Annotated in this window: 50 protein-coding genes, 1 tRNA gene and 1 pseudogene (1 of these 52 running past the window's edge); 32 read left to right on the top strand and 20 right to left on the bottom strand. The window is 31.9% G+C overall.

Annotated features, from left to right (window positions below; genetic code table 11):
• Positions 1-281 carry the 5' portion of a cytochrome c biogenesis protein CcdA gene (locus tag K324_RS0104355; RefSeq protein ID WP_026748093.1) on the bottom strand. 358 nt of this gene lie to the left of the window's left edge, so the window shows 281 of its 639 coding nt (coding positions 1-281); the start codon lies at positions 279-281; the stop codon falls past the left edge of the window.
• A gap of 24 nt (positions 282-305) precedes the next feature.
• On the bottom strand, positions 306-1,385 hold the full coding sequence (gene msrB / locus K324_RS0104350) for a peptide-methionine (R)-S-oxide reductase MsrB (RefSeq protein ID WP_026748092.1): 1,080 nt from the start codon (positions 1,383-1,385) through the stop codon (positions 306-308).
• A gap of 403 nt (positions 1,386-1,788) precedes the next feature.
• Here msrB and K324_RS0104345 point away from each other — a divergent pair, with 403 nt between their 5' ends.
• The 23 genes from K324_RS0104345 to K324_RS0104220 all read left to right on the top strand — a co-directional run bounded on the left by K324_RS0104345 (position 1,789) and on the right by K324_RS0104220 (position 25,759).
• Positions 1,789-2,766, top strand: a complete 978-nt coding sequence (locus K324_RS0104345; protein WP_051354387.1) for a cell division protein FtsZ — start codon at positions 1,789-1,791, stop codon at positions 2,764-2,766.
• Positions 2,767-3,239: 473 nt separating this feature from the next.
• Positions 3,240-3,677 (top strand): GNAT family N-acetyltransferase, encoded by a 438-nt coding sequence (locus tag K324_RS0104330; RefSeq protein WP_026748090.1) that lies wholly within the window; start codon positions 3,240-3,242, stop codon positions 3,675-3,677.
• 487 nt (positions 3,678-4,164) lie between these two features.
• Positions 4,165-4,617, top strand: coding sequence for a D-glycero-beta-D-manno-heptose 1-phosphate adenylyltransferase (gene rfaE2 / locus K324_RS0104325; protein ID WP_036095134.1), 453 nt, complete (start codon positions 4,165-4,167; stop codon positions 4,615-4,617).
• Positions 4,618-4,710: 93 nt separating this feature from the next.
• Entirely contained in the window at positions 4,711-5,163 is a 453-nt protein-coding gene (gene tsaE / locus K324_RS0104320) for a tRNA (adenosine(37)-N6)-threonylcarbamoyltransferase complex ATPase subunit type 1 TsaE (RefSeq protein WP_026748088.1), read from the top strand.
• 131 nt (positions 5,164-5,294) lie between these two features.
• A complete protein-coding gene (tsaB, locus tag K324_RS0104315) occupies positions 5,295-6,047 on the top strand; it encodes a tRNA (adenosine(37)-N6)-threonylcarbamoyltransferase complex dimerization subunit type 1 TsaB (protein WP_248615345.1) in 753 nt (250 codons plus the stop codon).
• Entirely contained in the window at positions 6,047-7,240 is a 1,194-nt protein-coding gene (gene ftsY / locus K324_RS0104310) for a signal recognition particle-docking protein FtsY (RefSeq protein WP_026748086.1), read from the top strand. Before tsaB ends, ftsY begins: the two co-directional genes overlap by 1 nt.
• 30 nt (positions 7,241-7,270) lie before the next feature.
• Complete coding sequence (gene pta / locus K324_RS0104305) at positions 7,271-8,275, top strand: phosphate acetyltransferase (protein WP_026748085.1); 1,005 nt, start codon at positions 7,271-7,273, stop codon at positions 8,273-8,275.
• Positions 8,276-8,416: 141 nt separating this feature from the next.
• Complete coding sequence (locus tag K324_RS0104300; RefSeq protein WP_026748084.1) at positions 8,417-9,613, top strand: acetate/propionate family kinase; 1,197 nt, start codon at positions 8,417-8,419, stop codon at positions 9,611-9,613.
• 63 nt (positions 9,614-9,676) lie between these two features.
• Positions 9,677-10,099: a flavodoxin domain-containing protein gene (locus K324_RS0104295; RefSeq protein ID WP_026748083.1), complete on the top strand. Its 423-nt coding sequence runs from the start codon at positions 9,677-9,679 to the stop codon at positions 10,097-10,099.
• 134 nt (positions 10,100-10,233) lie between these two features.
• Complete coding sequence (locus K324_RS0104290; protein WP_026748082.1) at positions 10,234-10,860, top strand: DUF445 domain-containing protein; 627 nt, start codon at positions 10,234-10,236, stop codon at positions 10,858-10,860.
• A gap of 492 nt (positions 10,861-11,352) precedes the next feature.
• Positions 11,353-12,363, top strand: coding sequence for a Holliday junction branch migration DNA helicase RuvB (ruvB, locus tag K324_RS0104285; protein WP_026748081.1), 1,011 nt, complete (start codon positions 11,353-11,355; stop codon positions 12,361-12,363).
• Positions 12,364-12,518: 155 nt separating this feature from the next.
• Positions 12,519-13,232: an RsmE family RNA methyltransferase gene (locus K324_RS0104280; RefSeq protein ID WP_026748080.1), complete on the top strand. Its 714-nt coding sequence runs from the start codon at positions 12,519-12,521 to the stop codon at positions 13,230-13,232.
• A gap of 182 nt (positions 13,233-13,414) precedes the next feature.
• On the top strand, positions 13,415-13,762 hold the full coding sequence (gene rsfS, locus K324_RS0104275; RefSeq protein WP_026748079.1) for a ribosome silencing factor: 348 nt from the start codon (positions 13,415-13,417) through the stop codon (positions 13,760-13,762).
• Between the two features lie 62 nt (positions 13,763-13,824).
• The gene (mrdA, locus tag K324_RS0104270) at positions 13,825-15,795 is read left to right on the top strand and encodes a penicillin-binding protein 2 (protein ID WP_026748078.1); all 1,971 of its coding nucleotides are present in this window, start codon (positions 13,825-13,827) and stop codon (positions 15,793-15,795) included.
• A 58-nt stretch (positions 15,796-15,853) separates the two neighbouring features.
• Positions 15,854-17,731 carry a ribonuclease J gene (locus tag K324_RS0104265; protein WP_026748077.1) on the top strand — a complete coding sequence of 626 codons (1,878 nt, stop codon included), beginning with the start codon at positions 15,854-15,856 and terminating at the stop codon, positions 17,729-17,731.
• A 3-nt stretch (positions 17,732-17,734) separates the two neighbouring features.
• A complete protein-coding gene (yhbY, locus tag K324_RS0104260; RefSeq protein WP_026748076.1) occupies positions 17,735-18,073 on the top strand; it encodes a ribosome assembly RNA-binding protein YhbY in 339 nt (112 codons plus the stop codon).
• A gap of 31 nt (positions 18,074-18,104) precedes the next feature.
• Positions 18,105-18,566: a divergent PAP2 family protein gene (locus K324_RS0104255; protein WP_026748075.1), complete on the top strand. Its 462-nt coding sequence runs from the start codon at positions 18,105-18,107 to the stop codon at positions 18,564-18,566.
• Positions 18,567-18,793: 227 nt separating this feature from the next.
• Positions 18,794-19,531 (top strand): TlyA family RNA methyltransferase, encoded by a 738-nt coding sequence (locus K324_RS0104250; protein ID WP_026748074.1) that lies wholly within the window; start codon positions 18,794-18,796, stop codon positions 19,529-19,531.
• A 92-nt stretch (positions 19,532-19,623) separates the two neighbouring features.
• Positions 19,624-20,940 (top strand): S41 family peptidase, encoded by a 1,317-nt coding sequence (locus K324_RS0104245; RefSeq protein ID WP_026748073.1) that lies wholly within the window; start codon positions 19,624-19,626, stop codon positions 20,938-20,940.
• Positions 20,941-20,991: 51 nt separating this feature from the next.
• The gene (gene rsmI, locus K324_RS14260; protein ID WP_051354386.1) at positions 20,992-21,681 is read left to right on the top strand and encodes a 16S rRNA (cytidine(1402)-2'-O)-methyltransferase; all 690 of its coding nucleotides are present in this window, start codon (positions 20,992-20,994) and stop codon (positions 21,679-21,681) included.
• A gap of 742 nt (positions 21,682-22,423) precedes the next feature.
• Positions 22,424-23,299 carry a ribosome biogenesis GTPase YlqF gene (gene ylqF, locus K324_RS0104235; protein WP_026748072.1) on the top strand — a complete coding sequence of 292 codons (876 nt, stop codon included), beginning with the start codon at positions 22,424-22,426 and terminating at the stop codon, positions 23,297-23,299.
• A gap of 269 nt (positions 23,300-23,568) precedes the next feature.
• A complete protein-coding gene (locus K324_RS0104225) occupies positions 23,569-24,825 on the top strand; it encodes a glycosyltransferase family 4 protein (protein WP_026748071.1) in 1,257 nt (418 codons plus the stop codon).
• Positions 24,719-25,759: a glycosyltransferase family 4 protein gene (locus K324_RS0104220; protein ID WP_232051200.1), complete on the top strand. Its 1,041-nt coding sequence runs from the start codon at positions 24,719-24,721 to the stop codon at positions 25,757-25,759. Before K324_RS0104225 ends, K324_RS0104220 begins: the two co-directional genes overlap by 107 nt.
• Positions 25,760-25,957: 198 nt before the next feature.
• On the opposite strand, the gene K324_RS0104215 is transcribed toward K324_RS0104220, so the two are convergent.
• Positions 25,958-27,325 carry a B12-binding domain-containing radical SAM protein gene (locus K324_RS0104215; RefSeq protein ID WP_026748069.1) on the bottom strand — a complete coding sequence of 456 codons (1,368 nt, stop codon included), beginning with the start codon at positions 27,323-27,325 and terminating at the stop codon, positions 25,958-25,960.
• 372 nt (positions 27,326-27,697) lie between these two features.
• Here K324_RS0104215 and K324_RS0104210 point away from each other — a divergent pair, with 372 nt between their 5' ends.
• The 3 genes from K324_RS0104210 (at position 27,698) to K324_RS0104200 (ending at position 33,311) form a co-directional block, all read left to right on the top strand.
• On the top strand, positions 27,698-29,434 hold the full coding sequence (locus tag K324_RS0104210; protein WP_026748068.1) for a hypothetical protein: 1,737 nt from the start codon (positions 27,698-27,700) through the stop codon (positions 29,432-29,434).
• Between the two features lie 132 nt (positions 29,435-29,566).
• A complete protein-coding gene (locus K324_RS0104205; RefSeq protein WP_232056084.1) occupies positions 29,567-32,713 on the top strand; it encodes a cellulase family glycosylhydrolase in 3,147 nt (1,048 codons plus the stop codon).
• A gap of 520 nt (positions 32,714-33,233) precedes the next feature.
• Positions 33,234-33,311, top strand: a tRNA-Asn gene (locus K324_RS0104200).
• Positions 33,312-33,796: 485 nt separating this feature from the next.
• Here K324_RS0104200 and K324_RS0104195 read toward each other — a convergent pair.
• The 9 genes and pseudogenes from K324_RS0104195 to metF form a co-directional block, all read right to left on the bottom strand.
• Positions 33,797-34,966, bottom strand: a complete 1,170-nt coding sequence (locus K324_RS0104195) for an IS110 family RNA-guided transposase (RefSeq protein WP_026748066.1) — start codon at positions 34,964-34,966, stop codon at positions 33,797-33,799.
• A gap of 414 nt (positions 34,967-35,380) precedes the next feature.
• Positions 35,381-36,092: pseudogene (locus K324_RS15425) on the bottom strand (IS5 family transposase).
• A gap of 189 nt (positions 36,093-36,281) precedes the next feature.
• Positions 36,282-36,722, bottom strand: a complete 441-nt coding sequence (sufU, locus tag K324_RS0104185; protein WP_026748064.1) for a Fe-S cluster assembly sulfur transfer protein SufU — start codon at positions 36,720-36,722, stop codon at positions 36,282-36,284.
• Positions 36,723-36,765: 43 nt separating this feature from the next.
• On the bottom strand, positions 36,766-37,971 hold the full coding sequence (locus K324_RS0104180) for a SufS family cysteine desulfurase (protein ID WP_026748063.1): 1,206 nt from the start codon (positions 37,969-37,971) through the stop codon (positions 36,766-36,768).
• Between the two features lie 93 nt (positions 37,972-38,064).
• On the bottom strand, positions 38,065-39,192 hold the full coding sequence (sufD, locus tag K324_RS0104175; RefSeq protein WP_026748062.1) for a Fe-S cluster assembly protein SufD: 1,128 nt from the start codon (positions 39,190-39,192) through the stop codon (positions 38,065-38,067).
• A gap of 36 nt (positions 39,193-39,228) precedes the next feature.
• A complete protein-coding gene (gene sufB / locus K324_RS0104170; RefSeq protein ID WP_026748061.1) occupies positions 39,229-40,641 on the bottom strand; it encodes a Fe-S cluster assembly protein SufB in 1,413 nt (470 codons plus the stop codon).
• A gap of 28 nt (positions 40,642-40,669) precedes the next feature.
• Positions 40,670-41,416: a Fe-S cluster assembly ATPase SufC gene (gene sufC, locus K324_RS0104165; RefSeq protein ID WP_026748060.1), complete on the bottom strand. Its 747-nt coding sequence runs from the start codon at positions 41,414-41,416 to the stop codon at positions 40,670-40,672.
• 314 nt (positions 41,417-41,730) lie between these two features.
• Positions 41,731-42,543 (bottom strand): pyridoxine/pyridoxal/pyridoxamine kinase, encoded by an 813-nt coding sequence (gene pdxK / locus K324_RS0104160; protein WP_026748059.1) that lies wholly within the window; start codon positions 42,541-42,543, stop codon positions 41,731-41,733.
• A gap of 137 nt (positions 42,544-42,680) precedes the next feature.
• Positions 42,681-43,556, bottom strand: a complete 876-nt coding sequence (gene metF, locus K324_RS0104155; RefSeq protein ID WP_026748058.1) for a methylenetetrahydrofolate reductase [NAD(P)H] — start codon at positions 43,554-43,556, stop codon at positions 42,681-42,683.
• Between the two features lie 445 nt (positions 43,557-44,001).
• Here metF and K324_RS15970 point away from each other — a divergent pair, with 445 nt between their 5' ends.
• Complete coding sequence (locus K324_RS15970; protein ID WP_169720563.1) at positions 44,002-44,184, top strand: hypothetical protein; 183 nt, start codon at positions 44,002-44,004, stop codon at positions 44,182-44,184.
• A gap of 132 nt (positions 44,185-44,316) precedes the next feature.
• On the opposite strand, the gene K324_RS0104145 is transcribed toward K324_RS15970, so the two are convergent.
• From K324_RS0104145 to hisS, 8 genes are all read right to left on the bottom strand, one after another.
• Positions 44,317-45,519: an argininosuccinate synthase gene (locus K324_RS0104145; RefSeq protein WP_026748056.1), complete on the bottom strand. Its 1,203-nt coding sequence runs from the start codon at positions 45,517-45,519 to the stop codon at positions 44,317-44,319.
• An 18-nt stretch (positions 45,520-45,537) separates the two neighbouring features.
• Complete coding sequence (locus K324_RS0104140; protein ID WP_269473212.1) at positions 45,538-46,092, bottom strand: peptidylprolyl isomerase; 555 nt, start codon at positions 46,090-46,092, stop codon at positions 45,538-45,540.
• Between the two features lie 287 nt (positions 46,093-46,379).
• Positions 46,380-46,748 (bottom strand): TIGR02328 family protein, encoded by a 369-nt coding sequence (locus K324_RS0104135; protein ID WP_026748054.1) that lies wholly within the window; start codon positions 46,746-46,748, stop codon positions 46,380-46,382.
• Complete coding sequence (locus K324_RS0104130) at positions 46,732-47,127, bottom strand: YbgA family protein (protein ID WP_026748053.1); 396 nt, start codon at positions 47,125-47,127, stop codon at positions 46,732-46,734. The genes K324_RS0104135 and K324_RS0104130 overlap by 17 nt, the downstream gene beginning before the upstream one ends.
• Before the next feature lie 328 nt (positions 47,128-47,455).
• The gene (locus tag K324_RS0104125) at positions 47,456-47,860 is read right to left on the bottom strand and encodes a hypothetical protein (RefSeq protein ID WP_026748052.1); all 405 of its coding nucleotides are present in this window, start codon (positions 47,858-47,860) and stop codon (positions 47,456-47,458) included.
• 360 nt (positions 47,861-48,220) lie between these two features.
• On the bottom strand, positions 48,221-48,433 hold the full coding sequence (locus K324_RS0104120) for a zinc-ribbon domain-containing protein (protein WP_026748051.1): 213 nt from the start codon (positions 48,431-48,433) through the stop codon (positions 48,221-48,223).
• Between the two features lie 25 nt (positions 48,434-48,458).
• A complete protein-coding gene (gene aspS / locus K324_RS0104115) occupies positions 48,459-50,240 on the bottom strand; it encodes an aspartate--tRNA ligase (protein ID WP_026748050.1) in 1,782 nt (593 codons plus the stop codon).
• 46 nt (positions 50,241-50,286) lie between these two features.
• Positions 50,287-51,522: a histidine--tRNA ligase gene (hisS, locus tag K324_RS0104110; protein ID WP_026748049.1), complete on the bottom strand. Its 1,236-nt coding sequence runs from the start codon at positions 51,520-51,522 to the stop codon at positions 50,287-50,289.
• A gap of 252 nt (positions 51,523-51,774) precedes the next feature.
• On the opposite strand from hisS, the gene K324_RS0104105 reads away from it, so the two are divergent.
• The 5 genes from K324_RS0104105 (at position 51,775) to mnmA (ending at position 57,570) form a co-directional block, all read left to right on the top strand.
• Positions 51,775-52,896, top strand: coding sequence for a mannose-1-phosphate guanylyltransferase (locus K324_RS0104105; RefSeq protein ID WP_026748048.1), 1,122 nt, complete (start codon positions 51,775-51,777; stop codon positions 52,894-52,896).
• 136 nt (positions 52,897-53,032) lie between these two features.
• Positions 53,033-54,013: a KpsF/GutQ family sugar-phosphate isomerase gene (locus tag K324_RS0104100; protein WP_026748047.1), complete on the top strand. Its 981-nt coding sequence runs from the start codon at positions 53,033-53,035 to the stop codon at positions 54,011-54,013.
• Positions 54,014-54,028: 15 nt separating this feature from the next.
• A complete protein-coding gene (locus K324_RS0104095) occupies positions 54,029-55,489 on the top strand; it encodes a lipopolysaccharide biosynthesis protein (protein ID WP_026748046.1) in 1,461 nt (486 codons plus the stop codon).
• Between the two features lie 35 nt (positions 55,490-55,524).
• Positions 55,525-56,403 (top strand): glycosyltransferase family 2 protein, encoded by an 879-nt coding sequence (locus K324_RS0104090; RefSeq protein ID WP_026748045.1) that lies wholly within the window; start codon positions 55,525-55,527, stop codon positions 56,401-56,403.
• A 57-nt stretch (positions 56,404-56,460) separates the two neighbouring features.
• Positions 56,461-57,570: a tRNA 2-thiouridine(34) synthase MnmA gene (mnmA, locus tag K324_RS0104085; protein WP_026748044.1), complete on the top strand. Its 1,110-nt coding sequence runs from the start codon at positions 56,461-56,463 to the stop codon at positions 57,568-57,570.
• Positions 57,571-57,671: the final 101 nt, after the last annotated feature.

Here is a 57,671-nt window from a genome sequence, read left to right as displayed (position 1 = left end):
AGTATACCTGTCTGGTGTAGTCCCAGTATTATTACAATTATTCCTGCCATAAGTTTTATAGTGTCATTAAAGAATATTCCTGTAAGAAAGCTAAAGCTAAAACCTATGCTCACGAAAGTAAGCGAAAGGCCTAGAATGAATAAAAATGTATTAAGCACTGTTTTTTTCCCTTTGCTTAGAATGCCTAAATATACAGGAACAATTGGAAGGATGCACGGTGATAGAAAACTTGCTACCCCGCCTAAAAAAACGCTTCCTACTAATAATGGCTGATTAAACATAAATTATCTCCTATCCTGTTCATTTTATTGAACTAATTTTCTTAAATATCCGTAATGTTCTTTTTCCATATCTTTTAAAGGAATAAATTTGATTGAAGCACTGTTTATGCAATATCGAAGTCCACCCTTGTCCTTAGGGCCGTCATCAAAAACATGTCCCAAGTGGGCTTTTCCACTTCGGCTAAGCACTTCTGTCCTTACCATATTAAAACTTGTATCATTTGCATAAGTTACAACATCTTTTGAAATAGGTTTTGTAAAACTTGGCCAGCCGCATCCTGAATCGTATTTATCCTTTGAGGAAAATAATGGTTCCCCTGTTGTTATATCCACATAAATTCCAGCTTCATGATTATCCCAATACTCATTTGAAAAAGAATGTTCGGTATTTTTTTTCTGTGTAACACTGTATTGCAGTGGAGTAAGCCGTTTTTTCAATTCTTCGTCACTTGGTTTTGGATAATCTTTTGGATCAATGATAACTTCATCTGCCTTACTGACATCAATGTGACAATATCCGTTAGGATTTTTTTTCAAATAGTCCTGATGATATTCTTCTGCTAATATGTAATTTTTCAAAGGCAGGACTTCAACTTGAATTTTATCTGTATATTTTTTCTGCTCTTCTTCAATTTCTTGTGAAATAATGTCCTTGTCTTTAGGGTTGGTATAGTAAATTCCTGTTCTGTATTGTCTACCCCTGTCATTTCCCTGCTGATTAATACTGGTAGGATCTACAACTTGAAAATAATATTTAAGCAGCTTGCTCAAAGAAATTTTATTTGCATCATATTTCACGTGAACTGTTTCTGCGTGATCTGTTGCCCCGATGATATTATAGCTGGTTTTTTCAGTTTTACCATTCGCATAACCAACCGTGGCATCCTTTACCCCGTCAATTCTTTCCATATATGCCTCAAGTCCCCAGAAGCAGCCGCCGGCGAGATAAATTTCTCTAATGTCTTCACTTCCTGTCTGAACCATATTTTCGTTTTTCATCTTATTTTCACTTCTGTTTTTCCGATTTTTATTTTTACTTGATAATACTACTGAAAATAAAGCTAAAGATAGTATTAAGAATAATAGTAGACTTCTAGATTTCATAAAACCGCCTCCCAATTTATATTTAAATAATTCTTTGTATCTACAAGAATAGTATAATCCAAAAATTCATAAAAAAAAATGAAATATAGTAATATTTTTCTATAATTTTATAATATATAGTCAATTCATTAAAAAAATTGGAGTAAAATATGTAAAAAACTAACCTTTTATTCCCGTTTTAAACTAGAATTGCCATATATTGAAATTTTTTTAGTAATGGACTGATGAAATTGTTATTATTGTTGTTATAAGACGGTTTTTGCATATTTTTAAAGTAGTTTTAAAACAAAAAATAAAATCAACTTTTTTTGAAATGAAAAACAAAGATTCGTGTGATATACTTCAAAGTTGCGTGTAATAAAAAAAATGATTTTACAGTAAGATTGTTTGGGAGGATAGGACAATGTGGGACATTGCCGAAGATGTTGAAGAAAAAAGGAATATTGGTAAAAAAACATTAAATGGAGTAAAGATAAAAATTATAGGGATAGGGAAAACAGGGAACAATGTAATAAATAAAATGGTGGCAAGACAGGATATAAGAGCTGATTTTATAGCTGTAGATACTGAAAGAAGCAATTTAGACAATTCAAAAGCTGATACAAAAATATTTGTATCTTCAATAATTTCTTATGAAGCCGTAGAAGGGTTAAAGATGCAAGTCAAAAAAGAGCTGGAAAAGGCAGACATGGCATTTATTATGGCTGAAATGGGTGAAAGAACCGGCACATTCGCCTCATCTATTATCGCAGAAATTGCAAAATCAATGGATATATTAACAGTTGCAATTGTATCAAAACCTTTTAAATTTGAAGCCTCCAATAAAATAAGACTTGCTAAAAAAGGAAAGAAAAAATTAAAACATTTCGCCGATACAGTAATAGTCATTCCATATCAAAAATTAAATGATTTATATACAGACATTCCAATAGCAAATATTTATGAAAAAGGGGAAAAATCCTTTGTAACAATTGTAAAAGGGATATTGGATTTAATAAAAAAACAGGGAATTGTAAATTTGGACTTTGCAGATATTAAATCTATATTGCGAAATTCAGGCAAGACAGTGTTAGGATTTGGAAAAGCAGATGGAGAGGACAGAGCAAAAAAGGCAGTAGAACAGGCACTGAATACACCGCTTCTGGAACGCTCAATAAAAGGCGCTGGAAAAATACTAATGAACATAACCTCAGGAAAAGACATACGCCTCGAAGAAATCAGTCAAATCGCCACAGCAGTAGCCAAAAGTTCAGAAAATCCAGACTTATTTCTCGCATGGGGAACAGTCTTTGAAGAATCTAAATTTGAAAATTTTGAAGATTTTGAGCAAAAAGGAAGCTGTGTAAAAGTATATTTGATTGCAACAGATTTTTGTGATTAATAAAAATAATTTAAAAATTTATAAATAAAAAAAGAAAAAAGCATTGACTAATTAACTAAATATGATATAATTATATTGAAAGAAAAAATTTAAAAACAGGTGTTCCACTACCTTAAAATGAAGCAACTTTAAATGCAAAGCTACCAATTATGGTGGCTTTTTTTCGAGGGGGAATTTATGAGGTTATATGAAGTAGATGAAAGCTATATAAATTATTTGAAACTTTTTGAAGGTAGAGTTTTAAATTATTCAGGAGATCAACTATGATATTGAATGAAAAATTTGAAGCAGATCAAACAAATATGTTATGGGGATACATTATGGATGCTGAGCTTGAAGATAAAATTGAAGTGGAAATACTGATAACGGATTTTTCTAAATAAATGTATATGAAATAATACTAAAATTGAAGTATGTAATATGTATTAAGGAAAAAGTGAATATGAAAAATTAGAAGTTATAGAGGTAAAAGTGTGATAAGAGAGATTAATGTACTAGATGCGAAAGATATACAAGAAATTTGTAAAGATGAGTTAGGATATGATGTTGATATTAATACTGTCAAGACGCAAATTGAAAAATTATCTATTGATTATAAACATCATATTATCGCAGTATATGAAGATAAAAAAGCAAGTAAGGTTGTTGGTTTTGTTCATGCAGAGATGTATGAAAGTTTATATAGTGATATTGGATTAAATATACTAGGATTAGCAGTAAATTCCAATTTTCAAGGCAAGGGTATTGGAAAAAAACTGATGGTTTTTGTTGAAGAATATGCTTTAAATAATAATGTTAATTTCATTAGATTAAATTCTGGTTCTCATCGTTTAAAAGCACATAAATTTTATGAGAATATTGGTTATACTTGTAATAAAACTCAAAAACGTTTTATAAAAATATTTCAATAAAGAAGTACTGATAATAAAATTCTAAAATTTCAGAGAAGTAAAAGCAGTAAGCTGATACTTCTTTTTTTTCTTTTTTGATAAAAAATTGTGAGAATATGCTTATACTAAAGTCCATTTAAATAACGAAATTATTACAAACTTTTTTAATAAAGGATATAAACCTTTACTGCAAGATAAGGATTTGCGACAATGAGCAATCCTACAAAAATTAAAAAGAAAAAAATATTTATTAATTAAAATATCCAAAAAATAATAAAATACAATTGTTGAAATTAGAAAAAATAAAAGTTGAAAAAAAATAGAAAAATTTTCTTTTTTTGGAAAAAATGTGGTATAATTTGATGTATGCTCAAACCTTTTTAAAATTAAATAAATTTAGGGATTGAGTATATGAATAAGTACATTATTATTATAAATAAATAGATAAAATATATTGGAGAGAAAATTGGGAAAAAATTTTAAAGATAATTTGCTGACTGCTGATGAAATGAGAAATGAAATAGTGAGATTGCAGAAGGCTGGGAAAAAGGTAGTTTTTACTAACGGAGTTTTTGATATTTTACATGTTGGGCATTTAACTTATCTGGAGGAAGCCAGAAATCTAGGTGATATTTTGGTTGTTGGTGTGAACAGTGATGCTTCGGTTAAAGTGAATAAAGGGGATAAAAGGCCGATAAATAGCGAAACAAGTAGAGCCTATGTCCTTTTGGGTACAAAGTTTGTAGATTATACAGTAATTTTTGATGAAAAAACACCAGAAAAACTGCTGGATATTTTAAAGCCAGGTATTCACGTAAAAGGTGGAGATTATAAAAAAGAAGACTTGCCAGAAACAAAAGTTGTTGAAAAAAATGGTGGAGAAGTAAAGATTTTATCCTTTGTGGATAACATTTCCACAACTGAAATTATTAATAAAATTATTGAAGTGTATAAAAAATAAAAAAACCTAAAAATGATAGAAGAAATATTTGTTAATAAAATATATTTTTATTTAAAAATAGAATTTGATTGATATTTAGAAGTGAGAAAAATTATGAAAAATAAAATATTAACATTTGATAAGATAGATAAATTAGCCAAAAATTTAGCAGAAAAGTTAAAAAACGGAGGTTGCCTAGGGCTTATTGGAGATTTGGGGGCGGGAAAGACTACATTTACTAAGAAGATTTGTGAATATTATAATATTACGGAGAATGTGAAAAGTCCGACGTTTACTTATGTGATTGAATATAATTCTGGGGATGTACCAGTGTATCATTTTGATGTGTATAGGATTAATGATTCTGAGGAAATTTATGAGATTGGGTTTGAGGATTATATTGGGGAAGATGGAAGTGTTGTAATTATTGAGTGGGCGGACAAGATTTTGGATGAAATGCCTGAGGATGCGGTGTTTGTTGAGATAAATCATTATTCGGATGTGGCTCGTGAAGTGTCAGTTTATAATATTGAAAATGGGGAAAAAGTAGATTTTGAAATTGAATAATTTAATTTTTAATGTTTGGGTTTAATATTAAATTGATTACTGGATTAAGCAAAATTAGTTTTTGAGAGGGATATTGATTATCAGATTTGATTTTAAAGAAGTTTTATTGTAAAAGTGAAGAAAAATGAAAAATGGAGAAAAATATGTTGATATTTGCGATAACGACGACGACTAGACTGGCTGGATTGTCGCTTTATGAGAAAGATAAGCTGCTGGGGGAAATTCATGTGGAAATGGCAAAAACACATTCTACTACGATTTTAGAGCAGATTGACAGCCTTTTGAAATGGACTGGGAAAAAGCTCGACGAAATTGAAAATGTGATTGTTTCGATAGGGCCGGGTTCGTTTACGGGTGTTCGGATAGCAATTTCGGTTGTTAAGGGATTGTTTTTTGGACGGAATGTAAATTTTTATGAGGTGAATGAGTTGGATGCACTTGGTTTTCAAGGGTATTATAATTTGAAAACAAGTTTGGGAAATGATGAGGATTTGAAAATATATTCGCTGATTGATTCACGAAAGGAAAAAATTTATTGTGCGGCTTATGAAACTTCGAGCGAAAATAGGCTAAAATTGATAAAAAATTATGAGGTTGCAAAGTTGGATAATGCAATTGAGGAAATAATTGAAAATAAGGAAAATAATAAAAAAGTTTATCTGATTGGAGATGCAGTTTTTAATTATAAGGCTAAAATATTGAATAAATTAGGAAACTGTGTGAAAATATTTGAAGATAAGAATTTGACAATTAATACAATGACTTTTGTACAGATGTTTTTGGATAAAAATTTGGAAAATGCTGGTGTGGTGAGAAAGACTGATATTTTTAATCTGAAACCGGATTATCTGGAAAAATCACAGGCGGAAAGGGATAAGAAATAATGCTGAAAAATTTTTTTAAATTTGGAAAAAAGAAAAAAGATGAGGAACAGAAAAACACTTTAGAAAATCAGATAGAAAAGGAAATTGAGGACAGTCAAAGTGAAATGGATAAAATTAAAGCTGAAACTGAAAAAGAAATAAAGAAAACAGCTGAAGAAATTTTAGGAAAAAATATTGAAAAATCTGAAAATAATGAAAAAAATTCTGAAAAAGAAAAAATTGAAAATTTAAAAATAGAAGAAACAGAAGAGAAATTAGATGAAAAAACGAAAGGCAAACCTAAATTAAAGCCTTTAAAAGATAGATTGGCAACTCCGAAAAAAGGATTTTTTGGAAAATTAAAGGAAATGCTTTTAGGGAAGGCGATAGACGACGATTTGTACGAAGAACTGGAAGAATTGCTGATTCAGTCAGATATTGGAATGAATATGACAATGCAGCTTGTGGAGGACCTGGAAAAATCAGTTTCACGAAAGAAATTGAAAACATCAGAACAAATTTACGATGAATTAAAGGAATTGTTAAAGGCGAAACTTGTTTACAACGATGAAAACAGCACAAAATTAAAATTACAGGATGGAAAACTAAATATCCTTTTAGTTGTGGGAGTAAATGGAGTTGGGAAGACTACTTCCATTGGTAAAATAGCGAAAAAATTGAAGGATAGCGGGAGAAAGGTTATTATTGGGGCTGGAGATACATTTAGAGCCGCTGCCATTGAGCAAGTTGAGGAATGGGGGAAACGGACTGGTGTGGAAGTTATAAAACAGGCACATGGAAGTGATCCTGCCGCTGTAATTTTTGATACGGTGAAAACCGCTAAAAATCGTGGATTTGATGTGGCAATACTGGATACGGCCGGAAGGCTTCACAATAAACGTGATTTGATGAAGGAGCTTGAAAAAATAAATAAAATTATACGTGAGCAGTCTGGAGAAACTGACTTTGAAACGTTGCTTGTAATTGACAGTACAACTGGGCAGAATGGATTGGAGCAGGCTAGAATATTTAATGAAATCGTAGATTTGACAGGAATTATTTTGACAAAATTTGACGGGACGGCAAAAGGAGGGATTATTTTCCCAATCACAGAAGAACTAAAAAAACCGATTAAATTTATAGGTGTTGGAGAAGGAATCGAGGATTTACGGGAATTTGATACAAAGGAATTTGTTGAAGCTATGTTTGAATAATAAAAAAAATAAGGAAAGGAAGAAAAAATTATGAACACATTGACAGATGAATTAAAAGAAAAAGCTAAAAAATTAAACAAAACCATTATTTTACCTGAAACAGAGGATGAAAGAGTTTTGCGGGCAACAGAAAAAATTATTAGTGAAGGAATTGCAAAAATAGCTTTAGTCGGAGATGAAAAAAAAATAAAGGCAAAAGCAGACAAAATTGGAGTTTCATTGGAAGGAGCGATATTTTACAATCCTGATTCATGTGCAACAATTGACAATATGTCGGAGCTCTTGAAAAAAAGAAGAGAGAAAAAAGGAATGACATTTGAAACGGCAAAAGCGATACTCATGTCAGATCCAAGATATTTTGCGGCAATGCTTGTACATCAGGGTAGAGTTGATGGAATGGTGGCAGGTTCATCTTCACCAACAGCACACGTTTTAAGAGCGGCAATCCATGTAATTGGGCCAAGAGAAGGCTTAAAAACGGTATCAAGTTCTTTTGTTATGATAACAAACACTCCTGAATTTGGGGATAACGGAACATTTGTATATTCAGATGGTGGAGTAATTCCTAATCCTACTGCTATGCAACTTGCCGATATTGCCATTTCTGCAGCGGAAAAAGCTAGATTTACTGCGGGAATAAAAGAACCTAAAGTAGCATTTTTATCATTTTCTACAAAAGGAAGTGCTGACGGGGTTTCTGTAAGCAAGGTTAGAGAAGCCATCGAAATCTTAAAAGTCAGAAATGTTGATTTTGACTTTGATGGGGAATTGCAGCTGGATGCGGCAATCGTGCCAGAAGTAGCTGCTGCAAAAGCATCTGGATCAAAAGTAGCAGGGCAGGCAAACGTATTGATTTTTCCTGACTTGGATTCAGGAAATATCGGTTACAAATTGACACAGAGACTGGCTAAGGCGAAAGCGTTAGGGCCGTTAATTCAAGGATTGGCACGTCCAGTTCACGATCTTTCAAGAGGATGCAGTGTGGAAGATATAGTTGAGGTTGTGGCAATTACGGCTGTAGAATCTGAAATGTAGTTTTTATATAAAACCGGTTTAAACATAAAATAAAAAAATAAAACTATTTTGTTTAAGCATTGAAAATGTTTAATCTTAAATAGTTAATATTAGAGGATTTGAGAGTGTTTTAAAAATGAAAATAAAAATTTGGAGGAAAAAATGAAAGTTTTAGTAATAAATTGCGGGAGTTCATCTGCAAAATTTGAACTTATTGATATGACTAATGAGCAGTCGATGGCTAAGGGAAATTGTGAAAGAATAGGGATTACTAATCCTATTTTCAGCTATAAAAATCTATTAACTGGAGAAAAAGTTGATAAAATGGAAGTTCCTATGGAAAATCACACAGTTGCGGTGGAACTTATATTAAAGACACTTCAGGATGAGAAAATAGGGGTAATTTCAAGTGTGGATGAAATTGATTCGATAGGACATAGAATTGTCCATGGTGGAGAATATTATGAAAAATCTGTAATTGTAGACGATGAAGTTATAAAAAATCTTGAAGAAATCGCACCACTTGCACCTTTACACAATCCAGCCCATATAATGGGGATAAAGGTTATCCAAAAATTGCTTCCTGGGAAGAAAAATGTAGTCGTATTTGACACAGCTTTCCATCAGACAATGCCGCCAAAAGCATATATGTATCCTTATCCTTATGAAGATTACACTGAATTAAAAGTTAGAAAATATGGATTTCACGGGACTTCTCACAGATACGTAAGTGAAGTGGCAAGAGAAATGTTAGGAAAAGAGGATTCCAAAATTATAGTTTGCCATCTTGGGAATGGAGCGAGCATTTCAGCAGTTCAAAATGGTAAAGTTGTAGATACATCAATGGGAATGACGCCTCTTGCGGGAGTTATGATGGGAACTAGAACTGGAGATGTAGATCCTGCTTCTGTTATTTATATTATGAGAAAAAGAGGACTATCTTTGGATGAAATGAATAATAGAATGAACAAGAAGTCTGGAATTTTGGGGATGATAGGAATAAGTTCAGATTTTCGTGATTTAGATACAGCCAAAAAAGCTGGGGATGAAAAAGCTGTTTTAGCTTATGAAATGTTCTGCTACAGAATACAGCTTTATATTGGAGCTTATGTTGCAGCAATGAATGGTGTTGATGCAATTGCCTTTACAGGTGGAATTGGTGAAAATTCAGTTGGAGCAAAACAGCATATCTGTGAAGGACTTTCATATTTTGGAATTGAACTGGATAAAGAAAAAAATGAACAAAGACTATCAGGAAATGTTGAATTATCAACAAAAAATTCAAAAGTTAAAATTTATAAGATTGAAACAGCAGAAGAACTTGTAATTGCAAGAGATACTTATAAATTAACAAAATAAAAATACAGATAGCCAGACTTTCGAGTTTGGCTTTACAATAACTTATAAATAGAAAGGAAAATAATGGCAACATTAAATATAATTTATTATACAGGTACTGGAAATACTGCGGATATGGCAAAATACATTGGAGAAGGGGCAGAAAATGCTGGAGCCGATGTAAAATTGATAAATGTGGAAGAAGCCAATGAAAATGCAATAAATGCTGATTTTGTAGCATTCGGATCGCCTGCTGGAGGAGCAGAGGAAGTTGCACCTGAAATGATAGAATTTATTGAAGGGATAAAGGACAAAATTTTTGGAAAAACAGTTGGACTTTTTGGCTCCTATGACTGGGGACAAGGTGGATGGATGGAGACTTGGCGTGAAGAAATGATAAATGAAGGGTTTTCTATTGTAAACGACGGACTTATCATTCATCTGGCTGTTGATGATGATGAAAAAATTGAGAAATGCAAGGAATACGGAAGAGCAATAGTTGGTTAGTATACATATTTCTTTATAAAATAAATTGATAAAATTAGGAAATATAAAGTTTGAATAAAAGTCATAACTTTTAAGGTTAGTTTTAAATGATTTACTGCAAAATTGCTCACTTAGATATGAATATGGAGGAAAAATTGGGAAATTTATTAGTACAGCTTGCTATAATGGTATTTGTTGGAATACTTATAGGATGGTTTACAAATTATCTGGCAATAAAGCTGCTATTCAGGCCTTATAAGGAAGTAAATTTGCTATTTTTTAAAATACAGGGACTAATCCCAAAGAATAGGGACAGAATATCAGAAAATATTGCTGAAACAATAGAAAAGGAACTTATCTCAGTAGAACACATTACTGCAAAGCTAAAAGACAGTGATGTAATTAACGATGAAGTTCTGGATAAGCTGCTTGACAAAATTATAGGTGAAAAGCTGAAAAAAAGTGTATTAGAAAAAAATCCGCTATTAAAGATGTTTTTAAACGATTCAGTAATTGAAAAGATAAAATCATATTTTAAAAAATCAATTTTGGAAAACAAAGAGGAAATAGTGGAGGAAATCATAAAAATTGCAGAAGACAAAATAGACTTTAAAGAAATTATGCTGGAAAAAATGAAAAATTTTTCGCTGGAGGAAATGGAAAAAATCATTTTGTCCGTATCTAAAAATGAATTAAAGCATATTGAGATTATTGGTGGAGTATTGGGAGGAGTAATTGCGTTATTCCAGTTTTTTATAATGTTATTATTAAAACAGATATAAAATTTTTAACGTAAGGGCATCAGTCGCCATGCCCTTACAACCTGGCTCGTCTAAGCATTTTTTGAAAATAAAAATTAAACTCGCTCCGCTCAAACAGTAATTTTTATTTCCAAAAAATCACGACACTTTATGTTTAATCATAACAATTATTTTGATAAAGATTCAATAGATAAATTTATTATTTTAATAATCATAAAAATTTTTGTTATAAGATTAAAATTCGAGAAGCAGAGAGAGTTCGTGGAACTTTTGTCATTAGTATTAGGTTATAACTAGTTAATCGTATTAAATTAATCATTATTGTGAAAAAAAGGATATATCCTTGTAATTTAGAAAAAGAAATAACATATAAAGTATAGAAAAAATATCTATTAACAAGAATTCTTTTTATAAAATTTAAATAAAAATAACTAAATTAGAGTATTTAAGAAATTAATTTATAAATAAAAAAAATTAAATAAAGAAATAAAGAAGAAATATTGAGGAGAAGGAATGAATGAGGAAAGAATATTGGAACCTAAGGAATTAGGAGAGGACAATATTCAAAGAAGTTTACGGCCAAAAACTTTTAAGGAATATATTGGCCAGCAAGATTTGAAAGAAAAAATGAATATATTTATAAAGGCTGCTAAAATGAGGAATGAATCGCTTGATCATATTTTGCTGTATGGGCCTCCGGGACTGGGGAAAACTACTCTTGCGGGAGTTATTGCCACAGAAATGGGAGTAAATTTGAAGATAACGACTGGCCCTGTACTTGAAAAAGCTGGGGATTTAGCGGCTATTTTGACGTCTTTGGAGGAAAATGATATTTTGTTTATTGATGAGATTCATAGATTAAATACATCGGTGGAGGAAATTTTGTATCCTGCGATGGAAGATGGGGAACTGGATATTCTTATCGGAAAAGGGCCGTCTGCAAGAAGTATTCGTGTAGAATTGCCACAATTTACATTAATTGGAGCAACTACGAGAGCAGGCCAGTTAAGTACACCGCTTAGAGACAGATTTGGAGTTACTCATAGGATGGAATATTACAAATTGGAAGAATTGAAGGAAATTATACGAAGAGGGGCAAATATTCTAAATGTTTCGTATGATGAGGACGGAATTACGGAAATTGCCAAAAGAAGTCGAGGAACACCCAGAATTGCAAATAGGCTTTTGAAAAGAGCGAGGGATTTTGCATTGGTGGAAGGTTCTGGCGTTTTGGAAAAGGAAAGTGTTGATGGTATTTTGAGGCTTCTGGGAGTGGATGATAATGGACTTGATGAACTTGACAGAAATATTTTGTTATCAATTATAAATGTTTACAATGGAGGGCCTGTTGGAATTGAAACATTGTCGCTTTTACTAGGAGAGGATAGACGAACAATTGAGGAAGTTTATGAACCATATCTAGTAAAAATTGGATTTATAAAAAGAACTCCACGTGGTAGAGTTGTAACGGAATTTGGATATAAGCATTTAGGAATTGAAAAAATATTTAGTGAAAAGGGATAACGATATACATATTATTTTAAAACAGAACTTAGAGAATATAGATATTTTATTCAAACACTAAATTTATGTAACTTTTATTTAGACAAAATTTACAGAAATTTTAGAATGTTTTAAAATTATAAAAATTTAAATGAAAAAAATGAGGTGAAAAGCTATTGTTGACTGTAATAGCGGAAAAAGAAAATATTGATGAAAATAATAAAAAAATTTTGATAAAAGATAAGTCAGACTGCAATCATATTCAAAATGTTTATCGTCTAAATATAGGCGATGAATTGCGGATAATTGACGGCAAATATGAATATTTTACGAAAATTATGGAAATCTCAAAAAAGGAAGTTGCTGTAAAAATATTGGAAAAAAAAGAAGACAGTTATTCCTTAAATGTAAATATTGATGTTGCAATAGGAATTTTAAAGAATGATAAAATGAATCTGGCAATACAGAAACTGACAGAAATTGGCGTAAATAGAATAATTCCTTTAAAAACCGAACGAGTTGTCGTAAAAATTAACGAAAAAAAAGAAAAATGGGACATAGTTGTAAGGGAATCCCTGAAACAATGCAGAGGAATAAAATTTACTGAAATTACGCCTGTAAAAAAATTGACAGAAATTAATTATCAAAAATATGATAAAATAATTTTTGCTTATGAAAATAGTGATGAGTCAAAATCTTTATCAGAAATAATAAAGAAAGAAGATAAAAATATTTTATACATAATTGGCCCGGAAGGTGGAATTACCCAAGAGGAAGTCAATTTTTTAAAAGAAAACAAAGCAATAGAAATCAGCCTAGGAAAACGTATTTTGAGGGCAGAAACTGCGGCAATTGTGGTGTGTGGCATTATTGCCAATTTTTATATATAATTTTTTATTTTACTAAAAATTGAGAAATAAATTGAAAATTAGTCAAATATATAATATAATATACCTTAGTAGTGGTATTATAATAATTTTTTTGTAAAATTTTGATAAATAAAAAAGTTTAAAATAAAAAATTGAAATAGAATTAATAAAAAATAATGTAAAAAAGAAAGGAAATTTTTAGAATGAGTGAAATAAATAATAATTATGAAAAAGAAGTTCAAGAGATAATTGATATTATGGAAGATAAGAAGGCACAGGATATAAAGGTGTATGATATGAGAGGAAAATCACCATTTTTTGATTATTCGATTTTGTGTACTGGGAGTTCTTCCAGAAATATTGAAGCGATAGCGACTGATATAAAGAAGAGCCTTGACAATGTGAAAAGTGTGGAGGGGCTTGATGAGGCAAACTGGGTTCTTATTGACGCAGGGGATTTAATTGTCAGCGTGTTTAGCAAGGACGCAAGGGAATATTACAGATTAGATGATTTTTATAATGGCGTGAATGAAGAAAATGATGGAGAATAGCCATTTTTTAAAATAATTTGTTTAATAAGATAATCAATGTATTGGAAATGAAGAGGGAATTTATGAGAGAATTAGATAAAGAAGAAAAAAATATACGGTTTATAGTTTTTCTTGTTCTTGTGGGAGCAGTTTTTTTACTATTGGTGGCAAGATTATTTACATTACAGGTATTAAATGCGTCTGAATATGCGGAACAGGCGTTACAAAATAGAATTAGAACTAATATAATAAAAGCTACACGTGGAGAAATCTACGATAGGGAAGGGAAATTACTTGCGAAAAATACAACAGGTTATCAAGTAATCCATTTACATACACATCCGTTGGATCCAAAAGACGTGGCTTTATTAAAAGAAGTAAAGAATATGACGGAAGAACAGATAGATGCAAGACTTTCACAAGAACGGAAAGCGGTTGCAAAGCGTATAAAGGAGACAATATTTGATATAAATAAAATAAGTCAAATTACAGGTTATCAAGTTGATTATTTGATTGACAGATTTTTTAAGCAACAAAGAATGGGAACGGATAAAAGAATTCTTGTTATTGAAGATTTGGAAAAACAAGTCGCATTAAAGGCAATCGAAAAAATTGATAATGACAGAATTGATATAGTTGAGTATAACAAGAGATACTATCCTGAAGATTCTCTGGCTTCCCACGTTATTGGATATGTAAAGCCAATCAGTGAAAAGGAATTTAAGGATTTGGAAAAGGAAGGTTACAGAAATAGTGATTTAATTGGGAAAAAAGGTGTGGAACGTTCTTATGATAAGGAAATGAAAGGGCAGGACGGAAGAGAAAATGTCGAAGTTGATGCCAAGGGAAATGTTATAAGACAAATGGAAACAACTGAAAGTGTCGCAGGGAAAAACGTCTATTTATCACTTGATATGGAATTGCAAAAATATATGACAGATGCTTTTATAGGTAAAAGTGGAGCTTTTATCGCAATGGAGGCAAAAACTGGGAAAATTATTACATTTGTCAGCAATCCTGAAATCAGCTTGAATTTATTAAGTTCAAGAATACCTGATAATCAGTGGAATGAATTGGTAAATTCAAAGGCAAAGCCGCTAGTAAATAAGGGAATTGCTGGACTTTACCCGCCAGGATCGACTTTTAAGGCAATAACTGGAATGGGTATCTTGGAATCGGGAATTTCACCATATGCGACAGTAAATTCAACGGGACAATATCGATACGGAAGGTTAATATTTAGAGATTCGCATAAACACGGAAGTGGAATAACTAACTTTGCAAAATCTATTGAGCAATCTGTAAATACATATTATTATGTTTTTTCTCAGAAGGCTGGAGTTCAAAATATAGTAAAATATGCAAAAGAATTTGGAATTGGATCCAAAACGGGAATTGATATTCCGGGAGAGCTGGCGGGAGCATTGCCAAGTCCTGAATGGAAGAAAAAAAGATTTAAGAAAAAACAGGATCAGCGATGGCTACCGGGAGATTTGATAAATATGTCAATAGGGCAAGGTTATGTATTGGCAACTCCTATTCAAATTGCTTCTGCTTATCAGGCCATTGCAAATAATGGAGTTCAGTTAAAACCTACAGTTGTTGACAGATTTGTAACTTATTCAGGAAAAGTTGAAAATAATACTCCAAAGGTTGTAAGAAAATTAAATGTCAGCCCAAAAAATCTGAAATTGTTACAAAATGCTTTAAAATTGCCTGTAAGTGGTTATGGAGGGACTGCAAAACTGTTAAGGATTGGAGGCTATCCAGTTTCTGCAAAGACAGGGACTGCACAAAATTCAGGCTTTGGAGATAATCACTCGTGGATTGCAGGATATTTTCCATCAGACAACCCTCAAATTGTATTTGTATCCATTGTAGAAGGTGGAGGATACGGGGGAGTAGCTTCTGGAAATGTGGCACTTAAATTTATACTGAAATATAGAGATAAATACGTTATTAAAAAGGTACAGCAGGAAATATTGAAAAAGAAGGAAGAAGAAAATAAAAAACAACAGGAAGCAAATAATAATAAAAAAGTAGCAAATAGATAAAATATAAAAATTAAAGAAATATAAAAAAATCAAAAAGAAAGAAGGAGGTGTTTACTAAATGTCAGAAAAAGAAAAAGCTGAGTTCGGAAATCAAACTTTTAAGAGAAATTTTTCAAAAAAGGAAGATGTTAATAAAATAAAATCAGGAATGAAAAGATTTAGAAGGAAAAGTACGAACCGAAGACATTTAGATGAAAAAAACGAAACACGTTATATTCCAAGAGTAAACGACAGGAATAGACACATAGACAGAAAAGTTGAGGGAAAAGAAAAAGAAGAGAAAATGTATGTAATCCCACTTGGAGGAATTGAGGAAGTTGGAAAAAATATGACAGCTTTTCAATATAAGGATGAAATTATTGTGGTGGACGCAGGGCTTACTTTCCCTGAAGATGAGCATTTGGGAATAGATGTTATCATTCCGGATTTTTCATATCTGGAGTCAAATAGACACAAAATAAAAGGCTTACTTTTGACACACGGGCATGAAGATCACATAGGGGCAATCCCTTATTTCTATCAAAAATTAGGGACAGAAAACATTCCTATGTATGGTGGAAGACTGACACTTGCACTTGCAAAGGCAAAATTTGAGAAAAAAGATGCAAAACTTCCAAAAGAAAAGGTAATTAGCGGCAGAACGATTTTAAAAGTATCAAAATACTTTACAGTGGAATTTATAAGCGTAACGCACAGTATCGCAGACTGTTATGCAATTTGTATAAAAACTCCTGCGGCAACAATTTTACACTCTGGAGATTTTAAAGTTGACTTGACACCAGTTGATGGGGAAGGATTTGACTTTGGAAGATTGGCTCAATTAGGGGAAGAAGGTGTGGACTTACTGCTTTCAGACAGTACAAATGCACAGATTCCTGGATTTACGCCATCGGAAAGAACAGTTGGAGAAAGTTTGAAGGACGAATTTGCAAAAGCTGATGGGAGAATTATTTTGGCTGCATTTGCCTCACATGTACATAGATTGCAGCAAATTGTAAATATTGCGGCAAAACACGGAAGAAAAATCGCAATTGATGGAAGAAGCATGGTAAAAATCTTTGAAATCTGTTCAAACCTTGGATATTTAAAAATACCAAAAGATATAATGATAGACATTGATAAAGTTGAAACGTATCCAGCTGATAAAGTGCTTATTTTATGTACTGGAACACAAGGGGAACCACTTGCGGCACTTTCAAGAATTGCAAATGGAACGCATAAATATATTTCGCTAAGGGAAGGGGACACAGTTGTAATTTCGGCAACACCTATTCCAGGAAATGAAAAGGCTGCCACTAAAAACATAAATCAGCTTATGAAACGTGATGCAAGCGTTGTATTTGAAAAAGGAATCGGGATACACGTATCAGGGCATGGTTGTCAGGAAGAGCAGAAATTAATGTTAAATCTTGTAAAACCTAAGTTCTTTTTGCCTGTGCATGGTGAATATGCGATGATAAAAAAACATAAGGAACTGGCAATGGCTGTCGGAGTGCCTGAAAAAAATGTTATTTTATCAGAAAATGGAGCAAAACTGGAATTATCCCAAAGCCAATTCAGGCACGTGGGAAAAGTACCTAGTGGTGCGACATTCATTGATGGATTTGGAATTGGGGATATTGGGAATGCCGTGTTGAAAGATAGACAGAATCTGGCGGATGATGGAATAGTCATTATTTCGATTTCTCAATATAGAAATGGGAAGTTTAATAAACAGGTGGAACTTGTAACACGTGGATTTGTATATAATAAAGATGCGGAAAACCTGTTATCTGAAACAAAAGAGTTAGTCAGGCTGGAACTTAGCAGTATGGAAAATGAAGGAATAAAGGAAATAGGTAAAATTAAACAGAGAATAAGGGCAAAAGTAGGAGAGTTCCTAAATAAAGAAACAGACAGGGAGCCTATAATTTTACCGATTATAATGGAGGTTTAGAAAATGATACAGCTTTCAAGTAAGGAGAGAGCTTTTTTAAAGAAATTGGCACACAATCTGGATCCAATTGTGAGAATCGGAAAGGATGGAATTGATGAGAATGTACTAAAATCAATTGCCGAAGTTGTGAAAAAAAGAGAACTGATAAAAGTAAAAATTCTGCAAAATTCATCAGTTGAATTTGATAGGGAAATGGCAACAGAAGTTGCCCAAAAAACAAAATCAGTATTTGTGGATAAAATAGGAAATGTATTAATATTTTTCAAGCCCAAGACTACAAAGGATGCAAAAATTACGCCTGAATTTAATGAATTTAGAAAAAGTAAAAAAAATAATAGATAAAATTTTATGGAAAATGGAGAGGAAAAAATAAATGAGTGGAGGAATACTGTTTGGAAACAGGCTTCTTGATGTTGCGGCTATTTCATGCTTTTCAGCACAGTTTTACAAAGTTTTTTTTCCTGTATTCAAGGGACAGAAGCCTCAGTGGGCAAGACTTGTCCAGACTGGTGGAATGCCAAGTTCCCACGCTTCAACAGTTGTTTCCCTTGTAACAGGTGTATTTTTACTAAAAGGATTTAGTTCAATCGAATTTGCAATTTCGATGGTATTTGCAGGAATTGTCCTGTATGATGCGACAGGAGTAAGACAGCAGGCTGGAAAACACGCCAAAGCCTTAAACACACTGGTGGACGCCATTGAACATCATGATGGCATAGAAATAATCAATGAAAAATTTAAGGAGCTTCTTGGACATACACCGGTGGAAGTGTTTTGGGGAAGTGTTCTTGGAGTTGTTATAGGACTTTTATTCAAAGGATATATATTAGGTTAGAAAATATTTTTGGAATTAATCGCAGTTTATTTGACTGTGATTTTTTCTTTTTACTTTATCATTTTTGCTTAAAAATTTGAAAAATGGCTTAAAATATGGTAAAATAAATAAGTTTATGAGTAATTTTTTGTAAATATGATTTTAGTAATAAAAAATAAATAGAAAAATAAGGGATATGATTTATTATAAGTTATCTTTTATTTATTACAAACTGGAAAGAGAAAGCAATGAAAAAAAGATTGGATTTAATCCTAGTGGAGCGGGAGTTTTTTGAAACGAGGGAAAAAGCCAAGCGGGAAATAATGGTTGGAAACGTTATTGTAAATGAACAGGTTGTAACAAAGGCTGGAACAATGTTTAAGGACAATGATGAGCTAAACATCCGTATTAAAGAAAAATTAAAATATGTCAGTCGTGGTGGATTGAAACTGGAAAAAGCCATAAAGACTTGGGATTTGGATTTTAGTGATAAATTAGTGCTTGATATTGGGGCATCTACAGGCGGATTTACAGACTGTGCATTGCAGAATGGGGCAAGGCGTGTGTATAGCGTTGATGTTGGAAAAAATCAGCTTGACTGGAAATTGAGGAATAACGAAAAAGTTGTTTCGCTGGAGGAAATGCACATAAAGGATTTGAAGGAAGAGGATATTGGAAATGAAAAGGCTGATATCATCGTAATTGATGTTTCTTTTATTTCCTTGACAAAGGTTATTCCATATTTTGAAAAATTTCTTAAAAAAAATGGAAAAATTGTAATGCTGGTTAAGCCACAATTTGAAGTTGGAAGGGAAAAAATTGGAAGAAATGGTGTTGTAGAAAATGAAGAATATCATGATGAAGCCATAAAAAAAATAATTTCCTTTTCAAAGGAATGCGGATACGAACTGGCTGGTGTAGGAGATTCGCCAATAAAAGGAGCGAAGGGAAACAAAGAATTTTTAATGTTATTAAAATTTTCATAGAATTAAAGTAATATTTAAAAGAGTTTATTTAAATGCAATAGTTAATTGTAAAATTTTGCAGTTGATTATTATAGTATATTTTAGGAGGAAAAATGAAAAAAAACAAAATAGTACAAGCAGTATTGGGATTAGTATTGGTAAGTATGCCTTTGTTTGCGGCAACTACTATAATAAAAACATCAAGAAATGACAAAAATACAAGTGCCGGATATTCAAAAGATACGACGGAACTGAACAGGATTGTGGATGTAATAAATATTATTGAAAATAATTATGTTGGAAAGGAAGCTACTCCAAGCAAAAAGGAACTTTATGAAGGGGCAGTTGCAGGAGTTGTAAACAGACTTAAGGATCCTTATTCAGAATATTTGTCTAAAGCAGATCTGGCAGACTTTTCTGAAGATATGGAAGGTGAATATGTTGGTGTTGGAATGAGCATTAGCAAGAAAAAAGGGGAAGCTCTTGAAGTTATTTCACCATTTATCGGAAGTCCGGCTGAAAAAGTAGGAATTAAAATAAAAGATAAAGTTATAAAAGTTGATGGGAAAGATATTTTACCACTTACAGCAAATGAAACTGTAAAACTTTTGAAAGGTAAGGAAGGCACAAAAGTTGATTTAGAAGTAGTTAGGGAAGGTAAAAAGGAACCAATGAAGTTCACATTGACAAGAGCAAAAATCAAACTGGAAATGGTTGAAAGCAAAATGCTTGAAAATAACATCGGTTATGTGAGTTTATTAAGATTTGGAAATCACGTTGGAGCCGAAGTTGAAAAAGCTATTAAAGATTTGCAAGCTAAAGGAATGAAGGGATTAATCCTGGATTTACGTTCTAATCCAGGAGGATCACTGCAGGAAGCACAGGATATTTCTTCACTTTTTGTAAAAGAAGACTTAATCGTTTACTTGAAATATAAAAATGGACAACAAAGAAATTATAACAGAACTTCAAAAAATCTAGGTAATTTCCCATTAATCGTATTGACAAATAAAGCAAGCGCAAGTGCTTCGGAAATTGTAACAGGTGCAATTAAAGACTACAAACGTGGTACAATTATTGGAGAAAAGACATTTGGAAAAGGAATTGTGCAGCAAGTTATACCTTTGAGAACAGAAGATGCCATAAAACTTACTATTGCCCAATACTTTACGCCAAAAGGACATTACATTCATGAAAAAGGAATTGAGCCGGATATAGAAGTGAAAATGGAAGAGCTTCTTGCACTAAAAGGATACGCAAATGACAGTGAGCAAGCTAGAAAAAACAGAGAAAAAGAAATTGAGGAAATTATTATAAAAGATAAAGGTAAGGAAGAAGCCACTAAAATTATTTCTGCGGGAGATGTTCAGTTAAAAAGAGCAGTCGAAGAAATGAATAAAAAAATAATCGGAACAGGAAAAAGAAAATAGTAATAGAAATTAGAAAAATTAAGAAAAGAAATTAAAAATTAGGAGAAATATATGTTTTATGTTGTTGGTACACCAATTGGAAATTTAGAGGACATAACTTTTAGAGCGATAAAAGTTTTGAAGGAAGTTGAATATATCTTTGCAGAAGATACAAGAATTACAAAAAAACTTCTTTCCCATTATGAAATCCAGAAAACAGTGTACCAATACCATGAGCATAATAAACTTCATCAGATCACAAACATTATCAATCTTCTAAAAGATGAAAAAACAATTGCACTTGTAACAGACGCTGGAACACCGTGTATTTCAGATCCTGGCTTTGAGCTGGTAAATGAGATTTTGAAGGCTGGGATAAAAGTTGTTGGAATACCAGGAGCCTCGTCGATTGTAACAGGTGCAAGCATTTCAGGACTGGATATGCGAAGAATGGCATATGAAGGCTTTTTACCAAAGAAAAAAGGTAGACAGACACTTTTCAACAAATTAAAGGAAGAAGAGCGGACTATTGTAATTTTGGAGTCTCCAAACAGAATTTTGAAAACTCTAAAGGATGTGAAGGAGTATTTGGGAGAACGTTACATTGTAATCACAAGGGAACTTACCAAAATTTACGAAGAAATAATCCGTGGAAATGTTTCTGAAATTATAAAAAAGTTGGAAGAAAAGCCAATTAAGGGAGAAATTGTTTTATTTATAAGGGCTATAAATGATGATGGTATTTATTTAAAAAATCAATAAGAATATATTTTTTTAATGAATTGTCGTTAATAAATATTTTTTTTGTAATTTATATGTTTTTTCCTTTTTATAAAGCAAAGGGGAACAGTCGCCATCCCCTTTGCAAACCTGGCTTGTCTAAGCATTTTTTTGAAACAAAAACTAAACTCGCTTTTTAATAGAGGTTATTACTTTAACTTCAATATTTTGAAAAAGCTCAGATAGTAGTTTTTATTTCAAAAAAATCACGACATTTTTAATTTAATTATAAAAAATAATTTAATTAAATGAATTCTCAAGCAAAATTTCGTTAATAAAAAAAGAATTGTTTGAGATTTTTGAATACAATTTGAATTGTAATTATTTAAAGAAATGAGAGAATTGTTATTAAAAATCGAGTTTTCTTTTTCTGTTATAAGAAAGTTTTGCGTAAAGCCAGAGTAGTTTGTAGAACTTTCGCCACAACTATTAAGTGATAACCAACCAGTTAAAGATGTTAAAATAAGTGTTATTACGAAATAAGAGGTATGGTGTCTGATACCTCTGCGTTAAAAAAACTAATATAAATAAAATAAGAAAATAATTATTAATAAAAATAAATTGAAATAAAAATAAAAAAATAAACTGAAAAATAGATAGAAAAGGTTGATAATATTGAGTTTTTATCTTTAATTTTAAAATTAACCTTAATTTTAGGATTAAAAATAAAAATTTAGATAATATTTTTTATAAAAAATAGATAGAAAATGGAGAAAATGAAAGAATGAATATAAACTGGTATCCGGGGCATATGAAGAAAACGAAGGATTTGATTGTGGAAAATCTTAAGATAATTGATATTGTGATTGAGATTTTGGATGCAAGGATTCCGATTTCTAGTAAAAATCCAGATATTTCAAAGTTGGCAAATAATAAAAAGAAGATTATTGTGCTGAATAAGGTGGATTTAATTAATAGCAAGGAATGGAAGATTTGGGAGGATTATTTTTTGGAAAATAATTTTTCTGATTATTTTGTGGCTTTGAGCGTGGAAAAAGGGACAAATTTTAATGAGTTACGGAAAATTACGGATAAAATTTATGCCGAAAAATTGGAAAAGATGAAGAAAAAAGGGCTTCGTAAAACTGAAGTAAGGGCGATGATTGTTGGGATTCCTAATGTTGGGAAGTCTAAATTTATTAATAAATTTGTAAATAAAAATAAGGCAAGAGTGGGGAATACTCCAGGATTTACACGTGGAAAGCAGTGGATAAAAATTGATGAAAAATTGGAACTGCTAGATACACCGGGGGTTTTATGGCCAAAATTTGAAGATGATGAAGTGGCTTACAATCTGGCAATTACTGGTTCGATAAAGGATAATGTGTTGCCACTTGAGCAAGTTGCAATGAAATTTTTGGATAAATTAAAGGATTTGGGAAAAATTCAGAATTTGGTGAAAGTATATAATTTGGAAGAATATACAGCTGATGAGGAAATTCTGGGATTGGAAAATTATAAGATACTGGAAATTCTGGAAAAAAGACTGGGAGTTTCTAAAAATGATGAACATAATTATGAAATTATTTCAAGAAGAATATTGAAAGATTACAGAATGGGAAAAATAGGAAGATTCTTTTTGGAAATTCCTAAAAATTAGCATAATTGAGAGATTTTTTTATTTAAATTTTATAAAATAAATACAGTAAACCTACTTTAAAATTGGAGTTATATTGTGTTTTTATTTCAATGTTTTTCAAAATTTTTTGCTCTAAAATTGAAATAGAATTACTGTATTTAAAAAAAATGATACAGGTAAAATATAATAAGATAATTATTTATGTGAAAATTTATAATAACCTAAAAAAATTTTCAAAAGGGGAAAAATAGAATTGGAAGAGATTTTATTATAGAAGGAGAAGTGTAAAAATGAGAATTGGGATATTTACAGATACGTATAGGCCTCAAGTAAACGGAGTTGTGAGTTCAATTATGACACTTGAGAAGGAGCTTAGAAAGCTAGGGCATAAGGTGTATATTATTACTACGACTGATCCTGATGCGCCACAAGTCGAGCCTAATGTCTTGCGAATACCAAGTATGGAATTTAAACCGTTGCCACAGTATCGGCTAGGAATGATTTATTCTTCAAAAATAATAAAAAAAATAAAGAGATTGGAGCTAGATATTATTCATTCCCAGACAGAATGGGGAGTGGGGACATTTTCGAGATTTGCTGCGGTTAATTTGGAAATACCGCTTGTTCATACGTATCATACTTTGTATGAATATTATACACATTATATTTTTGGTTCGAGATTTGTTTCAGCTGGGAAAAAGATTGCAGCTGCAATTAGTAAGTTTTATTGTGAAAAATGCAACGCTCTAATTGTGCCTACACGAAAAGTTGAGGATATTTTGTATTCTTACGGTGTTGATCAGACAATGAATATTATTCCAACTGGACTGGAACTGGATAAATTTTATCGTGGGAATTATTCAGACGAAGATTTGGAATTTATGAGAGAAAGTTTTGGGATAGAGAAGAGTGATTTTCTTTGTGTGTATATCGGACGGATTGCCGAAGAGAAAAGTATTGATTTATTAATTGATATGTTTTCCAAAATTAAGGATGAAAACTTTAAGTTTATGATTGTCGGGCGTGGAAGAATTTTGGATGATTTAAAGAATCAGGCTGAAAAACTTGATATTTCAGACAGGGTTATTTTTACAGGGGAAGTGCCACATGATAAGGTGGCAGCTTATTATCAGATGGGGGATGTATTTTTGAATGCGAGTATATCGGAAACACAGGGGCTTACATTTGTAGAGGCAATGGCTGCAAAAACGCCTGTTGTGGCAAGATACGACTTGAATTTGGAAGACTTGCTTGTAAAAAATGAAGCAGGGCTTGTTTACAGAACAGAAGAGGAATTTATTAATTCTATAATGCTTTTAAAGGAAGATAAGGAATTTCGGGAGAAAATTATCGAAAATGCTTTTGTCGCTTCACAGGATTACACAGCACAAAAATTTGGGGAAAGAGTGGAAGCGGTTTATAAAAAAACAATAGAGGAGTATGATAGTCGTGAAAGTTTTACTATATTCAGAGGGGAAAAGTTCCTTCAGCAAATCCGGCGTTGGACAAGCCTTAAATCATCAGGTAGAAGCCCTTGGAGCAAATAATGTTGAAATTACACAGGATCCGGAAGATGATTACGATTTAGCACATATAAATACAGTTGCATTAAAGTCGTACGAAGTATTAAAACAGGCCAAGAAAAAAGGCAAGCCTGTGATTTATCATACACATACGACATATGAGGATTTTCGTGGGAGCATAAAGGGAAGTTACGTTTTGTCACCAATTATAAAATTCTGGACAAAAAAATTATATAATGAAGCAGATTATTTGATTTCCCCATCAGAATACACTAAAAACCTTATAAAATCAAAATATTTGGAAAAGGAAAAAGAAATTAGGGTAATTTCAAATGGCGTAAATATAAATAAATTTAATAAAAATGAGGCTTTAAAAGAAAAATTTTTAAATGAGTATAAATCGGTTTATGACATAAATAAACCATTAATTATAACGGCTGGATTGCCTTTTGAGAGAAAAGGGATAAAAGATTTTGTAAAAGTGGCACAGGAATGTAGCGATTACCAATTCCTTTGGTTCGGCTCGTCAAGTGTAAAATCAATGCTGCCTGACAAAATACAGAAAATCATCGAAAATCCTCCCAGAAACTTGATTTTTCCAGGATACGTTGATAAAGATATTTTAATCGGAGCATTTAGTGCCGCTAAAGCCTTTTTATTCATGACGTATGAGGAAAATGAAGGAATCGTGGTGCTGGAAGCACTTTCAGCAAAATTACCGCTTGTAGTGAGGGATATTCCTGTGTATGAAGACTGGCTGGAAGATGGGAAAACATGCTTTAAAGCTAGGAATAATGAGGAATTTTGTGAAAAAATAAGAAGCATTGTGGAAAACAATGTGGAAAACTTGGATAAATTAACGGAACAGGCTTATAATATCGCAAAAGAACGAGATTTGTTCAATGTAGGAAAAAAATACAAAGAATATTATGAGTATATATTAAATCAAAAAAAATAAAAATCTTTTTATATAAAAAAACCTAAAACAAATAATTTCAATAAATTAAAAAGAGAAAACCAGGGACAATAAATAAAAAATGGTTTTCTCTCCAATTTTAAACATTTCAACTTATTAAATACAATAAAACTACTTTAAAACTGACTTAAAAATAATGAATGATTGTATTTTCAGAATACTAAGTTCATTTAATTTTTATTATTTATTTTTTCTGACATTGCTTAGTATGCTTTCAAGCACGGGAGTCATATTGTTTAAATGTTTAGTTTTTATTATAAAATTCCAGAAAGGTTCAAATTTTTTCCAGCCAGCTGTATAAAAAAAGTGTTTTAGCTTATGCTTATCTATTTCGTGATATCCACTTGCCCTGAATATATTTTTCCATTTGTAGAATTCCTTGTATGCCCAGTTATAGCCTTGTTCGATTTCGTCAGCAGTCATATTTCGGGTTTTATAGACAACATGTCTTGTATCGTATAAATCCCAATTTCTTGTTATTATTCGGCCTTCATCTTCCATCCGCTTGAACAGCCTTGTTCCTGGATAAGGAGTTAGAATGTGGTAAGTAGAAGTTGTTATGGCGTTTTTTACTCCCCATTCAACAGTTCTTTTAAAGACGTCCTTGTCATCGTAATCCAATCCAAATACAAAGCTCCCGTTTATCATAATTCCCAACGAATGAAGCCTGTTTACTGCTTTTTCATAGTTTCTTTTTAAATTTTGATTTTTATTGCTGGATTTTAGATTTTCTGGAGAAAAAGTTTCAAATCCTACAAAAAGACTTCTTAATCCTGCTTGAGCAGCCTTTTCTATTAAATCTCCCGTAAGTATTGAGTCAACTGTTGCCGCACCTTGAAACAACCTGTTCATTCCTTTCATTCCTTCAAAAAGTTCCGCAGCAAATTTAGGATTTCCTAATAAATGGTCATCTAAAAAGTATAAATGTCTTCCTGGCAGCCTGTCAATTTCTTTTAGCGCATCATCGACAAGCTGAGTATAAAATGATTTTCCATTCTGGTAAAAAGCGTCTTTGTAGCAAAAATCACAATGATGAGGACAACCTCTCGTTACCACGATAGAATTTGGTACAAGATATTTATTTCTTTTAATTAAATCTCTTCGTGCAGGCGGTGCTCCAATTAAAGTTCTGTGTGTAGAAATATACATTTTTTGTGGATTTTTATTTTTAAAGTCCTGTAAAAATTTAGGAAAGATGTCTTCTCCTGGGCCAATCATTATAGTATCGGCATGTTCCATCGCCTCTTCCGGCAATGAAGTTACATGAAGCCCTCCTAATACTACATAACTGCCTTTTTTCCTATAGTAATCGGCTAATTTATAAGCTCTGTAAGCATTTGTAATATACACTTGAATAATAACCAAGTCAGGATTATCTTCTAAATTTAATTTTTCTACATGCTGATCCTGCAAATCTATTTCGTCATCTTCTGAAAAATACCCTGCAAGTGTTGCCAGTCCCAGTGGAGGAAATAATGAATATTTGACAGGACGCCAAAATGGGCTTTCAGCTTCTGTAAGAGCAGGCAGTATCATTTTTATTTTCATATAGTAACACCTCGTTTTTATTATTTATGTATATTCAAACCTCTTCAAAATAAAATTAACTTAAATTAGAAAAAATTAGGATTTGAGCAAAGAGCCATAATTTTTAAATTTGTGTTTAAAGTGGTTTTGCTATAATTATAACAAGAAAAAAAGTCAATTTCAATAAAGAAATTAGTGTTATATTTGATTATACAATGTACTGATATTATTTTTTTTATTGAAAAATCCTAAAAAATTTAGTAGAATATATTTACTTAAGAAAGATATATTTTAGTTAAAATATAATGTTTTTTATTTTTTTATAATTTTTTTAAATGTTTGAGTATGAAATTATAAAAAAGAGATTTGCAGAATTAAGGGAGAACAAAAATTATGAAAAAATTACACATTTTAAGTACAATGATGTTGTCGGCAGCTACTGCAATGGCTCAGGAAATTAAAATAAATGGGGGATGGGATTTTGACAGGGCATATAAAAATGATTTGACTAAACATCAGAAGGGGACTTCAAATACCAACTATGATTATAAATTCAAAAATGGCCCCGTTGCAGGAATCGAGTGGTTATTTGACAATCAGGGAAGACTTGAACTAGGAATTGGTACGGAACATAAATTTTCTGTAAAATCTTCGGCCTTAAAAGATAAAAAGGAAATTAAAATGTATGAAATAACTCCAATGTACCTGACAGGTAAATATAATTTGGTAACTTCTAAATCGGGAAATGATCTGGTTTATCTTATTGGAAGAGCAGGATATGCCCATGCTAAAGCTGGAAGAGATAATAAGAAAGATTTAAATGATAAAAATTTTCGTGGAGGACTTTATTATGCGGGAGGTTTAGGTACTCAAGTCGGGCCAGTTTCCATAGAAGCCTTATATGAAAGATCAAATTTACAATATGATAAAGTAAATTTAGGTAACATAAACAGAAATAATATAAGTACCATAAATAATTTTAAAAAGACTAAAGACAACATAAATACAATTGGTATAAGGATAGGGTACAGTATTGAAAATACGAAAAATTTATCAAAGAAAAAAAATGAAGTTGTACCTTTCGATCCTTTTAGAACGGATATTTTTGCTAAAACGGGAGATATGCAGTACACTACCGATAAAATTCAGAAAAGAAAATGGAATGGTGGAGAACTCAGGCTAAATGCAGGATATAATTTCAAAAATAGATATAATGTCCAGCCAGAACAGTTTTTGGGGACAGGAATGAAAAATAATAAATGGCAGTCTGCAAAGTCAGATTTTGATATAAAAAAAATGCCTGTTATTGGATTGGAATATTTATTTGATAATCAGGGAGCTGTTGAACTGGGAATAGGTGTAGAGCAAAAATTTCTTGATATTACAGCTTTTTTTAATGATAGAGAACAGAAACACGTTTTAAGGACTTATCCTGCTTACGCTACAACGAAGATTAACTTGGTAAATAACAAAGGTAATAATCTTGTTTATGCCGTTGGACGAATAGGATATGTGCATGGTGAAATAAAGGAGGAGAATTTTAACAGGAAAGATCTTCGTGGAGGACTTTACTATGCTGGAGGATTAGGTACGGAATTAGGGCCAGTTTCTATAGAAGCTCTTTATGAAAGGGCAAATTTTAAATATCAGCCGAAAGATATAGTCAATCCTGTCAAAACTAAAGGTAAAATCGATACATTCGGTATAAGAGTGGGATACAGAATAGGAAGCATTAAAAATAAGCCAAAAATAAAAGAAGTTAGAACAGCAGCCTATGGTTACAATGATATACCAGAAGAAGACAGGATAGACATAGCTGGCAATCTAAACAAAACAAATAAAAAAATTTCAACTTTAAAAAAGAACACTGCAAAAAATAAAAAATATATTGAAGATGAAATAAGAGAAGCAAGGGCGGCAGCTTATACCTATTATGATATACCGGAAGAAGACAGAATAGATATAGCTGCTAATCTAAAAGAAAACAGCAACAAGGTTTCGACTTTAAGAACCAATGCTGTAAAAAATAATAGATATTCTGAAGATGAAATAAAAAAAGATAACAACAAAACTATATCTGAAAAGGATGCTATAGATATAATCAATAATTTAAATTTCGATAGATTATAAAATTATGTTTATTAATTTTATAAAGTATTTTAGATATATAAGGAGAAAAAATTAAGTATATGTTGAAAAAGTGCTGAAAAATTCAGATTTTTTTGGCTTTTATAAATGACAATTTTAGAAAGGAGATACAGAATGAAAAGATTTATAGTTGAGGTTTTGCTCTTCATTTTTACAAGTTTTTCAATAATGGCTGAAAATGCAGGAAATGTGACGTCTTCAGCAAGTGAAATAAAAAATAACAGCGAAATATTATTAAAATGTTCAAATATGGCAGGAGAAACTGCACAGGGAATGGGAACAGCTGTAAATAATGGCAATAATATATTTTTAAAATGTCTAAATTCTGAAAACAGCAGTGAGAATTTGATTGGAACAAATAAAGTTAATTCCAAAGATATACTGCTGGAATGCTTAAATACAAGTGAAAATGCAGCAGGTGAAGCAGAAAAAAATGGAAATTCTGATGAAAAAATACTGAAATGTTCAAATATAGTTAGAATAATTAATGCAAATGAATTATTTCAAACGGATAAAACTGGAAGCATTAAGGGAATACAGCTGAAATGTTCAAATACAGTAAAAAATGTAAATAAAACTGAAATACCGTTATCAGACAGTGGCGGTTCAAATGATATAATATTAAAATGTTCCAGTGTATCTGAAAATCTGCTAAAAAATGAAACAGCGATAAATAGCGGCGGAACAGCTAATTCAAATGAAATAACTTTAAAATGTTCAAATATAGTTAGAGTTGTTGACGGGAATAAAGTTTTTCCAGATAATCCAGAAAATAGTGATGCGGTAATATTGAACTGTTCAGATACAGCGGAAAAAGCCGGTAATATTATTGGAAATATAGGACAGCCAAAAGGAAATATAGGATCTTTAGGAGGCAATATAGGAGGGAAAGTTCCTGTTGGGCCTATTATCGGCGGAGTGGCAGGAGCTTCTGCTGTCGGAGCAATTGCTGGTGGAATTGGACATCATAGAGGCGGTGGAAAAGGTGGAACTTCTGGACCTCAAAATGGTAGAAATGGTGGTGGCAAAGATGATAGTTCCAATCCTAAAAAACAGAAGAAAGACGATTCAAAAATTCATAATGTGAGAGGAATTGGAATACAGCCTGTCAATCCTTTTTGGAGAAGTAATCTTCAAGAAGCGGAAGACTCTTATTCAAAAATAGCAAGAGTAGGATTTCAGTGGGTAAGAATTACAGCTTCATGGCATAGAATCCAATCTAAAAAAAATGGAGGATATGATTGGCAGGACATTGATGATGCCGTTGCTCTTGCAAGAAAATATAACTTAAAAGTTTTAATGCAGATAAGCGGTGCTCCTGAATGGGCGACAGGGGCAGACAAACTTTCGACTGCTGAAAAAAATGCGTTAAATGCAAGAAAAATTTGGGTAGCTTCATTTGCTCCGCTTCCACAATATGATAATGGTTTTTCAAATTTTGTAAGTGCATTGGTAAAAAGATACGCTCCAAAGGGAGTAATAGACTATGAATTTTGGAATGAACCAGGAAATCCTGAGTTTTGGCATGATACTATTCAAAATCCTAAACCGAATCCTGAACATTATACTGATTTGCTGAAAATAGCGTATACAGCAGCACATAATGCTCATATTGATGTGAATATTATGGCTGGTGGGATGACGGTAGGTGCTACCAACAATTCAACAGGGTATATCGGGCCTATGGAATTTCTGGAAAGAATGTACAGAGCCGGGGCAAAAGGATATTTTGATGGATTATCGCACCATCCTTATGGAATTTATGCCAGAGCTTTTGGGGATAATGGCTGGGCAAATATGATAGGTGATGTTGTAAAACCTGGAGGAGGAGAGAAAACATTATACCAGATAATGTCAGAACACGGTGATGGTAATAAAAAAATATGGCCATCAGAAGTAGGACTGGATGCTTCTTATCCCGGTGTTGAAGAAACAAAACAGGCTAATATAATAAGTCAAATTTTAGGATGGTATCAAAGATCAAATATATTCGGCCCTCTTATTTTATATCAGGCAAAAGACAGAAAGCCTTATATTACTTCAGGAGTATTGGATAGGGATAGTAACGGCGATGGATGGCTTGATGTAAATATTGATACAAATGGAGATGGTGTTCCTGATGCAAACATTGATGCTGATCATAACGGACGTCCTGATGTACTGGATGCGGCAGATCCTGAAAATTATTTTGGAATTTGGAAGTCAGATGGTACTGAAAAAAAGGCAGTAGATGTAATTCGAAGATTTATTAATAATAATCCAGCACCTTCGCCATCTCCAGCTCCACTTGCAAATGGATGTGACAGTGCCACAGATGCTTCGGGCCAATGGAAGAGTGTGAAGTGTTGGGAATTTAAGGACAGAAGTCTTCCTGCAAATTGGCAAAGTAAAAGAATTATTAATCATCTGGGAAGTCATTTGACTTATCTGCCAAACAACATCAGTCTGGATGGTGAACGTGCCAAAATTACTACACGACGTCATTGTGTTAACAGAAAAGGAGATCCTCTAACTGATGCAAATGCAACTACGGGTGTATGTCCTGCAGGTAAGGTTACCCAATATTCAAGTGGTAGGCTGGAATCTGACAAACTTGTGGATGCTTCAAAGCCATTCCGTGCGGAAATACGTGCTAAAATGAACTGGAATCATTTGCGAGGAATGCGTACAGCTCTGTGGATGCAGAAACAGCAAAATGATATAGACACACCTATCTGTAAAGTTCCCGGCGGTAATGCACCTTATGGATCACTATTGATTTTGGAATGGTTTGCAGATACTCCGAGTTATGCGTGGCCTGCATCCAATATCAGTTGTTATTACAGCCAAGTCAATCACGAATGGACTCCTCGTGGCTTTACACACCGTTTGGAAAACCGTGTTGGCGGACAATCTAAATCGCTTACAGACGAATGGCATGTCTGGGCAATTGAGTTTGATGGAACGAAAGTAAGTTATTATATGGACGGAAGATTGATTCCTGTGGTTCATTATCGTATTAAAGATGCTCGACGTATCAGTGTAGTTGACAATACTCGATATGATCAATATGGTAACTATCTTTCAACTATGCCGGATGAAGACTATAGTAAGCTGAACATCAGTTCCGCTTTAGTCAAACAAGGATTTGAGAACGATAAATGGCATTTCATTATTAATGATTATGTAGAATGGGAACCTAGTCAAACCCCACCTTCCATCAATGCTCCGTTCCCGGTTCAAACTACAGAGATTGATTATGTGCGTCTGTATAAAAAATAGTGGTGGACTTTATTTCAGGTTGCTTGAATATGATGATTAATTTCATATGATTTTAGGTAACCTGAAAATCAACTTAAATTGATTTGAAAATACTGTAAAAGAAAGTATTTTTTAGAGAAGTAAGCAATGATGGAGGTTATGCTTATGATACAAAACTAAAAAAAATAGTAATTATAAACCCGCACAACAACTATAGAATAATGGCTATAATTAATTAATTGTAGGAATCTTAACTTTTTTGAATTTTTCAATTTTAAAATATAAAAATAATAATAAATACACAAAAATCAAATTTTTTTATGTTATAGTATCAGTAAGGAATAATATAGGCGATTGTAAAAGTAATAATATAAAAACTCAATAAATATAGTGTTTTTATCTAAAATATTAAAATTTTATAACAAAAATACTGGAGAAAAATAGTAAAAATTAGAACTGTAAAAGCATTGTAATTATTAGAAATTTTAGACTTTTACAAATGACTAAAAGAATAATAAAAAAGGAGATTATGAATTGTCAAGCCCTTGTGTCTCGAGCCGGTTAGAGCATCTGACTGTTAATCAGAGGGCCGTTGGTTCGAGTCCAACCGGGGACGCCATTTTTTATTTACAGGAAAAGTAAATCCGCTTTTAGGTACATGAATTGATTATCAGTTGATGTTTTTGATAAATGGATTATATAGGTATTGAACTGCACCCGGAATCTTGGATACGACAAGATAGGAGGTGTAGTTTTTTTCACTAAACTGACAAAAGAATAAAAAATTGACTGGAAAAGAGAAAATTGAATAGACGGAAAGAGACATTTTCGGATTAAATTTAGGCATGATAATTCTCTTTTTGGGTAAGTTTGTGTGGTAATAAATTGTACCTTTAAATTGGAGAAAAATCATTATATATATGTTGAAAAAGTCTTGAATTTTTTTAGGTTTTTACAAATGACTATAAAAATAAATAAAGGAGATCAACTATGAATTGTCAAGCCTTTTTTAAAAAAAATTTTAAAATTTTTGATCTTGAATTTTGGGCGAATTTAAATTAACCTATTGAAAATAGATTTTCTTAGATATTTTGTATAGTTTTTTTAAATAAGCTGCTCAGCATCAAATGGAATATTATCTTTCATAAGTCTGTAAATAACTCTTACAAGCTTATGGGCAACATGCCCCAGTGCCTTGTAATGATTTTTCCCCTGTGAACGTTTAAGAGCATAGTAATTACTGAAAACTTCATTGTTTCGGACAGCATTCCAGGCAGTGTAGATTAGGGAATATCGTAAATATTTTGAGCCACGTTTTGACATTCGGCATGATAAGGCTCTGAACTGCCCTGACTGTCTGACTTTAGGATCTAAGCCTGCAAATGCTAATAGCTTTGAAGGGGAACGGAATCTTGATATATTTCCGATTTCTCCCAGAATGCAGGCACAGGCAACATTGCTTATGCCAGGAATAGACAGGATAACAGGTTTAAGCTTTTCAATGATGGCATTGATCTGCTTTTCAGTATTCCTTATCTGCTCTTCCAGCAGCTCAATAGAGGAAATCAGCTGTGAAATATGAAAACTTAAGGAGATGTCCTCGAAACCGACAGAAGATTTAGCCTGACTTTTGATAATACAGGCAGTCTTTTCACAGAAATGCCCCCTGGAATTAGTTTTTAAAATATTTGTTAAAACATCAATTCCTAAGGCAGCTATTTCTTCTGAAGAAGGATATTTCTTCAAAAGGGCATAGACAGCTTTAGAATGGATGCCTGAAGGCAGCAGGTGAAGCTCAGGGAATATGGAATCGAGATTTCTGGACAGCAAAATTTTGCATTTACTTTTCTGCTTGACAAGGGAATCTCTGATTCTGTTGAGTTTTTTCAATGAAAGATATTCAATATCGCTCTGTGTAACGAGAGAGTATTCACGGGAAAGCAGCATTTTAGCGATATTGATGGAATCAATCCTGTCGTTTTTAGAATCCCTTCCATAAGATTTTCTAAAATTGGCGACATTTGCAGGATTGACTAGAGTGACATTAAACTTTTTGTTAAAGAAGAAATTAACAAAATTGTCAGAATAGTGTCCAGTAAATTCAAGAGCAATAACAATGTCATCTTTAGGGATGGACTTTACTTTATCAATTAAGGAAAGAAAGCCCTCAAGAGTGTTTTTGAACATAAAATTAGAAAAAACGATATTTCCGTTGTCAGAAACAAGGGAAGCAACGTGGTTGAGCTTGGCGATATCAATGCCTAAAAAAAACATAAGATCACATCCTTTAAGAAGAAATAGGGGAACTGTAGGAACCGCAAAGTTTTATCAGGCGCATTCTTGCTAAACATAAAAATTTAAAAACTTATCCAACTATAAGGGTTAAAGATAAAACAGCGGCAATAATCTCCATTGAAAAGTAGCGAGAGCTCCTTAAGAAAAATAAAAAGTCCGCAGTTTCCCTAAAATAATTATACAAAATAAGGGAAGAGAAAAGCAATAGGAACAGAAAAGAAAAAAATAAGAAATATAAAGAAAGGAGTGTGTGGTATTTTATATAATTATTTATATATTTATCATACAAGAAATTAAAAGGATTAACCTCTGCTTTATATAGAAATTAATCCTTATTAATTAGGGCATGTCTGAAAACTTTGGATCGGTGATATTTTTAATGATTACTTAAACTTATTTTATTAAAATCATTATGCAACCCATATAAATAAAATTCATAAACGAAGTTGTCGGCTTATCATAACGTGTCGCTATTCTGCGGTACTGTTTAAGCCTGTTGAAAAAGCATTCCACAACTTGTCTTTTGTATTGGATTTCGGGGGTATCGTGTATTTAGCTTCCTGGTCCTCTATGTATTTTCGTATTTCCTGCGTTCCATATGCCTTGTCTGCAAGTATATTGCCTCCCTTTATGTTTAACAATATTTCAATGGCCTGTGTACTGTCGTGAATTTGCCCTGCAGTCAGCTTGATGTATACCGGGTTTCCTAGTTCGTCTACAACTGCATGGATTTTGGTTGTTTTTCCACCTGAACTTATGCCAATATGCTGATTTACTTCTGAATTTTCTGCCCCTTTTTTGAATCTGCACTGCTTTGATAAGCTCTAACTGCTGTTGAGTAAATACTAAGGTTCTCATAGGCGGCATCTTTTTTCAAATGTTCAAATACCTTGTGAAGAATTTCTTCATCACGCCATTTGCAAAAACGTGAATACACAGTTTTCCAAGAACCGAAACGTTTGGGAAGATCTCTCCAGGGTGCACCACTGCAGGTAATCCAAAGGACAGCATTAAACATCAGGCCTGGACGTCTTGTTTTAGCTTTAGGAAACATATGTTTTATTTTATTCCACTGTTCATCTGAAACTTCATATCTTCTTTGCATGAAAAGTCCTCCTATGACTTTTCTTTTATTGTAACAGATATGGTAGCAATGTTTCAACTAACTATGAGTATTCTATTTTATAATCATTAAAAATATCACTGATTTTAGGGTTTTCAGACATGCCCTAGTTAAATTTTTTGTCCAACTTTTTGGAGTTGGTTTATTAAACAGCTTTTTTATATTATTATTCTACTTTTCACTCTTATCCACAATTACTTTTAATGAATGCCAGCTAAGTGTCGCACATTTTACTCTTGCAGGCATTTGAGCCACGTATTCCATAAGAACAGCATCTCCTAATTTTTTACTTTCTTCACTTGTCAATTTTTCTTCCTGCTTCATCATTTTGAAAAACAAATTTACTTTTTCCTTTGCTTCTTCCATTGTCTTCCCTTTTACCAAGTCAATCAGCATAGCCATCGAAGCAGTTGAAATAGCACATCCGCTTCCAATAAATGCGGCATCTGTAATTACATTATTTTCATCAATTTTTATTTCAAGTGTCAAGTCATCTCCACAATTTGGATTATGCCCACGTTCTGCAAATGTCGGATTTTCAATTTCACGGTTTAGCTCCTTACGTCTGCTGTATTCTAGTATTGTCTGCTGATATATTTTTTCTAAATTCATATTAAACCTCCTTTTCAAATTTTTCTCTTTTTATTTATTTTTCCTATAATTCAAAAACTTCCTTCACTTTTAAAAGTCCTTCTATCAGTTTATCAATATCCTCTTCATTGTTGTAAATGCTAAAACTTGCACGGCAGCACGAAGGCACTCCTAAATACTTCATTAAAGGCTGTGCACAATGATGCCCTGAACGGACTGCTACATCGTAAGAATCCAGTATAAATGCCACATCGTGAGAATGCACATTTTTTACATTAAAGGCGATAATTCCAGCACTTTCAACATCTTTTGTAAAATAAGTTTCCACAAAATCTAGTTTTTTAAATTTTTCTAAAGCAATTTTCGTAAGGGAATTTTCAATTTCATTAATTTTTTCGTAACTAATTTCTTCAATAAAATTAATTGCTTCTTCCAAAGTTACTGCACCTTCTACATTTTGAGTACCGCCTTCAAACTTATTTGGAAGTGGTGCAAACGTTGATTCCTGTTCTGTCACAAACTCAATCATATCTCCACCGTATAAAAAAGGCGGCATTTTATCAAGAATATCCTTTTTCCCGTACATAACTCCGATTCCCATTGGAGTAAATAATTTATGTCCTGAAAATACAAGAAAATCTGCATCCAGTTCTTGAACATCATGTTTAAAATGTATCATCGACTGTGCAGCATCCACAAGAATACGTATATTTTTATTTTTATTTCGTGCAATTTCAATAATTTCCTTTATTGGTTGAATAACTCCTGTAACATTTACCACAGCAGAAATAGCTATAAGTTTTGTTTTATCTGACAGTTTATTTTTAAAATCTTCAATATCAAACTGCCCATTTTCAGTCAGATAAACAAATTTTATCTTAGCATTTTTCTTTTTAGCAACAAACTGCCAAGGGACAATGTTTGCGTGATGATTTGAAATTCCTAGAATTATCTCGTCGTTTTCGTTTATAAATTCCAGCCCGTAAGAATAGGCTATCAGATTGATTGATTCTGTCGTACTTTTTGTAAAAATTATTTCTTCTGAATATTTTGCATTAATAAACTTCTGTACAGTTTTACGTGCGTTTGCCATCAAGTTTGAGGCTTCCATAGACAAGGTATGCGAGCCACGCCCTGGATTACCATTATACTTTTCATAATATTCCATAATTTTATTCAACACTCTTTTAGGCTTTTGTGAAGTTGCCGCTGTATCAAGATAGTGATTATTTCTATTCTTAAATATTGGAAATTCTTTTCTATAGTCCATTTTTCCCTCCCTATACAATTTTACCCACAAGCAATACAGAAATTATATCACTTTGTGGGTATTTTTTCAAATTCACATTTTTTTATTTTTCTTTTAAATTCTTCTTTCCAGTTCTTCAAATAATTTTTCTCTTAACTTTTCATCATCAATGTTATCCATTATCGGACGGAATGAAGATTCTACTATTAATTTTTTTGCCCTTCCTTCAGAAAGTCCACGGCTCATTAGATAAAATAATTTTGATTCATCAACTTTTCCGACAGAAGCGGCATGTTCTCCGATAACGTCATCTTCGCTACAGAATAATGTTGGAATAGAATCAGCTTTTATTTTATCATTTAGTAAAATTGCAAATTCCCCTTCACGTCCTTCAGACTTACTAGAACCTTGCTTAAAGTAAAGGTTTCCACGAAATACTTTTTTAGCCGTATCTTTTACAGCCCCTCTTCCTTGAAGCTCTCCAATTGTTCTACGTCCACGGAAAACCACAGAGTATTCCAAGTCCAGTTTTCTGTCTTCATCAGCAAGGTATGCAGGCCATACATAAACTTCTGCTGAATCTTCTTCAAGATAAGATTTATGGCTTATTGCATTAATCTTTCCACCTAGTTCAACGCTGTAATATTGAGTTTTCCCTTGTTCCAAAGTTTCTATCTTAGATGATTCAAAATTGGAACTATTTGTATTTAAAGTTTGTATTTTTATAATTTTTACTTCTGCATTTCGTCCTGTAAACACTTTTATAATCCCATTGTGATAAACTGGTGTATCATCTTCTGAATCATAAGTAATTATTACTGTAACTTTTGCAAAATCTTCCACTTCAATAACATTGTAGTCAACTAGAAAATTATTTTCTTTATTTGCACGATAATTTAAGTAAATTGGCTTTTCAACAGTTTTTCTCTCTTTTATTTTCAAATATTTACCTTCATTATAAAAAGCAAAGTTCTGTTTCTTGAAAAAATCTCCCAATCCATAATCATTATCGTTTTTTAATCTTTCAAGTTCATGTAGTGAATCATTTATATTTTTTATAACAACTCCATCTTGATTTTCATTTTTAACTTCCAGATTATTAAATTCCTTAAAAATTTCAGGCTCCTCATATTTATAGCCAACCCTTTTCCAATTAACTTTTTCAAGTGTTTTATATTCTTCAAAAATTTTTAATCTGTAATCACTGTTATCAAGATTTTGTATGCTTGATTTTTCTAACATTTTTACTCCTCTCATTTTTTAAGCAATGTCTTTAAATTATCCAATAGTTCCTTCCAGTTCCAGCTCTATCAATTTATTAAGCTCTACAGCATATTCAAGCGGAAGCTCCTTAGAAATCGGCTCAACAAATCCTCTTACAATCATCGCCTTTGCTTCATCTTCGCTTATACCTCTTGACATAAGGTAAAATATCGCTTCATCGCTTATTCTCCCAATTTTTGCTTCATGCCCAATATCTACGCTGTCGTTATTTATATCAATTATTGGTATAGTGTCTGAACTTGACAGATTATCTAGCATCAGCGATTCACATTCCACAGTTGATCTTGCTCCTGTTGCTTCTGGCAATACTTTTAAAAGCCCCCTGTAAAAAGCTGTTCCTCCATTTTTTGAAATTGATTTTGAGTGAACTGTCGAGCTAGTCTGTTTTCCTTGATGAATAATTTTACATCCTGTGTCAAGATATTGTCCAGCCGCTGCAAATGTAACTCCTGTAAATTCACATCTTGAACGATTGCCTTTTAAGATACTCATTGGATAAAGCATGGAAACTCTTGATCCAAATGATCCAGATACCCATTCTATAACACCATCTTCTTCAACTAATGCTCTTTTGGTATTCAGGTTATACATATTTCTTGACCAGTTTTCGATGGTTGAGTATCTTAATCTTGCTCCTTTTTTGACAATCAGCTCTACAGCTCCAGCATGTAAGACATTTTTTTTGTATTTTGGTGCTGAACATCCTTCGATAAAGTGTAAATCGGCTCCTTCGTCTACAATTATAAGTGTATGCTCAAATTGTCCAGCTTCAGGCGCATTTAATCTAAAATACGATTGAAGTGGCATTTTTACTTTTACTCCTTTTGGTACATAAATGAAAGAACCACCTGACCATACTGCTCCGTGCAATGCGGCAAATTTATGATCATTAATTGAAATCAATTTCATAAAATGTTCTTTCAGCATATCCTCATATTTCACAATAGCAGTTTCAATATCTGTATAAATTACCCCTTGCTCTTCCAAATCCTTATGAATGCTGTGATAAACCACCTCAGAGTCATATTGTGCTCCCACTCCTGCAAGTGATTGCTTCTCAGCCTCAGGAATACCAAGTCTGTCAAAAGTTTCTCTTATATAGCTTGGCACATCATCCCAGTTTTCATTCATCGGTGCTGAATCAGGCTCTAAATAATGCACAATATCATTTATATCAAGATCTGACAAATCTGGCCCCCAATCAGTCATTGGCTTTGAATCATAAACTTCCAGTGCCTTCAATCTAAATTCTCTCATCCAATCAGGTTCATTTTTTCTATCTGAAATTTTATTAATAATTTCCGCTGTAAGCCCCTTATCAACTTTATATCTGTAATGTCCTTCATCTTTTATATCATAGACACCACGTTCAATGTCTGCAACATACGTTTTTTTTCTATTTTCCATTCTTCCCACACTTTCTATCCTGTATTAATTATAATCCCAAGTCTTTCTTCATTTTAGCATAACCATCTTTTTCAATGCTTTCCACTAATTCCTGTCCACCTGTCTTAACAATTTTTCCATCCATCAGAATATGAACAAAATCAGGCTTCATATATTCAAGAACTTTATCATAGTGTGTAATTATAAGTAAAGCTGTATCTTTAGTTTTTAATTTTTGGACTCCTTCAAATACAACTTTTGTCGCATCAATATCAAGTCCAGAATCAGTTTCATCCAGAATAGCCAATTTTGGCTCTAAAACTGCCATCTGTAAAATTTCATTCTTTTTCTTTTCTCCACCGGAAAAACCAACATTTAAATGTCTGTCTGCATATTCAGGATTAATGTGAAGTTTTTCCATTTTTTCCACCAATTCATTGTGAAACTTCATTAAATATTGTTTTTCCCCAGTAACAGCCTCTTTTGCCGTTCTCAAAAAATCCTCCACAGTAAGCCCTGGTATTTCCTCAGGATATTGAAACGATAAGAAAATCCCCTTTTTAGCTCTTTCATCCACAGCATCCTCATTAATATTTTCTCCATCTAGAATAATTTCTCCATCAACTAATTCATGTTTCGGATGCCCCACAAGAATACTTGCAAGTGTAGATTTTCCAGCCCCATTAGGCCCCATAATCACGTGCACTTCCCCTTTATTTATGGTTAAGTTCAATCCCTTCAGAATTTCTTTCCCTTCTACTTCAGATTTTACATTTTTCAATTCTAACAAACTCATGTTAATTTTACCTCCAAAATATTTTATAAATATACCCAAACTAAATTAAATATAAAGTTTGAGCAAAAAATTTCAAATTTTTACATTCAGTTCCTAAACTGATTTTATCATAAATTTATTTGTTTATCAAATCAAATTACGCTTATATATTCTATCAAAAAATTGTAATAAAATCAATTATGAAAATGATTTATTATTTCTTCTTTGAATTACTTATTAATCTTTTCGATATTTCACCTTCAAATAACGGTTAATTCTATAAAAAAAAGCACTCTCTTATATAAAGAGAATACTTTTCAAAAATTATATTTTTATCATTTCACAGCAAATGCCTTATGATTCAATGGCCCAGTATAATCATTTAACTTAAAGGATTGTTTCAAGGCTTCTGTGATTAATTTTTTTGTAGTGGCTACTGCTTTGCTTACTGTGGCACCTTTTGCCAGTTCTGCTGTGATTGAAGCGGAGAAAGTACACCCTGCACCGTGATTCCATTCTGTGTTGATTTTTTCAGATTCAAAAAATTCAAAATCTTTTCCATCATATAAGAAGTCGATTGATTTTTCTCCAGCAAAAAATTTTCTTCCTTTTATAACAACGTTTCTGGCACCTAAATCACATATTTTCTTGGCGGCTTCCTTTGCTTCCTCAAGCGTATCAATTTTCTCCATTCCAGCTAGTTGTGCTGCTTCAAATAGATTTGGAGTAACAACAGTTGCATAAGGTAATAACTGATTTTTCATTGCAATCACATTTTCTGGAAAAAGGTTTTCAGTAGAACCGCTGCTAACTTTACAAACCATAACGGGATCTATCACAATCGGATTTTTCAAATCCTTTAAAATAGAGCCTACATATTCAATAATTTCCACTGTCGGAAGCATTCCAGTTTTTAATGCATCCACTCCAATTCCATTTATAACAGTGTCAATCTGTTCTTTTATGACATTCAATTCGATGGGAAAAACTTTATGAGCCCAGCTATTTCTAGGATCCATTGTAACAATAACTGTCAGAGCGTTCATTCCATACACTCCTCTTTCCTGAAACGTCTTCAGATCCGCCTGTATACCAGCTCCTCCGCTTGTATCAGATCCTGCAATTGTTAATACTTTTTTTATAGACATTTTAGTACCTCCTGTTTTATATTTTAATTATTTCAGTTTTAAATTATCAATAACCTTTTTTTATAAAAAAAAATAAATAAAAATGGTTATATAATCAAATATTTCAAAAATTAATTTGTTAAATAAATATTTAAAATTTATCTTGCAAATTCAATATTTTTCATAATTTCTTTTGCTATTTCAGGTTTATTCATTGTATAAATATGAATTCCTTTGATTCCATAAGCTAATAATTCTATAATTTGTTCACTTGCGTACATTATTCCAGCCTTTTTCATAGATTCTGGATTATCTCCGTATTTTTCCAATAATTTATCTAATTTGTGAGGTACAGAGCATTTTGACAGCTCTATAATTCTTTTTATTTGTTTTGCATTTGTAACTGGCATAATTCCTGCAACTAAAGGTACTTTTATATCTAGTTTTTCTGCTTGCTCCTTAAATTTTACAAAAACATCATTGTCAAAGAACATCTGGGAAGCCAAAAAATCTGTTCCAGCCTCAACTTTATTTTTTAAATGGAATAAATCTACTAAATCATTGTTTTCATAGTGAGTTTCAGGATAAAATGCCCCGCCAATGGAAAAATCATTAAATTCACTGTTTTTTCTCAAGTCGCTAATTAGTTCAGAAGCATATTTATAATCCCCCTTGTTATAAATTTCTTCCGTTTCACCTTGCGGCACATCTCCACGAAGTGCCAAAATATTTTTTATATTGTGATTTTTTGCTTCCTGCAAATAATCGTGAATCTCGCTTTTTTTACTTCCAACGCAAGTCAAATGAGCCAAAACTTCCGTTTTCAAATTATTTTTGATGTGTGAAGCCATTTCAATAGTCCCACCTTTAGTCTTTCCACCTGCACCATACGTAACACTGATAAAATCAGGCTTGCATTCCGCCAGTTCAGCCGTAACATTCTTTAATTTCTCCTCAGAAAAATTCTTATTTGGCGGAAAAATTTCAAAGGAAATTAAATGTTCCTTTTTCTCAAACATATCTTTTATTCTCATTAAAACCTCCTGCTTTAAAATATTCTTATCTATTTACTGTTTCTAAAAATTTCTATTTGTTCTTAACTATTTCTTGTATATTGTACTATAAAAAATCTATTTTGTAAATTTTTTAACTATATTTTTTGGTTTTTATTTGTAATAAATTTTAGTTATAGTCAATTCATTTGAAAATTGAAAATTATTCTTTAATCATTTAATTAAAATATTCTCTAAGCTTACATTTTAGGTTATTTTAGTTTTAATAAACCGACGGAGCTTTTATTTGTTCAACTACGACTGTCTGACGACTGAAAGGAGTTGGATAAATAAAAGTCGGAGTCTGGCCATAGGTTGTAGGATTTGTGGCAATGAGCAATCCTACGAAAATAAAAAAGAAAAAACAGAGTAATATGAAAAAATATTTACTAATCAAAATATCCAAAAAATAATTTAGTTGAATGTTATGAAAAATATGTTTAAAATTTTTGCTGTAATTTTATTGGGACTGAGTGTGGTGAGCTGTGAGCTGTTTAGTCCAAGTTATTGGAAAAGAGTAAATGAAAGATGGGAAGAAAAAGGAGTAAGATGTTATGAAAAATGCGATAGAAATGTCTGTTGTGAAGATAGAGATGGAAATCGTTTTTAATTTGTAATTTTTGTGAAATGGATTGTTGTGTTTGGAAGTGGAATTTTTGGGATTCGCTTCTTTTTTGAAAAAATGAGAAATATTAAAAAAGAACTCCCAAAATTATTATTTTCAGGAATTCTCCAGTTAATTTTATTTATGTTTTTTATAAGCTCTAATTCTGTTTGGAAGTGAGAATAATTTTATAAATCCTCCCGCATCCTTATGGCTGTAAAGCTCACTTGCACCAAATGAAGAGATTTCCTCGTCATATAATGCAAAATCAGTGAATCTTCCAGCGATTTTTATACTTCCCTTGTACAATTTCAATTTTATTGTACCGTTTACATTTTTTGAAGTTTCGTCTACAAATGCGTCAAGTCCTTCACGAAGTGGTGTAAACCATTGTCCAGAATAGGCTATGCTTGCATATTTTTGTGAAACAAGTTTTTTAAACTCAAATGTATCCTTGTCAAAAATTAAAGTTTCCAGCTCTTTTAGTGCTTCCATCAGCAATGTTCCACCTGGTGTTTCATAAATTCCTCTTGATTTCATTCCAACCAGTCTGTTTTCCACAATATCAATTACTCCGACACCATTTTCTCCAGCAACTTTATTTAATTTTCTTAATAATTCCACTGGCTCCAATGCTTTTCCGTCAACTTTTACAGGCCATCCCTGCTCGAATGTAATATCTACATAAGTTGGTTTATCTGGTGCTTTTTCAGGAGGAGTCGTCATCATATAGACAATATCTTCCTTATGTTCATTCTCAAGGCCTTCAATATCTCCACCTTCATGGGAAATATGCCATAAGTTCTGATCTCTTGAATAAATTTTTTCTTTTGTTACACTTATTTTTATACCTTTTTTTTGTGCGTAGTCAATTGCATCTTCTCTTGAGGAAATATCCCAGATTCTCCAAGGTGCAATTATTTTTAATGTCGGATCCAATGAAAATACTCCAGTTTCAAATCTAACCTGATCATTTCCTTTCCCGGTACATCCGTGACAAATATATGTTGCACCTTCTTTATGGGCAACATCTACTAACGCTTTAGAAATTAAAGGACGTGCAAATGAAGTTCCTAATAAATATTTATTTTCATAAACTGCCCCCGCTCTTAAGGCACGGAAAGCATAATCTCTTACAAATTCATCTTTTTTATCTTCTACATAAACTTTGGAAGCACCAGATTCGATGGCTTTTACTTTCACAGCTTCCATATCTTCGTCCTGTCCAACATCCACACAGCACGCAATTACTTCTAAATCATAATGTTCTTTTAGCCAAGGTATGATAATTGACGTATCAAGCCCACCTGAATACGCTAAAACTACTTTTTCTTTTGTCATCTTCCTGTTTCCCTTCAATTAAAATTTATTTGGAAAATTTTGCTTCAATGTTTTATTCCAGCTGTCAACTCTACTTTTCTGAGTTTTTAAGAAAGCGTCAACGTCACCTTCAACTATAACTTTTGTCATCACATCTCCGTTAGATAGTTTTTTAACAACAGCCAAATCAGTATCTGATACAACTTCTCCAAAAATAGTATGATTTCCATTTAACCATTCTGTTGGCACAGTCGTAATGAAAAACTGGCTTCCATTTGTTCCTGGCCCAGCATTTGCCATAGCCAGTTTACCAGCTTTAGAAAAGTTCAGCCCATTATCAACTTCATCTTCAAATTGGTATCCCGGCCCTCCTGTTCCTGTTCCATTTGGATCTCCACCTTGAGCCATAAAGTTTTCAATAACTCTATGAAATGTTAATCCGTTATAGTACCCTTTTTTTGCCAAATTTACAAAATTAGCAACAGTTACAGGCGATTTGTCAGGTAATAAATTAATATTAATATCACCTTTTGCAGTAATAATTTTCACTTTCATCCTATACTCTTTACTGTATGATTGCACAGCAACAGTCATCATCATTAGAATTGATAACATAAGTAATGATACTCTTTTAATCATACATCTCCTTTCATTTCAATATATATTTTATGTTTTAAAGAAAGATTTATTAACACTTAATTTTAAATCTAGCTTTAAAAATCTAAATACATTTTATCATATTGCAGAGGATTTTTGAATAAGATTTTAAAATAATTCTCTTTTCACAGCTGTTTTTGTTATCTAAAAATTATTACAAGAATCATTGGCTCGTGTCTCCCTTGTGGGACAATGAGTTGTAGTAGTTAAAACGATCAAAACTTTTATAGTTCCAATTTAATCCCTTTTTTTCGCAAGTTTTCGATACACTCAACTAAATATTCATTATCATGCTCTTTGTAAATCGGGCTATCTATAATTTTTTCTTCAAGATTATTGTAATTTTCTGCTTTCTTTCCCCTATAATTCTTATCTCTCCATTCTTTAGAAACTTTATACCCTCTGTTTTCCATTTCATCCATAACCAATGAATGATAAACAAATAAATAATATGGAGAATATAAAAATACATAATCTACTGTTTTATGTTTCTTTTTCCATCCATTTCCCCTAAGCGCACAACATTCTCTATGTTGACCAAGAAGCTGGTTTTTAGGCAATAGATGAATAATTTGTTCATGCCATAGTCTCATCTTTTTCTCCTGTTAATAAAGTAGATTCTTGTAAATATTTATTTGGATATTTCTTTAGTAAAGTATTGATATATTCAATTACAGATTTCTGATTATTTCTCCCTCCCATATATTCTTCCAGTATGTTAAATAATCCTTGTTTTTCGAGCTTCGTTGCTTTTTTTTTGAAATATCCCCATAAATGAAGAATTGCATTACTAAAATCTTTTTTACTTTCTTTCATATTCCTTACTTTTTGTATTCTTTCATTAATAAATACAATATCAATTTCTTTTTCTTTCAAATACTTTCTTATTTCTAAGTACACTTTATGCGATTTGCTTAACACATAATATTTATTTTTTGCCCATAGTTCTTCGCATTCTTTTTTTTTATTCATGTGGTTCACATCAGCCCTTCTTTCAAGATATTTATAGTTGATCTCCTTTCAATTTTTCGTTAGTTAATTTTTTAATAGCTATTTTTTCTATGTTTGCGAGTATTAAAAATTTAATCTAATCTTCATGCATTTGTCGTCAAAATAATTTATTAAGTATATTCCAACCCATTTAAAATTGAACTACTAAAAATTATAGTAAATTTAGGGTTTGAGTAAAATAGTCATAGCTTTTGAGTTTGATTTTAAAGAAGTTTTGCTATAAAATCTAACCTCAAAAATTAGTAAAACGGCAATTTAACAAAACTGCCGTTCTAAATTTATATATAATTTATTTACCATCGAATACTGTTGGATAAGCCTTGTCATTATTAAATGCCCAAGAACCGTCATAATAATAGTTGTTATCTTTTGCATTGTAAACCAGATTTCTTCCAGCTTTCAAATGCATATATTTATATTTTTTCAAATATTTTTCAGTTTTTTCAGTATCTTGAATAAGAACACTCACTTTTACATTGTTGTAAGTTTCCCCATCAAATACACATTTTTCAAAATCCACATCCACTTTATAATCTTTTTCATTAATTTTCTTAAAATCACTGTATACCTTCGGAATATTACAATATGAATCTTTTTCCAACTTCGCAGTTTTAGTATGTACCTTTTTTATTTCTGTACCTTCTGCAAAAGCCACCATAGACATAATAAATAATACAAACATACTCTTTTTCATAATAAATTTCCTCCTTGATTTCATTTTTATTATAATTTATCTATAATAGTATATCATATTTTCTTTGATTTTTCTATTTTTTAGGAAAATAATGTAAATTTTTATTAAAAATACATCCAAAATTAATCAATAAATCCAATAGCAAGATAAAAAAATATGAATATATTCCAAAATATCACTAAAATTGAAATAAAATTAAATAATCTTGGAGCTGTAAATAAAATAGTCATAACTTCAAAGTTCAGTTTTAAGATGATTTTACTATGATAAATCTTATAACTTATATTCAACCCATTATATTTGAGAAATAACAAAAAACTGCTTCGTTTTTAGTGTCGAAACAGTTTCTATAAATAACTTTTATTTAGGAACCTGATAGGCTTGATGACAAATCGGACATTGCATAAATTCCTGTTTTTTGCTTATTGGGAATATAGGTATCCAAAATAGTGTAAACCATTGTTGTGTGCTTATAAACTGTAAATCAGATACGTTGTGGCATCGGGAACATTCATATCTTCCTACCACACCTAGATTTTTTATTTTATTTTTCGTTCCAAATATTATAATCATTTTAAATAATTCCCCTTTCAATAAATTAATCTTCTTTTTCAATTTCCAGTAATTTTAGTCTTAAGTCGTCTGCAAGTACATTTTCTTCAATTTCAGCAGGAGCTCCTGTCATCAAATCCTGTCCTTTATTTGTTTTAGGGAATGGGATTACTTCTTTTATAGAGTTTTCCTTTAACATTGCCATAAGCCATCTGTCGATTCCGAAGGCAAGTCCTCCGTGTGGCGGTACTCCGTATTTTAGCACTTCCAGAAAGAAGCCAAATTTTTCCTGCTGTTCTTCTTTGCTAAGCCCCAATTTTTCAAACACTTTTTCCTGTAATTCCTCTTCGTGAATTCTGATACTTCCTCCACCGATTTCATAACCGTTTAGAACCATATCGTAGGAATCTGTCTTTATTTTATCAAGTTCATTTGAATCAAGATATTTTCTGTCTTCCTGCTTTATTGAAGTAAACGGATGATGTTGAGCCTTGTATCTGTTTTCTTCTTCGCTCCATTCAAACATTGGGAAATCAACTACCCATAGGAATTTGAATGAATCTTTGTTAATTAATTCCAGTTCTTCTCCCAGTTTTAGCCTTAATGCTCCCAGTCCGTCGTGAACAATTTTGTATTTATCAGCTAAAACTAAAGCGATTTCGTTATTTTTAATTCCTAATTTTTGAGTAATTTCAGCTAATTTTTCTTCTGTAAAAAATTTGGCAATTGGAGAATTAATTTCGCCATCTTCATTAATTTTGATATAAGCTAGCCCTTTTGCTTTGAAATATGTCTTTACAAAGTCTTCTAAATCTTTGATGTATTTTCTTGAGAATTTTTCAGCATTTGGAGCAACAATCGCTTTTACATTTCCCCCATCTTTTATTGCATTTTCAAATACTCCGAATCCACAATTTTCTGTTTCTTTGGATAAATCAATCAATTTCATGTCAAATCTTAAATCAGGCTTGTCTGAACCATAAAAATTCATTGCATCATCATAACTCATTCTTTCAAAATTTTCAGTAATTTCAATACCAGTAACATCTTTAAATACTTGTTTTGCAAGTGCTTCTGTCACATTTAAAATATCTTCTTGCTCAATAAACGACATTTCCAAGTCCAATTGAGTAAATTCAGGCTGTCTGTCGGCTCTTAAATCCTCGTCTCTAAAACATTTTGCAAGCTGGTAATATTTATCAACACCCGATACCATAAGGATTTGCTTAAATAACTGTGGAGATTGCGGCAAGGCGTAAAAGTCGCCTTTATTTATTCGGCTTGGAACAACGAAATCTCTCGCTCCTTCAGGTGTGGCTTTTGCTAGAATAGGAGTGTCAATATCTAAAAATCCATTTTCATTCATAAATTTTCTAATTGAAAACAGCATATTATTTCTTTTTATAATGTTATTTAACATTCTCGGACGTCTTATATCGAGATATCTGTAAGTTAGACGCATATTTTCATTAAGATTTCCTGTTTCATCAATTTCAAACGGTAATTGCTTAGAACGGCTCAAAATCTCAATGTTTTTTGCTTCAACTTCGATATCTCCAGTAGAAATATTTTTATTTTTGCTGCTTCTTTCAGCAACTTTTCCAGTAACTTTTATAACCCATTCATTTTTTAATTTTCTAGCTTCTTCAAAAAGCTCTTTTCCTGAAACTTCTTCATTCACTAAAATTTGAGTAATTCCGTATCTATCTCTCAAATCAATGAATGTGAAATGCCCCAAATCCCTAACTTTTGAAACCCATCCAGATAAAATAACTTCTTCTCCGATGTTTTCTATTCTTAATTCATTTAATTTATAATTTCTGTACATTTTCATTTTTCCTTTCAATTTTTCTTTTTTACAAAATTTTCTCTTTTTATTTTAAAAGTTTAATAATTTCTTCTAATTTATATTTTTCTTGTTCTCCTGTACTAAATTTCTTCATTGTAACTACATTTTCTTTTTGTTCATCTTCTCCTAAAATCAATACATAGTCTGCATTTTCACGGTTTGCCTTTTTCATTTGGGCTCCAAAACTTTTTGGATTGTAGTCAAAATTAACTTTTATTCCATTTTTTCGCAGTTCTTCAACTATTTTTACAAAATATTCTTTTGTTTCGTCAAAATAAATAACGTAAATTTTGTTTTCTTCTTTTGCAATCAAATTTTCATCCATAAGCATTGCAATTCTTTCCATTCCAGCAGCGAAACCTATTCCTGGGACTTTTGCATTTCCAAGTATTTCAAGGAGTCTGTCGTAACGTCCTCCAGCTAGTACAGTTGCTTGCGAGCCTAATTTATTAGATTTTATTTCAAAAACTATATCTGAGTAATAGTCAAGTCCACGCACCAGCTTGTCGTTTACTACATAATTAATATTCATCAATTCAAGATATTTTTTTGTATCTTCAAAATAATTTTTACTTTCTTCGTCAAGATAGTCGTATAATTTTGGAGCGTTTATAAATTGTTCCTGATCGCCTTTGTCTTTTGAATCCAAGGCTCTTAGAGGATTTGTTGTGTATCTTCGTTTTGAGTCGTCACTAAGTTTATCCAGTCTTTTTTCCATAAATGCTTTTAAATCATCAATGTATTTTTTTCTTGAATCAATATTTCCAAGACTGTTTATTTCCACAGTCAGTCCAGTAATTCCCAGCTTTTCAAGGAATTCACATCCCATTCGGATAATTTCTGCATCAAGGTAAGCGGAACGAACTCCAAACATTTCAATTCCCATTTGGTGAAATTCTCGAAATCTTCCTTTTTGAGGGGCTTCGTAACGGTACATTGGACCATTGTAGAACCATTTTACGATTGGGGAAGATTTGTGAAAGCCTGCTTCCAAATAGGCACGTACGACTCCGGCAGTACCTTCTGGACGCATTGTAACGTTTCTGTTTCCCTTATCTGTAAACTCATACATTTCCTTTGAAACAACATCCGTCTCATCTCCAACACCACGTCTAAAAAGCTCAGTTTCTTCCAGAATAGGTGTTATAATTCGCTCAAATCCATATTTTTCAAATACATTTTTTGCTGTATCAACAATTAAGTCATATTTTTTTACATCATCAGAATATCTATCTTTCATTCCCTTTAAAACATTAATCATTCTTAATTTATCCTTTCATCACATACAATTTTAGCAATTAAAAATTTATCTTCTCATATTATATCAAAAAATGTAAGTTATTATCAACATTTATTTTGAATTTATCTTCAAGTATTCAAATAATATTTTATGAATATTCTTTTTGATAAAACAAATAAATTATGTTATACTTTTAATTGAAAAAATAGCTAAAAAAGAATAGATAAAAAGTAGGATGATAAATAAAAATTAATTGAAGAACGGGAGAAAGTTATGGATAAGGTAGCTTTAATTATGGCGGGGGGAAGTGGAACGAGATTTTGGCCGTTGTCTACGAATGAGAAGCCGAAGCAGTTTTTGGATCTTGTGTCGAAAAAAACTATGATAAAGGAAACGATTGACAGGATAAAGGAGCTTATTCCGATAGAGAGGATTTTTATTTCCACGAATATTAAATATTTTGATATAATAAAAAAGGAACTTCCTGAGATTGCTGACAGGAATATAATTTTTGAGCCAATGGCTAGGGATACGGCGGCTTGTATCGGATACGCAGCCTGTATTATCAGAAAAATTTATGAGAATAGCATTATGGCTGTTTTACCGTCGGATCATCTGATTAAGAAGGAAAAGGAATTTTTGGACAGCTTGGAGTTTGCATTTCAGGAGGCTGAGAAAAATAAGATTGTTACGTTGGGAATTAAGCCTACTTATGCGGAAACTGGGTACGGATATATTGAGTATGTAGATAGAAAAAAAACAAAAGACAATAAAAATAATTGTGAAAATAAAGGAAAATTCAAGTCGTATAAAGTGAAAAAATTTAGGGAAAAGCCTAATAAGGAGCTGGCTGAAAAATATATTGAGCAGGGGAATTATCTTTGGAATAGTGGAATGTTTCTTTGGAAAACGGAATTTATTTTACATGAAATAAAAAAATATATGGAAACACACAAGACTATTTTGGAAAATATTGAAAAAATGCTGGAAAATGTAGATTTGAATGAAGTTTATGGGGAGAAATTAAGTAATTTTGTAAAGGGTGAATTTGAGAAATTTGAAAAAATTTCGATAGATTTTGGAGTGATGGAGCATACAAAATCTGTGAGCGTGATTCCAGTTGACATTGACTGGAATGATGTTGGAAATTTCAAGTCGCTTGAGGATATTTTTCCAAAGGACAAGGATAGCAACGTTGTGCAAGCTAATCATTTTGAGCAGATTGAATCAGAAGGAAATATTGTAATTAATAAGGAAAATGATAAAATTATCGCTACAATAGGACTAGAAAATATTGTTATTGTAAATACAAAGGATGCCTTGCTTGTCTGCCATAAGGATAAAAGTCAGGAAGTTAAGAAAATATTGAATAAAATTGAGATGCAAAATAAGTAGTCCAAGATAATAGTTGACTATTTTACTTGAACTTTAGTGTTATTTTAAAGTTATATTAGTTTAATATAAAAAAATTCGGACATAATAAAAAAACATCAATAAAAATATTTATTGAATAAAGGGAGCAAAACTAAAAATGGAAATAGATATTATAAAAGAAGCTAAAAATGTATTTGACATTGAAATTGCGGAACTGGAAAAATTAAAAAATAAGCTGGGAGATAATTTTCAAAAGTTAGTTCAAATGATTTTGGAATTGAAAAATAATAATAAAGTTGTTGTGACAGGAATTGGAAAGTCTGGAATAATTGGGAAAAAAATTACAGCGACACTTGCTTCGACTGGTACAACAGCAGTATTTATAAATGCAGCAGAGGCACTTCACGGTGATTTGGGAATGATTAGCGATGGAGATGTTGTAATTGCAATCTCAAACAGCGGAAATTCAGATGAGGTATTAAGCATTTTGGCACCAATAAGAAAAATTGGAGGAAAAATTGTTGCATTTACTGGAAATCCTAATTCTACATTAGGGAAATATGCGGAACTGACGATTAATGTCGGGGTGGAAAAGGAAGCGTGTCCGTTGGGGCAAGCTCCGATGAGTTCAACTACAGCAACACTTGTGACAGGAGATGCACTTGCCGTATGCCTTATGAAATTAAAGAATTTTACAGAAAACGACTTTGCTAAATATCATCCAGGAGGAAGTCTTGGAAAACGGTTATTATTACATGTTTCAGATTTAATGCACATTGGAGACGAACTGCCAGTTGTAAAAGAAGATGAAAAAATTGAAAATGTATTAATGGTTCTTACAAAGAAAAAATTAGGAGCTGTGTGTATTTCAGATACAGGACTTGAAAATGGAAAACTGCTTGGAATCATAACAGAAGGTGATATTCGGCGTGCATTGGAACATAAGGAGAAATTTTTTGATTATGTGGCTTCCGACATTATGATTTCCACACCAGTAACGATTGAGAAAGATGCGATGGCTCTCGATGCACTTCATCTGATGGAAAATAGAAAAAGCCAGATTAATGTATTGCCAGTTGTGGAAAATGGGAATGTTGTGGGCTTAATAAGAGTGCACGATTTAATAGGATTAAGATAAGGGGAATTTTTTTGAATGGATAATAAAAATTTATTGAAGGGTACAATGGTTTATTCTCTTATGAACCTAGTTACAAAGATGGGTTCATTTATATTTTTGCCGATAATAACGAGGTTACTGACACAGGAAGAATTTGGGATTGTGGGAACGTTGGCTCCGATTACTTCATTGTTTACGGTGATTCTGGGGCTGGGGCTTTATAATGCTCAGATGAAGAAATATGTAGATTTGAAGGAAAGTGAAGATGAGTTTGGAAGCTATATGTTTTCTTCAACTTTGATTATAATAGTTTTTAATGTACTTACTTATATTTTTTTATTTACACCGGCAGCACAAAAGTTGTTTTCATATATAGTTGATTTAAGCAAGGTAAGTTACTATCCTTTGATAATTGTCAGCGTCTTAATTGCTACAACGAACGCTTTTAACAATCTTTCGACAACTTTGTTCAGAATGAAGAGAATGTATATGAAAGTTGCGATAGGAAGTGTTGTAAGCCTTTTTACAACTTATATTCTGGCAATTTACTTTATAAAATACTTAAAATGGGGAGTTTTTGGAAACCAGTTTGCAAATTTAATTGCGTTGCTTATAGTATTTCTGTTCTATTTTAAGGATTATTTTGGGAAATTTAGATTTAAGCTGAATTTTGATTATGTGAAATATTCGCTAAGAAATGGATTACCGCTGATTTTTATTGAGCTTACGGATCAGGTTGTAAATTTGAGCGATAGACTTGTTTTGGCAAAATTTGTTTCTCTTGCGGTAGTTGGAGGGTATACACTTGCATTTACTGGGGGAAGAGTTTTATCGGTTGTTACAGGTTCTTTTGTAAACAGCTGGACGCCAGAGTTTTATGAGGCGATGAAGGAGGATAGGACAAATCCGAGAATAACACGGAGTGTGGAAAACTTTATTGCAATTATTTCCTTTGCCTGTGTAATTGCACAGTTGTTTGCTCCAGAAGGAATAAAATTGATATTTCCAAAAAGTTATCATCAGGCGATAAATTATATGCCGTTAATTTTGGCTGGAATTGTAATTCAGGCGTTATTTTGCCTTGATTATTTTTTCCATTTTCACGAAGATAGTATATACATTTTTTATTTTACAATGTTTGCAATGATATTTAATTTAGTTGGAAATATAATTTTTATACCAAAATTTCCAGAAATTGGGCCTATTATTGCGGCGTGGACAACATTACTTGCTTTTTTATTTAGAGCAATAATGGAAATGATGATTATAAGGAAAAAATATAAGATTTCGTTTAATTATAAAAAATTATTTTTATATTTCATAATTATTGTAAATCCTGTAATATTTTATTTGTCAAATGATCAGCTTTCGTGGATGAAATTTGGCTTGAAAATAGTTTATTTGGCAATAGTTACGAAATTGCTTGTAAATAGGGAAGTTTACGCTAAAATTGCAAATCTTGTGAATGGAATAAAAAGAAAAATTATAAAACGTTAAATTTTAAAGTTTTGAAAAATAAGGGGAAATAAAAAATGAAATTTACGATTTTTACACCAACTTTTAATCGAAAAGAACTGCTTGAAAAATTGTATAAATCACTTCAAAAACAGACTTACAAGGACTTTGAGTGGCTTATTGTAGATGATGGCTCTGCTGATGGAACTAAAGAGAAGGTAGAAGAATTTTTGAGTGAAAAAAAGCTGGATATAAAGTATTATTTTAAGGAAAACGGAGGTAAACAGCGAGCGTATAATTTCGCAACTGATAAAGCAAATGGAGAGCTTTTTATATGCCTTGATTCTGATGATGAATATGTCGAAAATGGTCTTGAAACTATTTTGAAATATTGGAAAAAATATGAAAAAAATAGTGATATTGCGGGAATGGGGTATTTATCAACTTATCCAGATGGAGAAGTTATAGGTTCTAGTTTTCCAGAAAAAGATATGATTTCAACACAGTTTGATATTTACAATAAATATAGCGTTAAGGGCGATAAAGGGCTTATGTTTCGGACTGAAATTATAAAAAAATATAAATTTCCAGTTTTTGATGATGAAAAATTTATTACTGAGGCTGTTGTCTATAATAGAATTTGTGAAAAGTATAAAATGGTTTATGTAAATGAGAAAATTGAGATAAAGGAATATCAGGAAGATGGATTGACAGCAAAATACAATAATTTACTGCTGCGAAATCCGAAAGGACAGGCTCTTTATCATAATGAAATCAATACCCAAAATTTGTCTTTTAAGCAGAAAGTTCTAAATAATGCTGTTTATTACAAATTTTGCAGGGCAGCAGGATATAAACTTGGAAAAATATTTAAAGAAAATAAAAATAAATTGTTTTTAATTTTTGCTTTAGGAATCGGGGAATATATGTGGCAAAAAGAGAAAAATAAAAAATAAGATTTTAAGTTTGGAAACATAGAAGTTAGAAATTTAGGAAAGAGAAAGAAATACGAAATGAACAAAAAATTAGATGATAAAAAGGTAGTAGTTGGAATGAGTGGCGGCATAGATAGTTCTGTCGCTGCTCTTTTATTGAAACAGCAAGGCTATGAAGTTATAGGAGTTACGTTAAAGCATTTGCCTGATGAACTTTCAGAAAATCCTGGAAAAACGTGCTGTTCCCTTGATGATATAAATGATGCAAGATATACGTGCTACACTTTGGGAATTCCTCATTATGTCCTAAATGTTGTGGAAGAATTTAAAAAGGATGTAATGGAATATTTTATAAAGATGTACAATGCTGGAAAAACACCTTCACCTTGTGTAATTTGCGATGAAAAGGTAAAGATAAAAAAACTCGTAGAATTCGCTGATAAAATGGGAATAAAATACATTTCGACAGGGCATTATTCAAAAGTTAGTAAGAATAATATGCTTTTATGGGATAAAAATAACAGAAAAGATCAGACTTATATGCTTTATCGACTGGATAAAGATGTTGTGGAAAGATTTTTATTTCCACTTTCAGAATATGAAAAATCAGAAGTTCGTGAAATCGCAAGACAAAATGGTATTCACACTCATAATAAGCCCGATAGCCAAGGAATCTGCTTTGCTCCCAACGGATATATTCCATTTTTGAAAAAAGTGCTCGGAAATGATGTAAAAAAGGGAAATTTTGTGGATAAAAATGGTAAAATTATCGGAGAACACATAGGTTATCAGTTTTACACAGTTGGGCAGCGGCGTGGACTGGGGCTTAATTTAGGAAAGCCGTTTTTTGTGCTTGAGCTTCGCCCTGAAACAAATGAGGTTGTTGTGGGAGATTTTGATGAATTGCTAATAAAGGAAATAGAAGTGATAAATTGTAAATTTCATTATGATTTAAAAGAAATAGTCGGAAAAAAATTAACTGCACGTCCGAGGTTCTCTTCAAAAGGATTGGCTGGAGAGTTGAAAATTTTAAAAAGTGAAGAAAGTAATGAAAATAGGATAATTTTTGAGTTTGATGAAAAAACTCACGAAAATTCAGAAGGACAGCACATTGTATTTTATTTGGACAATGAAATTGTTGGTGGCGGCGAAATAAGACAGAGTAAAAAATATAGGGGCAGTCATTAAATACCACAACAAATCTTTTTTGACTGCTTTTTTTAAAATATTTTACTTTGTGATATTTCTTTCAAAACTTCCCTAATCGGACATTCTCCTCCTCTCAAATA

It is taken from the genome of Leptotrichia trevisanii DSM 22070 (assembly GCF_000482505.1).
Classification (GTDB): Bacteria; Fusobacteriota; Fusobacteriia; order Fusobacteriales; family Leptotrichiaceae; genus Leptotrichia; species Leptotrichia trevisanii.
This window is presented reverse-complemented; position numbering and strand designations above follow the sequence as displayed.

Excerpts from the sequence above, each read along its gene's own strand:
- msrB (WP_026748092.1), bottom strand. The coding sequence starts at position 1,385 with ATGAAATCTAGAAGTCTACTATTATTCTTAATACTATCTTTAGCTTTA.
- K324_RS0104345 (WP_051354387.1), top strand. The coding sequence starts at position 1,789 with ATGTGGGACATTGCCGAAGATGTTGAAGAAAAAAGGAATATTGGTAAA.
- rfaE2 (WP_036095134.1), top strand. The coding sequence starts at position 4,165 with ATGAGAAATGAAATAGTGAGATTGCAGAAGGCTGGGAAAAAGGTAGTT.
- tsaE (WP_026748088.1), top strand. The coding sequence starts at position 4,711 with ATGAAAAATAAAATATTAACATTTGATAAGATAGATAAATTAGCCAAA.
- tsaB (WP_248615345.1), top strand. The coding sequence starts at position 5,295 with ATGGAGAAAAATATGTTGATATTTGCGATAACGACGACGACTAGACTG.
- ftsY (WP_026748086.1), top strand. The coding sequence starts at position 6,047 with ATGCTGAAAAATTTTTTTAAATTTGGAAAAAAGAAAAAAGATGAGGAA.
- pta (WP_026748085.1), top strand. The coding sequence starts at position 7,271 with ATGAACACATTGACAGATGAATTAAAAGAAAAAGCTAAAAAATTAAAC.
- K324_RS0104300 (WP_026748084.1), top strand. The coding sequence starts at position 8,417 with ATGAAAGTTTTAGTAATAAATTGCGGGAGTTCATCTGCAAAATTTGAA.
- K324_RS0104295 (WP_026748083.1), top strand. The coding sequence starts at position 9,677 with ATGGCAACATTAAATATAATTTATTATACAGGTACTGGAAATACTGCG.
- ruvB (WP_026748081.1), top strand. The coding sequence starts at position 11,353 with ATGAATGAGGAAAGAATATTGGAACCTAAGGAATTAGGAGAGGACAAT.
- rsfS (WP_026748079.1), top strand. The coding sequence starts at position 13,415 with ATGAGTGAAATAAATAATAATTATGAAAAAGAAGTTCAAGAGATAATT.
- mrdA (WP_026748078.1), top strand. The coding sequence starts at position 13,825 with ATGAGAGAATTAGATAAAGAAGAAAAAAATATACGGTTTATAGTTTTT.
- K324_RS0104265 (WP_026748077.1), top strand. The coding sequence starts at position 15,854 with ATGTCAGAAAAAGAAAAAGCTGAGTTCGGAAATCAAACTTTTAAGAGA.
- yhbY (WP_026748076.1), top strand. The coding sequence starts at position 17,735 with ATGATACAGCTTTCAAGTAAGGAGAGAGCTTTTTTAAAGAAATTGGCA.
- K324_RS0104255 (WP_026748075.1), top strand. The coding sequence starts at position 18,105 with ATGAGTGGAGGAATACTGTTTGGAAACAGGCTTCTTGATGTTGCGGCT.
- K324_RS0104250 (WP_026748074.1), top strand. The coding sequence starts at position 18,794 with ATGAAAAAAAGATTGGATTTAATCCTAGTGGAGCGGGAGTTTTTTGAA.
- K324_RS0104245 (WP_026748073.1), top strand. The coding sequence starts at position 19,624 with ATGAAAAAAAACAAAATAGTACAAGCAGTATTGGGATTAGTATTGGTA.
- rsmI (WP_051354386.1), top strand. The coding sequence starts at position 20,992 with ATGTTTTATGTTGTTGGTACACCAATTGGAAATTTAGAGGACATAACT.
- ylqF (WP_026748072.1), top strand. The coding sequence starts at position 22,424 with ATGAATATAAACTGGTATCCGGGGCATATGAAGAAAACGAAGGATTTG.
- K324_RS0104225 (WP_026748071.1), top strand. The coding sequence starts at position 23,569 with ATGAGAATTGGGATATTTACAGATACGTATAGGCCTCAAGTAAACGGA.
- K324_RS0104220 (WP_232051200.1), top strand. The coding sequence starts at position 24,719 with ATGATAGTCGTGAAAGTTTTACTATATTCAGAGGGGAAAAGTTCCTTC.
- K324_RS0104215 (WP_026748069.1), bottom strand. The coding sequence starts at position 27,325 with ATGAAAATAAAAATGATACTGCCTGCTCTTACAGAAGCTGAAAGCCCA.
- K324_RS0104210 (WP_026748068.1), top strand. The coding sequence starts at position 27,698 with ATGAAAAAATTACACATTTTAAGTACAATGATGTTGTCGGCAGCTACT.
- K324_RS0104205 (WP_232056084.1), top strand. The coding sequence starts at position 29,567 with ATGAAAAGATTTATAGTTGAGGTTTTGCTCTTCATTTTTACAAGTTTT.
- K324_RS0104195 (WP_026748066.1), bottom strand. The coding sequence starts at position 34,966 with ATGTTTTTTTTAGGCATTGATATCGCCAAGCTCAACCACGTTGCTTCC.
- sufU (WP_026748064.1), bottom strand. The coding sequence starts at position 36,722 with ATGAATTTAGAAAAAATATATCAGCAGACAATACTAGAATACAGCAGA.
- K324_RS0104180 (WP_026748063.1), bottom strand. The coding sequence starts at position 37,971 with ATGGACTATAGAAAAGAATTTCCAATATTTAAGAATAGAAATAATCAC.
- sufD (WP_026748062.1), bottom strand. The coding sequence starts at position 39,192 with ATGTTAGAAAAATCAAGCATACAAAATCTTGATAACAGTGATTACAGA.
- sufB (WP_026748061.1), bottom strand. The coding sequence starts at position 40,641 with ATGGAAAATAGAAAAAAAACGTATGTTGCAGACATTGAACGTGGTGTC.
- sufC (WP_026748060.1), bottom strand. The coding sequence starts at position 41,416 with ATGAGTTTGTTAGAATTGAAAAATGTAAAATCTGAAGTAGAAGGGAAA.
- pdxK (WP_026748059.1), bottom strand. The coding sequence starts at position 42,543 with ATGTCTATAAAAAAAGTATTAACAATTGCAGGATCTGATACAAGCGGA.
- metF (WP_026748058.1), bottom strand. The coding sequence starts at position 43,556 with ATGAGAATAAAAGATATGTTTGAGAAAAAGGAACATTTAATTTCCTTT.
- K324_RS15970 (WP_169720563.1), top strand. The coding sequence starts at position 44,002 with ATGAAAAATATGTTTAAAATTTTTGCTGTAATTTTATTGGGACTGAGT.
- K324_RS0104145 (WP_026748056.1), bottom strand. The coding sequence starts at position 45,519 with ATGACAAAAGAAAAAGTAGTTTTAGCGTATTCAGGTGGGCTTGATACG.
- K324_RS0104140 (WP_269473212.1), bottom strand. The coding sequence starts at position 46,092 with ATGACTGTTGCTGTGCAATCATACAGTAAAGAGTATAGGATGAAAGTG.
- K324_RS0104135 (WP_026748054.1), bottom strand. The coding sequence starts at position 46,748 with ATGAGACTATGGCATGAACAAATTATTCATCTATTGCCTAAAAACCAG.
- K324_RS0104130 (WP_026748053.1), bottom strand. The coding sequence starts at position 47,127 with ATGAATAAAAAAAAAGAATGCGAAGAACTATGGGCAAAAAATAAATAT.
- K324_RS0104125 (WP_026748052.1), bottom strand. The coding sequence starts at position 47,860 with ATGAAAAAGAGTATGTTTGTATTATTTATTATGTCTATGGTGGCTTTT.
- K324_RS0104120 (WP_026748051.1), bottom strand. The coding sequence starts at position 48,433 with ATGATTATAATATTTGGAACGAAAAATAAAATAAAAAATCTAGGTGTG.
- aspS (WP_026748050.1), bottom strand. The coding sequence starts at position 50,240 with ATGTACAGAAATTATAAATTAAATGAATTAAGAATAGAAAACATCGGA.
- hisS (WP_026748049.1), bottom strand. The coding sequence starts at position 51,522 with ATGATTAATGTTTTAAAGGGAATGAAAGATAGATATTCTGATGATGTA.
- K324_RS0104105 (WP_026748048.1), top strand. The coding sequence starts at position 51,775 with ATGGATAAGGTAGCTTTAATTATGGCGGGGGGAAGTGGAACGAGATTT.
- K324_RS0104100 (WP_026748047.1), top strand. The coding sequence starts at position 53,033 with ATGGAAATAGATATTATAAAAGAAGCTAAAAATGTATTTGACATTGAA.
- K324_RS0104095 (WP_026748046.1), top strand. The coding sequence starts at position 54,029 with ATGGATAATAAAAATTTATTGAAGGGTACAATGGTTTATTCTCTTATG.
- K324_RS0104090 (WP_026748045.1), top strand. The coding sequence starts at position 55,525 with ATGAAATTTACGATTTTTACACCAACTTTTAATCGAAAAGAACTGCTT.
- mnmA (WP_026748044.1), top strand. The coding sequence starts at position 56,461 with ATGAACAAAAAATTAGATGATAAAAAGGTAGTAGTTGGAATGAGTGGC.